The organism is Streptomyces sp. NPDC033270 (assembly GCF_055576575.1).
This window is the reverse complement of record NZ_JBVIRA010000033.1, coordinates 32067-86677: the sequence shown is the minus strand read 5'-3', so window position 1 is coordinate 86677 and position 54611 is coordinate 32067. Positions and strand designations below refer to the sequence as shown.

General features: G+C 74.0%; 55 protein-coding genes and 1 riboswitch (1 of these 56 only partly in view). Of the genes, 28 read left to right on the top strand and 27 right to left on the bottom strand.

Translation table 11 applies throughout. The features are described from left to right. The 4 genes from thpD to ectA form a co-directional block, all read right to left on the bottom strand. A protein-coding gene (thpD, locus tag ACZ5XZ_RS34235; protein ID WP_468985359.1) for an ectoine hydroxylase crosses the window boundary here: on the bottom strand, positions 1-509 show its 5' portion. It extends 391 nt beyond the left edge of the window; the window shows 509 of its 900 coding nt (coding positions 1-509); the start codon lies at positions 507-509; the stop codon falls past the left edge of the window. A gap of 94 nt (positions 510-603) precedes the next feature. Further along, positions 604-1020 (bottom strand): ectoine synthase, encoded by a 417-nt coding sequence (locus ACZ5XZ_RS34230; RefSeq protein WP_468985357.1) that lies wholly within the window; start codon positions 1018-1020, stop codon positions 604-606. 47 nt (positions 1021-1067) lie between these two features. Continuing rightward, positions 1068-2336 carry a diaminobutyrate--2-oxoglutarate transaminase gene (gene ectB / locus ACZ5XZ_RS34225; RefSeq protein ID WP_468985355.1) on the bottom strand — a complete coding sequence of 423 codons (1269 nt, stop codon included), beginning with the start codon at positions 2334-2336 and terminating at the stop codon, positions 1068-1070. A 133-nt stretch (positions 2337-2469) separates the two neighbouring features. Then, positions 2470-3033: a diaminobutyrate acetyltransferase gene (gene ectA, locus ACZ5XZ_RS34220; RefSeq protein ID WP_468985353.1), complete on the bottom strand. Its 564-nt coding sequence runs from the start codon at positions 3031-3033 to the stop codon at positions 2470-2472. A 585-nt stretch (positions 3034-3618) separates the two neighbouring features. On the opposite strand from ectA, the gene ACZ5XZ_RS34215 reads away from it, so the two are divergent. Together ACZ5XZ_RS34215 and ACZ5XZ_RS34210 are read left to right on the top strand one after the other, a co-directional pair. After that, positions 3619-4710, top strand: a complete 1092-nt coding sequence (locus tag ACZ5XZ_RS34215; RefSeq protein WP_468985369.1) for an amidohydrolase family protein — start codon at positions 3619-3621, stop codon at positions 4708-4710. Between the two features lie 399 nt (positions 4711-5109). Beyond that, entirely contained in the window at positions 5110-6096 is a 987-nt protein-coding gene (locus ACZ5XZ_RS34210) for an SCO1860 family LAETG-anchored protein (RefSeq protein ID WP_468985367.1), read from the top strand. Between the two features lie 127 nt (positions 6097-6223). Here the strand turns inward: ACZ5XZ_RS34210 and ACZ5XZ_RS34205 are convergent, their stop codons facing one another. Beyond that, positions 6224-6649 carry a tautomerase family protein gene (locus ACZ5XZ_RS34205; RefSeq protein ID WP_468985351.1) on the bottom strand — a complete coding sequence of 142 codons (426 nt, stop codon included), beginning with the start codon at positions 6647-6649 and terminating at the stop codon, positions 6224-6226. Positions 6650-6767: 118 nt separating this feature from the next. Between ACZ5XZ_RS34205 and ACZ5XZ_RS34200 the strand changes: the two genes are divergently transcribed. Next, complete coding sequence (locus ACZ5XZ_RS34200; RefSeq protein ID WP_468985349.1) at positions 6768-7673, top strand: LysR family transcriptional regulator; 906 nt, start codon at positions 6768-6770, stop codon at positions 7671-7673. Between the two features lie 31 nt (positions 7674-7704). Here the strand turns inward: ACZ5XZ_RS34200 and cobC are convergent, their stop codons facing one another. From cobC to ACZ5XZ_RS34155, 9 genes are all read right to left on the bottom strand, one after another. Then, the gene (gene cobC, locus ACZ5XZ_RS34195) at positions 7705-8802 is read right to left on the bottom strand and encodes an Rv2231c family pyridoxal phosphate-dependent protein CobC (protein WP_468985347.1); all 1098 of its coding nucleotides are present in this window, start codon (positions 8800-8802) and stop codon (positions 7705-7707) included. A gap of 2 nt (positions 8803-8804) precedes the next feature. Beyond that, positions 8805-9653, bottom strand: coding sequence for a sirohydrochlorin chelatase (locus tag ACZ5XZ_RS34190; protein WP_468985344.1), 849 nt, complete (start codon positions 9651-9653; stop codon positions 8805-8807). A gap of 138 nt (positions 9654-9791) precedes the next feature. Next, positions 9792-10256 (bottom strand): cobalamin biosynthesis protein, encoded by a 465-nt coding sequence (locus ACZ5XZ_RS34185; protein WP_468985342.1) that lies wholly within the window; start codon positions 10254-10256, stop codon positions 9792-9794. Further along, the gene (locus ACZ5XZ_RS34180; protein ID WP_468985340.1) at positions 10253-10927 is read right to left on the bottom strand and encodes a VOC family protein; all 675 of its coding nucleotides are present in this window, start codon (positions 10925-10927) and stop codon (positions 10253-10255) included. Before ACZ5XZ_RS34180 ends, ACZ5XZ_RS34185 begins: the two co-directional genes overlap by 4 nt. Next, positions 10924-12330 (bottom strand): cobyrinate a,c-diamide synthase, encoded by a 1407-nt coding sequence (locus ACZ5XZ_RS34175; protein ID WP_468985337.1) that lies wholly within the window; start codon positions 12328-12330, stop codon positions 10924-10926. The genes ACZ5XZ_RS34180 and ACZ5XZ_RS34175 overlap by 4 nt, the downstream gene beginning before the upstream one ends. A gap of 7 nt (positions 12331-12337) precedes the next feature. Continuing rightward, complete coding sequence (gene cobO / locus ACZ5XZ_RS34170) at positions 12338-12934, bottom strand: cob(I)yrinic acid a,c-diamide adenosyltransferase (protein WP_468985334.1); 597 nt, start codon at positions 12932-12934, stop codon at positions 12338-12340. Further along, on the bottom strand, positions 12934-15057 hold the full coding sequence (locus tag ACZ5XZ_RS34165) for a putative cobaltochelatase (protein ID WP_468985332.1): 2124 nt from the start codon (positions 15055-15057) through the stop codon (positions 12934-12936). Before ACZ5XZ_RS34165 ends, cobO begins: the two co-directional genes overlap by 1 nt. A gap of 49 nt (positions 15058-15106) precedes the next feature. Further along, positions 15107-16702 (bottom strand): cobyric acid synthase, encoded by a 1596-nt coding sequence (locus ACZ5XZ_RS34160; protein WP_468985329.1) that lies wholly within the window; start codon positions 16700-16702, stop codon positions 15107-15109. Further along, positions 16699-17685, bottom strand: coding sequence for a cobalamin biosynthesis protein (locus tag ACZ5XZ_RS34155; RefSeq protein WP_468985326.1), 987 nt, complete (start codon positions 17683-17685; stop codon positions 16699-16701). Before ACZ5XZ_RS34155 ends, ACZ5XZ_RS34160 begins: the two co-directional genes overlap by 4 nt. A gap of 120 nt (positions 17686-17805) precedes the next feature. Further along, positions 17806-17954, bottom strand: a riboswitch (cobalamin riboswitch). A gap of 204 nt (positions 17955-18158) precedes the next feature. Between ACZ5XZ_RS34155 and ACZ5XZ_RS34150 the strand changes: the two genes are divergently transcribed. Genes ACZ5XZ_RS34150 through ACZ5XZ_RS34140 form a run of 3 tightly spaced genes read left to right on the top strand, consistent with a single transcriptional unit; the run spans position 18159 to position 22617 of the window. Beyond that, positions 18159-18596, top strand: a complete 438-nt coding sequence (locus tag ACZ5XZ_RS34150) for a hypothetical protein (protein WP_468985324.1) — start codon at positions 18159-18161, stop codon at positions 18594-18596. Positions 18597-18601: 5 nt separating this feature from the next. After that, on the top strand, positions 18602-21253 hold the full coding sequence (locus tag ACZ5XZ_RS34145; RefSeq protein WP_468985322.1) for a caspase family protein: 2652 nt from the start codon (positions 18602-18604) through the stop codon (positions 21251-21253). After that, positions 21250-22617, top strand: a complete 1368-nt coding sequence (locus tag ACZ5XZ_RS34140; protein WP_468985319.1) for an extracellular solute-binding protein — start codon at positions 21250-21252, stop codon at positions 22615-22617. The genes ACZ5XZ_RS34145 and ACZ5XZ_RS34140 overlap by 4 nt, the downstream gene beginning before the upstream one ends. A 130-nt stretch (positions 22618-22747) precedes the next feature. Here ACZ5XZ_RS34140 and ACZ5XZ_RS34135 read toward each other — a convergent pair whose 3' ends face one another. After that, on the bottom strand, positions 22748-22984 hold the full coding sequence (locus ACZ5XZ_RS34135; protein WP_468985317.1) for a hypothetical protein: 237 nt from the start codon (positions 22982-22984) through the stop codon (positions 22748-22750). A gap of 24 nt (positions 22985-23008) precedes the next feature. Continuing rightward, on the bottom strand, positions 23009-24286 hold the full coding sequence (locus tag ACZ5XZ_RS34130) for an inorganic phosphate transporter (RefSeq protein WP_468985315.1): 1278 nt from the start codon (positions 24284-24286) through the stop codon (positions 23009-23011). A gap of 456 nt (positions 24287-24742) precedes the next feature. Here ACZ5XZ_RS34130 and ACZ5XZ_RS34125 point away from each other — a divergent pair, with 456 nt between their 5' ends. The 3 genes from ACZ5XZ_RS34125 to ACZ5XZ_RS34115 all read left to right on the top strand — a co-directional run bounded on the left by ACZ5XZ_RS34125 (position 24743) and on the right by ACZ5XZ_RS34115 (position 28310). Next, a complete protein-coding gene (locus ACZ5XZ_RS34125) occupies positions 24743-25402 on the top strand; it encodes a class II aldolase/adducin family protein (RefSeq protein WP_468985312.1) in 660 nt (219 codons plus the stop codon). A gap of 115 nt (positions 25403-25517) precedes the next feature. Beyond that, a complete protein-coding gene (locus ACZ5XZ_RS34120; protein ID WP_468985310.1) occupies positions 25518-26645 on the top strand; it encodes an alpha/beta hydrolase in 1128 nt (375 codons plus the stop codon). Between the two features lie 162 nt (positions 26646-26807). After that, the gene (locus ACZ5XZ_RS34115) at positions 26808-28310 is read left to right on the top strand and encodes a hypothetical protein (RefSeq protein WP_468985307.1); all 1503 of its coding nucleotides are present in this window, start codon (positions 26808-26810) and stop codon (positions 28308-28310) included. Positions 28311-28341: 31 nt separating this feature from the next. On the opposite strand, the gene ACZ5XZ_RS34110 is transcribed toward ACZ5XZ_RS34115, so the two are convergent. After that, positions 28342-28758: a VOC family protein gene (locus ACZ5XZ_RS34110; protein WP_468985365.1), complete on the bottom strand. Its 417-nt coding sequence runs from the start codon at positions 28756-28758 to the stop codon at positions 28342-28344. A gap of 258 nt (positions 28759-29016) precedes the next feature. Between ACZ5XZ_RS34110 and ACZ5XZ_RS34105 the strand changes: the two genes are divergently transcribed. The 4 genes from ACZ5XZ_RS34105 (at position 29017) to ACZ5XZ_RS34090 (ending at position 32515) form a co-directional block, all read left to right on the top strand. Then, a complete protein-coding gene (locus ACZ5XZ_RS34105; RefSeq protein WP_468985305.1) occupies positions 29017-29334 on the top strand; it encodes a hypothetical protein in 318 nt (105 codons plus the stop codon). A gap of 102 nt (positions 29335-29436) precedes the next feature. Continuing rightward, positions 29437-31035: an ABC-F family ATP-binding cassette domain-containing protein gene (locus ACZ5XZ_RS34100; protein WP_468985302.1), complete on the top strand. Its 1599-nt coding sequence runs from the start codon at positions 29437-29439 to the stop codon at positions 31033-31035. A 365-nt stretch (positions 31036-31400) separates the two neighbouring features. After that, positions 31401-31622, top strand: coding sequence for a helix-turn-helix domain-containing protein (locus ACZ5XZ_RS34095; RefSeq protein ID WP_030366669.1), 222 nt, complete (start codon positions 31401-31403; stop codon positions 31620-31622). Between the two features lie 113 nt (positions 31623-31735). Further along, positions 31736-32515, top strand: a complete 780-nt coding sequence (locus tag ACZ5XZ_RS34090) for an enoyl-CoA hydratase/isomerase family protein (RefSeq protein ID WP_468985300.1) — start codon at positions 31736-31738, stop codon at positions 32513-32515. A 95-nt stretch (positions 32516-32610) separates the two neighbouring features. Here the strand turns inward: ACZ5XZ_RS34090 and ACZ5XZ_RS34085 are convergent, their stop codons facing one another. Further along, positions 32611-33348 carry a hypothetical protein gene (locus tag ACZ5XZ_RS34085; protein WP_468985297.1) on the bottom strand — a complete coding sequence of 246 codons (738 nt, stop codon included), beginning with the start codon at positions 33346-33348 and terminating at the stop codon, positions 32611-32613. Positions 33349-33555: 207 nt separating this feature from the next. On the opposite strand from ACZ5XZ_RS34085, the gene ACZ5XZ_RS34080 reads away from it, so the two are divergent. The 5 genes from ACZ5XZ_RS34080 to amaP are packed head-to-tail and all read left to right on the top strand — an operon-like array spanning position 33556 to position 35920. Continuing rightward, on the top strand, positions 33556-34020 hold the full coding sequence (locus ACZ5XZ_RS34080; RefSeq protein WP_468985295.1) for an Asp23/Gls24 family envelope stress response protein: 465 nt from the start codon (positions 33556-33558) through the stop codon (positions 34018-34020). A gap of 36 nt (positions 34021-34056) precedes the next feature. Continuing rightward, a complete protein-coding gene (locus tag ACZ5XZ_RS34075; RefSeq protein ID WP_384441429.1) occupies positions 34057-34254 on the top strand; it encodes a hypothetical protein in 198 nt (65 codons plus the stop codon). Between the two features lie 6 nt (positions 34255-34260). Further along, on the top strand, positions 34261-34653 hold the full coding sequence (locus tag ACZ5XZ_RS34070) for an Asp23/Gls24 family envelope stress response protein (protein ID WP_468985293.1): 393 nt from the start codon (positions 34261-34263) through the stop codon (positions 34651-34653). Further along, entirely contained in the window at positions 34650-35309 is a 660-nt protein-coding gene (locus ACZ5XZ_RS34065; protein ID WP_468985291.1) for a DUF6286 domain-containing protein, read from the top strand. The genes ACZ5XZ_RS34070 and ACZ5XZ_RS34065 overlap by 4 nt, the downstream gene beginning before the upstream one ends. 5 nt (positions 35310-35314) lie before the next feature. After that, a complete protein-coding gene (gene amaP / locus ACZ5XZ_RS34060) occupies positions 35315-35920 on the top strand; it encodes an alkaline shock response membrane anchor protein AmaP (protein WP_468985362.1) in 606 nt (201 codons plus the stop codon). 21 nt (positions 35921-35941) lie between these two features. Here amaP and ACZ5XZ_RS34055 read toward each other — a convergent pair whose 3' ends face one another. The 6 genes from ACZ5XZ_RS34055 to ACZ5XZ_RS34030 all read right to left on the bottom strand — a co-directional run bounded on the left by ACZ5XZ_RS34055 (position 35942) and on the right by ACZ5XZ_RS34030 (position 41717). Continuing rightward, positions 35942-36697, bottom strand: a complete 756-nt coding sequence (locus tag ACZ5XZ_RS34055) for an SDR family oxidoreductase (RefSeq protein ID WP_468985289.1) — start codon at positions 36695-36697, stop codon at positions 35942-35944. A gap of 4 nt (positions 36698-36701) precedes the next feature. After that, positions 36702-38486 (bottom strand): glycoside hydrolase family 15 protein, encoded by a 1785-nt coding sequence (locus ACZ5XZ_RS34050; RefSeq protein ID WP_468985286.1) that lies wholly within the window; start codon positions 38484-38486, stop codon positions 36702-36704. A 110-nt stretch (positions 38487-38596) separates the two neighbouring features. Continuing rightward, complete coding sequence (locus ACZ5XZ_RS34045) at positions 38597-39439, bottom strand: SURF1 family cytochrome oxidase biogenesis protein (RefSeq protein ID WP_468985284.1); 843 nt, start codon at positions 39437-39439, stop codon at positions 38597-38599. Positions 39440-39520: 81 nt separating this feature from the next. After that, positions 39521-39754: a hypothetical protein gene (locus ACZ5XZ_RS34040; protein WP_077192103.1), complete on the bottom strand. Its 234-nt coding sequence runs from the start codon at positions 39752-39754 to the stop codon at positions 39521-39523. A 106-nt stretch (positions 39755-39860) separates the two neighbouring features. Continuing rightward, positions 39861-40883, bottom strand: coding sequence for a DEDDh family exonuclease (locus ACZ5XZ_RS34035; RefSeq protein ID WP_468985282.1), 1023 nt, complete (start codon positions 40881-40883; stop codon positions 39861-39863). 171 nt (positions 40884-41054) lie between these two features. Continuing rightward, positions 41055-41717: a TetR/AcrR family transcriptional regulator gene (locus tag ACZ5XZ_RS34030; RefSeq protein ID WP_468985280.1), complete on the bottom strand. Its 663-nt coding sequence runs from the start codon at positions 41715-41717 to the stop codon at positions 41055-41057. 178 nt (positions 41718-41895) lie between these two features. On the opposite strand from ACZ5XZ_RS34030, the gene ACZ5XZ_RS34025 reads away from it, so the two are divergent. The 4 genes from ACZ5XZ_RS34025 to ACZ5XZ_RS34010 are packed head-to-tail and all read left to right on the top strand — an operon-like array spanning position 41896 to position 46113. After that, positions 41896-42693 (top strand): acetoacetate decarboxylase family protein, encoded by a 798-nt coding sequence (locus ACZ5XZ_RS34025; protein ID WP_468985277.1) that lies wholly within the window; start codon positions 41896-41898, stop codon positions 42691-42693. A 1-nt stretch (position 42694) separates the two neighbouring features. Beyond that, complete coding sequence (locus ACZ5XZ_RS34020; protein WP_468985274.1) at positions 42695-43579, top strand: SDR family NAD(P)-dependent oxidoreductase; 885 nt, start codon at positions 42695-42697, stop codon at positions 43577-43579. Between the two features lie 18 nt (positions 43580-43597). After that, positions 43598-44881, top strand: coding sequence for an amidohydrolase family protein (locus ACZ5XZ_RS34015; protein WP_468985271.1), 1284 nt, complete (start codon positions 43598-43600; stop codon positions 44879-44881). Then, the gene (locus ACZ5XZ_RS34010) at positions 44878-46113 is read left to right on the top strand and encodes an amidohydrolase family protein (RefSeq protein WP_468985269.1); all 1236 of its coding nucleotides are present in this window, start codon (positions 44878-44880) and stop codon (positions 46111-46113) included. The genes ACZ5XZ_RS34015 and ACZ5XZ_RS34010 overlap by 4 nt, the downstream gene beginning before the upstream one ends. Before the next feature lie 33 nt (positions 46114-46146). On the opposite strand, the gene ACZ5XZ_RS34005 is transcribed toward ACZ5XZ_RS34010, so the two are convergent. Next, positions 46147-46872, bottom strand: a complete 726-nt coding sequence (locus ACZ5XZ_RS34005) for a Type 1 glutamine amidotransferase-like domain-containing protein (protein WP_468985266.1) — start codon at positions 46870-46872, stop codon at positions 46147-46149. A 151-nt stretch (positions 46873-47023) separates the two neighbouring features. Between ACZ5XZ_RS34005 and ACZ5XZ_RS34000 the strand changes: the two genes are divergently transcribed. Genes ACZ5XZ_RS34000 through ACZ5XZ_RS33985 form a run of 4 tightly spaced genes read left to right on the top strand, consistent with a single transcriptional unit; the run spans position 47024 to position 50277 of the window. After that, positions 47024-47917 carry a sterol desaturase family protein gene (locus tag ACZ5XZ_RS34000; RefSeq protein ID WP_468985263.1) on the top strand — a complete coding sequence of 298 codons (894 nt, stop codon included), beginning with the start codon at positions 47024-47026 and terminating at the stop codon, positions 47915-47917. Beyond that, positions 47914-48624, top strand: a complete 711-nt coding sequence (locus ACZ5XZ_RS33995) for a lysoplasmalogenase (protein ID WP_468985261.1) — start codon at positions 47914-47916, stop codon at positions 48622-48624. The genes ACZ5XZ_RS34000 and ACZ5XZ_RS33995 overlap by 4 nt, the downstream gene beginning before the upstream one ends. Before the next feature lie 23 nt (positions 48625-48647). Further along, positions 48648-49097 (top strand): helix-turn-helix domain-containing protein, encoded by a 450-nt coding sequence (locus tag ACZ5XZ_RS33990; protein WP_468985258.1) that lies wholly within the window; start codon positions 48648-48650, stop codon positions 49095-49097. Continuing rightward, positions 49066-50277 (top strand): TIGR03086 family metal-binding protein, encoded by a 1212-nt coding sequence (locus ACZ5XZ_RS33985; RefSeq protein WP_468985256.1) that lies wholly within the window; start codon positions 49066-49068, stop codon positions 50275-50277. The genes ACZ5XZ_RS33990 and ACZ5XZ_RS33985 overlap by 32 nt, the downstream gene beginning before the upstream one ends. Positions 50278-50341: 64 nt before the next feature. Here the strand turns inward: ACZ5XZ_RS33985 and ACZ5XZ_RS33980 are convergent, their stop codons facing one another. Both ACZ5XZ_RS33980 and ACZ5XZ_RS33975 read right to left on the bottom strand, forming a co-directional pair. Then, positions 50342-51853: a S8 family serine peptidase gene (locus tag ACZ5XZ_RS33980; RefSeq protein ID WP_468985253.1), complete on the bottom strand. Its 1512-nt coding sequence runs from the start codon at positions 51851-51853 to the stop codon at positions 50342-50344. Positions 51854-52050: 197 nt separating this feature from the next. After that, the gene (locus ACZ5XZ_RS33975; RefSeq protein WP_468985251.1) at positions 52051-52248 is read right to left on the bottom strand and encodes a hypothetical protein; all 198 of its coding nucleotides are present in this window, start codon (positions 52246-52248) and stop codon (positions 52051-52053) included. A 221-nt stretch (positions 52249-52469) separates the two neighbouring features. On the opposite strand from ACZ5XZ_RS33975, the gene ACZ5XZ_RS33970 reads away from it, so the two are divergent. Both ACZ5XZ_RS33970 and ACZ5XZ_RS33965 read left to right on the top strand, forming a co-directional pair. After that, positions 52470-52814: a DUF485 domain-containing protein gene (locus tag ACZ5XZ_RS33970; RefSeq protein ID WP_468985248.1), complete on the top strand. Its 345-nt coding sequence runs from the start codon at positions 52470-52472 to the stop codon at positions 52812-52814. Further along, a complete protein-coding gene (locus ACZ5XZ_RS33965; protein ID WP_468985245.1) occupies positions 52811-54448 on the top strand; it encodes a solute symporter family protein in 1638 nt (545 codons plus the stop codon). The genes ACZ5XZ_RS33970 and ACZ5XZ_RS33965 overlap by 4 nt, the downstream gene beginning before the upstream one ends. The last annotated feature ends 163 nt before the right edge of the window (positions 54449-54611 follow it).

Below are 54611 nucleotides of genomic sequence, written 5' to 3'. Positions count from 1 at the left end.
ACCGACACGGTGCGCATGTTCGGCAGACCGTCCTCGGCGTGCCAGGTCTCGAAGTCCGAGTGCCAGTAGAAGCCGGAGGCACCGAAGCCGGGCTTCACATTGATCCGCGACTGGTGGACGTAGACGTCCGAACCGAGGATCTGACGGGCACGGCCGACCACACGCGGGTCGGAGACCAGCTTGGCGAACACCTCGCTGATCTTGTGCACCTCGAACACGGACCGTACGCTCTGCGACTTCGGCTCGACGATGGAGCGCGGGTCCGCGCGCATCGTCGGGTCGAGCACGAGCCGGTCCAGTTCGGCGCGGTACACCGCGACTTCCTCCGCCGTCAGCAGTTCCCCGATGGCGAAAAAGCCGTCGCGTTCGAAGTCGCTCAGCTCGGACGGCGCGAACGGGCCGGCCGCTCCGGGCTGCGACCACACCACCGGGTCCTTCCGCGGGGTGATCACCTCAGCGGCCCCACGGGTCGGGTACAGGTCGGCGGTGCGCTCGGGTGCGGTGGTCATGGTGTTGCCTTCCTCTCCTCTCGTACGGAATCTGGCTCTGTGTGCGCGTGGTGCCTTCCTCGGCTCTGCCGGACGGGGCAGGTCGGGTGACGCCTCAGACCGCTTCGGGCTCGGTCTCGGGTTCGGTGAGAAGCGGGTAGACCCCGTTCTCGTCGTGGTCCTCACGGCCGGTGACCGGCGGGTTGAAGACGCACAGGCAGCGGAAGTCCTGCTTGATCCGCATGGTGTGCTTCTCATGCCCGTCGAGGAGGTACATCACGCCGGGCGTGATGGTGTGCTTCTCGCCGGTCTCGTCGTTGGTCAGCTCGGCCTCGCCCTCGACGCAGACGACGGCCTCGATGTGGTTCGCGTACCACATCGACGTCTCCGTACCGGCGTACAGCACGGTCTCGTGCAGCGAGAAGCCGACGCGCTCCTTGGCGAGCACGATGCGCTTGCTCTCCCACGTGCCGGACGCTGCCTTGACGTGGCGGTCGGTGCCTTCGATGTCCTGGAAGGATCGGACGATCACGGTGAGTCGGTGCCTTTCTGTGGAACGGTTAAGGAACTCTGAGCCGGTCAGGCGCAGTCGCGGACCGCGCGGGCGAGGGTGCGAAGGCCCTCGTCCAGCTCCTCGGGGGTGGTCGTCAGTGCGGGCAGCAGCTTGACGACCTCGCTCTCCGGGCCGGAGGTCTCGATCAGCAGACCCAGCTCGAAGGCGCGCTTGGCGATCTTGCCCGCGAGGGGCTTGTCGATGCACTCCAGGCCCCACACCAGACCGCGGCCGCGGTACTCGGCGATGGCCTGGGGGTGCTCCTCGACGATGGCCTTCAGGTGCGCTTCGACGATCTCACCGCGGGCGAGAGTCTGCTTCTCCATCTGGCCGTCGGCCCAGTAGGTGTCCAGCGCGGCGGCGGCGGTCACGAAGGCCGGGTTGTTGCCGCGGAAGGTGCCGTTGTGCTCGCCCGGCTCCCAGATGTCCAGCTCGGGCTTGAACAGGGTCAGCGCGAGCGGCAGGCCGTAGCCGCTGATGGACTTCGAGACGGTGACGATGTCCGGCACGATGCCCGCCTCCTCGAAGGAGAAGAAGGCACCCGTACGGCCGCAGCCCATCTGGATGTCGTCGACGATCAGCAGCATGTCCTGGCGCTCGCACAGCGCGGCGAGCTCGCGCAGCCACTCGACGCGCGCGACGTTGATGCCGCCCTCGCCCTGCACGGTCTCCACGATCACGGCCGCGGGCTTGTTCAGGCCGGAGCCCTGGTCCTCCAGCAGCCGCTCGAACCACAGGAAGTCGGGGGTCTGCCCGTCCAGGTAGTTGTCGAACGGCATCGGGGTGCCGTGCACCAGCGGGATGCCGGCGCCGGCCCGCTTCATGGAGTTGCCGGTGACCGCGAGCGCGCCCAGCGACATCCCGTGGAAGGCGTTGGTGAAGGACACGATCGACTCGCGGCCCTTGACCTTGCGGGCCAGCTTCAGCGCGGCCTCGACGGAGTTGGCGCCCGTCGGGCCCGGGAACATGACCTTGTAGGGCAGGTCGCGCGGCCGCAGGATGATGTTCTGGAACGACTCCAGGAACGCCCGCTTGGCCGTGGTGGACATGTCCAGGCCGTGGGTGATGCCGTCGCGCTCGATGTAGTCGATCAGGGCGCGTTTGAGTACGGGGTTGTTGTGCCCGTAGTTGAGCGAACCGGCGCCGGCGAAGAAGTCGAGGTAGGTGTGCCCGTCCTCGTCGGTCAGTCGGCTGCCCTGGGCGCGGTCGAAGACGGTGGGCCAGCCACGGCAGTAGCTGCGCACCTCCGACTCCACGGTCTCGAAGACGCTCAGATCGGGCTGGGTGATGGTCACAGCATGCTCCTGGGAGACGAGTGCGAAGGATGAGGAAGTCTGTGGGTGGGGGGCTGGGCGGTGCCGGCGGTCTCAGAGGGTGATGCCGGATCCGTGGGGCCGCTGCGGCGTGGTGGCCGCGCGGCCCGGGGCGCTACTGCCCGGGGGCCGGTGGAGTGAACGGGCCTATGAGGTGCAGCACCTCCGGCTCGTGGCCCTGCTCGGGGAACAGCCCCGCGTCGAAGAGCACCTCGCGCTTCACGGGCACGCGGTGCCGCTCGGCGAAGGACGCGAACAGCCGGTTGGATGCCGCGTTGTCGGGGGTGATGGTGGTCTCGACGAAACGAATGCCCAGCTCGTCCACGGCCCGGGTGGTCAGCCCGTCCAGAAGCGCGGCCGCCAGGCCCTTGCCGCGGTGCGCGTCGTCGACGGCGATCTGCCACACGACAAGGGTCTCCGGGCGCTCGGGACGGAGGTAACCGGTGAGGAACGCGGCCGGCTCGCCGTCCGCGTCGCGGGCGACGACGGAGGTGGCGGCGAAGTCGCGACACCACAGCAGGTAGCTGTAGGACGAGTTGAGGTCCAGCACCCGCGAGTCGCGGGCGATGCGCCAGATTGCTGCTCCGTCCTCCACCCGTGGGGTGTCGAGCTTGAAGCCCTCCGGAAATTCTCCGATATCGCTGCGGGCACCTGCATGGTCTGCTTGTGCGGCGGTCATGGGAATTAAATTTACCCAGGGAAAAAGGAAATTGCATCGCGAGCAGGGGTTACACAAGCGCCCGGGATGTGTTATCGCGCGGGGGCGCCCGAGCGCGCGATGCCGTAGAAGGTTGTCCCGATTTGACCAGGAGGTTCGGGGTGAAACGGACACCCTGTGTAGTCGGTCACAGCTCCGTAACAGCCGCGAGATGCGTCCGAATTACGGTATCTGACGCTAGCGAAATCTTGGCGTTTGAGCTGCGGAAAAGCGGGCAGAAGAATACGGAAGGCTATGCGTACAAGAAATTGGGAATTCGCCTTCAGTGGCCCTGCTGGAAGCCAGGAAACCCGCCCGGCAAGGCCGTGGCAAGACTCATGACAACGGCTGCAAGAACCTGCAGCCGGTTTTGGTGAAACGTCCGGCGAAACGTCGGTGGAATCCGTCCCGGAAGGGTCCGGCCGGGCCTGTCGCCGCGGCCCGGACAACCACTTGGCCGGCCCTTGGCCGCGGCTCGCCCGCCCGACCGGACAACCGCTCGGCCGATGCGCGACCACCCCGGCCCGACCGCCCGGTCGGGCCGCCTAGAGTGCCGGTATGACGTCCATGAGCGAAGGTGCGGTGCTGCACCTCAAGGGGAGGGTCCTCGTCGGGCCGGACGACGTGCGCGACGAGCTGTGGGTCGTCGGCGGCCGGGTGACGTTCGACCGGCCGGCCCTGGCACGCGATGCCACCACGGTCGAGGGCTGGGCGCTGCCGGGCCTGGTCGACGCCCACTGCCATGTGGGTCTGGACGCGCACGGCCCGGTGGACGCGCCGACCAGCGAGAAGCAGGCGCTCACCGACCGTGACGCCGGCACCCTGCTGATCCGCGACGCCGGGTCGCCCTCCGACACCCGCTGGATCGACGAGCGCGACGACCTGCCCCGGATCATCCGCGCCGGCCGCCACATCGCCCGTACCAGGCGCTACATCCGCAACTACGCGCATGAGATCGAGCCCGAGGACCTGGTCGCCTACGTCGCCCAGGAGGCCCGCCGCGGCGACGGCTGGGTCAAGCTCGTCGGGGACTGGCTCGACCGCTCCACCGGCGATCTCTCGGCGTGCTGGCCCCGCGGCGCGGTCGAGGCGGCCATCGCCGAGGCGCACCGGCTCGGCGCCCGGGTGACCGCCCACTGCTTCGCCGAGGACTCCCTGGCGCCGCTGGTCGAGGCCGGTATCGACTGCATCGAGCACGCCACCGGACTCACCGAGGACACCATCCCGCTCTTCGCCGAGCGGGGCGTCGCCATCGTCCCCACCCTCGTCAACATCGCCACCTTCCCCCGGCTCGCGGACGGCGGCGCGGCGAAGTTCCCGCGCTGGGCGGACCATATGCGACGCCTCCACGCGCGCCGCTACGACACCGTGCGGGCCGCGTACGACGCCGGCGTGCCCGTGTTCGCCGGCACCGACGCCGGGGGCTCGCTCGCCCACGGCCTGGTGGCCGACGAGGTCGTCGAGCTGACCAGGGCCGGGCTGCCCGCCGTGGCCGCGCTGTCCGCCACCACCTGGGGCGCGCGGGACTGGCTCGGCCGTCCCGGCCTCACCGAGGGCGCCCCGGCGGACCTGGTGGTCTACGAGAGCGACCCGCGCGAGGACGTACGGGTACTGGCGGCGCCCCGCAGGGTGGTGCTGCGGGGGCAGGTCGTCGGCTAGCGGCACCTCTGGGTGTGCGGTCCGAGGGGCCGGGGCCGGTCGGGCTCCGGCCCCTCGCCGTGCGCGGCCGGACGGCGCCGCCTGCGGCGTCGACGGCGTCAACGGTGGCGCCCTGGCGCGGCGGGCGGGTGAACCGCGCCGGTCAACCCGGATCACCCGGTCGGTGGGGCGGCTGTGACGCGGGTGATGCACCGTGCCGCGGGAATCGAATGAAGGCGCGAAAACCACCCATTGGGATGAACTAACCTCGCGTGGCTGCCTGTTCACCCTCGGTGCGGACACGATGTGCGGGTCGAGGTCGCCGGCCCGCGTGATGTCCCCCATTGGCGCGGTCGGCGGCTCCATTTCTCTCGTGGGGGTTCCACACACGTGTCCACCAGTCCCACCTACTTCTCCGGCATGCCCAGGCGCCTCGCCGCGACCGTCGTCGCCACCGCACTGACGGCCGGCTCCGCCGTGCTGCTCGGTGCCGCCCCCGCGCACGCAACCGGAGACCACGGCTCGACCCGCGGCACGGCCGGCGCGGTCGTGCTGCGCACCGGGCTGAACGTCGGTCTGCTCGACAAGGCGGCCGACGTCCCGCTGAACGTCGTCCTGAACGAGGTGCGCGCACCGGCCTCCGCCGAGAAGACCGCGCTCAGCGTCGACCTCGACGGCGTCGACAAGGGCAAGCCGTTCAGTGTGCTGCGCACCGACGTCGCCACCGCACGGGCCACCGCCGACCGCCGCAGGTCCGAGGGCTACGCCAACCTGGTGCACGCCAAGGTCCGGCTGCCCGGTCTGCCGCTGCTGTCCCTGATCGAGGTCCAGCAGGTCACCGCCAAGGCGGTGTGCGAGGCGGGCGAGCGGCCCCGCGCCGAGTCCCATGTGCTGGGCGACGTCCGCGTCCTGGGCAAGAAGGTCACGCTCACGGCGGGCGGCACGACCGAGGTCAAGGTGCCGGGCGTCGGCGACGTGCGGCTCGACCTGTCCAAGAAGAGCGTCGCCGACCGGAGCGCCGCGGCCACCGCGCTCGAACTGAACGTCTCGGTCAATCCGTTGAAGCTCAACGTCGCCGACGTGCGCGGCCGGGTCACCCTCGCCCGGGCCACCTGCACCGCCCCGCACGGCAAGACGCCCGAGCAGGGCGGCTCCGGCGGCAGCGGCGGCCCGTCGCAGCCGGACGGCGGCAGCAAGCCGGCCGGTGGCAGCAAGCCGGCCGGCGGCGGCACCGAGGTGAGCCAGGCCGGCTCCGGGGCCGACTCCCACAACCTCGCGGAGACCGGCGGCAGTTCGGCCACCTGGTTCCTGGCCGGTGGCGCGGCCCTGCTGCTCGCCGCGGGCGCCGGATCGACGGTCTACGCACGCCGCCGCCGCGCCGCCGCACCGCAGGGCGGCCGCGGCTGACAGCCCCGTACCCCGTGCCGGTGCTGTGGGGGCGCCGTGCGGGGTACGGCCCGGGGTGCGCCGTTACGTGCCGGAGGCGGCGCGTGACGGCGCACCCCGCCTGCCGTGCGGCCCGGCCGCTGCCGGCTCAGCGGCCGGCCGGGGCGGCTGGGACGGCCGCTGTGTCCCCGGCCCGGCGGTAGTGGTCGAACTGGGTCACACCCTGATAGCCGTAGCTCTCGGGGTGCAGTTCGTGCAGGGCGACGCCGCATCGGGCGAGCGGGCCGAGGAGGTCCGACAGCAGCGCCCCGGCCCTGGCGATGAAGGCGGCCTTCTCCGCGGCGCTGTTCGTGCCGAGGGTGAGGCTCGCCTCCACGTGCGCGTCGCGGCCGCCGGTCAGGGGCCTGCCGGCGACGAAGTAGCTGCCGGCCGGAACCGGGTTGACGTGGACGATGGTGCGCGCCGCGGACTTGCCCAGGGCCGAGACCGCCAGCCCGGTCAGCCCCTCGGCGAGGGCGCGCTGGACGTCGGCGGGGAGGTCGGGGTCGGTGACGGTCACCCGGAAGTACGGCATGGCTCTCCTCGGCAGATGCTGGGTCCGCGTCCGCCCGGTCGGGCGGCACGGAGCAAGCCTCGCCAACCTGGCACCATAGATCCAACGCATGGATGTCATAGGTATATGAGGGCGCCGCATGACCGTGAACCTCGCCCAACTGAGGGCGTTCCTCGCCGTCGTCGACGCGGGCGGCTTCAGCGCGGCCGCCGCCGAGCTGGGCCTGAGCCAGTCCGCGGTGTCGCACGCCGTCGCCTCCCTCGAACGCGAGCTGACCGCCCCGCTGCTGGTCCGCGCCACCCCGGTGCGGACCACGGCGCTCGGCGAGCGGGTCCTGCCGCACGCCCGCATCGCGCTGTCGGCGACCCGGTCCGTGGAGCAGATCGCGGCCGACGCCGGCGAGACCATGACCGGCACGGTGCGGCTGGCCTCCACACCGACGGTCTGCCAGGGGCTGGTCCCCGGCCTGCTCCGGCACTGGCGCGAGGACCAGCCGCGGATCACGGTGCGGGTCTTCGAGGGGGACAGCGCCGAGGTGGCGACCTGGCTGGAGGAGGGGACCGCCGATGCCGCCGTCCTGATCGACCCCCCGCCCGGCCCCGGCATCCAGCTCGCCATGGACGGCTACCGTGCCCTGCTGCCGCGCGACCACCCCCTGGCGGACGAGCCGGCCGTCGACATCCGCGACCTGGAGGACGACCAGTTCCTGATCTCGCCCAACGGCTGTGAGGCCCGCATCCGCACCATCCACAGCCTGGCCGGGCTGCGCTTCACCCCCGCGCACCGGGTACGGGACCTGGCGACCCTGATCAGCATGGTGCAGGCCGGTATCGGCGTGACCGTGCTGTCCGAGGTCTCCCGCTCGCTGATCCCCCCGGATCTGGTGCTGCTGCCGCTGGAGCCGCAGACCTCGCGCCGTCTGGTACTGAGCGGACCGCAGTCCCGCCCCTGGCACCCGGCGGTCCGCACCCTGGCGGAGTCGGCCGCCGGACATCTGGCCCGCCTCGCCTCCGCGCCTCCAGGACTGGCGCAGCAAGCGCCTTAGGGCCTGTCCGAGGGTCCGGGTCGGACAAGCCCTAGCCCCGCCCGAGGACCTCCGCCAGCGCCGCGGCGAACCGGTCCGTCGTCGCGCGGTCCCGTACCGCCAGCCGCAGCCAGTCCGGGCCCAGGCCGGGGAAGGTGTCGCCCCGGCGCACCGCGAAGCCGCGCTCCCGCAGCCCGGCGCGTACCTCCGCCGCGCCCGGCAGCCGGATCAGCACGAACGGGCCCGCCGCCGGACCGGCCACCCGGATCTGCCCGAACTCGCCCAGCCGGGCCAGCAGATGGGCCCGGTCCGCGGCGATCTCCTCGGCCGCCGCGGCGGCCTCCGCCAGCGCCCCGGGCGCGCAGCACGCCTCGGCGGCGGCCAGCGCAGGGCTGGAGACCGGCCACAGCGGCTGCGCCCGCTCCAGGGCGGCGACGGTGTCCGCGCCGGCCAGCACATAGCCGATCCGCAGCCCCGCCAGCCCCCAGGTCTTGGTGAGACTGCGCAGCACCACCAGCCCGGGCAGATCCGTGCGCGCGGCCAGCGACTCCCGCTCGCCGGGCACCGCGTCCATGAACGCCTCGTCCACCACCAGCGTCCGGCCCGGCCGCGCCAGCCGCGCCAGCACCGCCGCGGGGTGCAGCACGGACGTCGGATTGGTGGGGTTGCCGACGACGACCAGATCCGCGTCCCGCGGCACCGCCTCCGGATCCAGCCGGAAGCCGTCCCGCTCGTCGAGCAGCACCCGCCCGACGTCGTGCCCGGCGTCCCGCAGCGCCGCCTCCGGCTCGGTGAACTGCGGATGCACCACCACCGGCCGACGGGCCGGCAGGGCCCGCGCGATCAGGACGAACGCCTCCGCGGCGCCCGAGGTCAGCAGCACCCGCTCGGCGGGCAGCCCGTGCCGTGCGGCGACCGCGCGGCGGGCCGACCGTCCGTCCGGGTAGGCGGCGAGACCGTCCAGGGACGCGGCGATGCGGTCCTTGAGCCAGGCCGGGGGAGTGCCGGTGCGGACGTTGACCGCCAGATCCGTCAGCCCGGCGTCCGCGCCCCGCACCTCGGCGTCGCCGTGATGCCGCAGATCGGGCTCGGGGGACGGGGCGTTCGGGCCGGGCTCGCGCAGCCCTACCGACTCGGTGGAAGCGGACATGCTCACCGTTCCCCGGCGCGCGCCGGCACCGCGGCGGCGGCCGGCCACGCCGCGCCGCCCGCCAACGTCTCGCGGTAGCGCTCCATGACCACCTCGGCCACCTCGGCGCCGGTGCCGATCGGCTGCGCGCCGTACACCTCGGTGTCGGGATACGCCGCGGCCCAGCCCTCGGTCTGCATGCACAGCCGCTCGAACAGGCCACCGGGGAAGAAGAAGTACGGCAGGACCACGATCCGGTTCGGACCGTCCGCTCCGGGCGCGGTCGCGGCCAGCGCCCGGCACCGGTCCAGGCCCGCCGGCACATCGGGCGCCGCCTGGGTGACGAACGCGGTCTCCACGCCCGCGAAGCCGCGCCCCTCCCACAGCAGCCGCGCGGCCCGTGCGACCTCGGCGTTGGCGTAGGGGTCGCTCGACCCGCGCCCCACCAGCAGCACCGTCGTACGGGCCCGGTCCTGGGGCCGGCGGGTGCCGCCGCCCAACGCCTCGTCCAGCCGCTGCTCCAGCGCCTGCAGCAGCCGGGGGTGCGGGCCCGGCTCGGCGCTGCAGGCGAAGCCCAGTCCCGGGTGGCGCACGGCGGCCCGCTCCAGTGCCTCGGGCAGCGTCGAACCGCCCGGCCCGGTCGGCGTCAGCAGCAGCGGTACGGCGGCGACGCGGGTCGCGCCCCGCTCGGCCAGCTCGTCGACGGCGTCGTCCAGCGGCATCGGCGCACCCGGCAGACCGAAGAACCCGCCGGCGACGAGCAGGTCGGGGTGGCGCGCGGCGAGCAGGTGCACCAGGGCGCGGAGGGCCTCGGCCCCGTCCTCGTCACGGGTGCCGTGACCGGCGATGAGCAGTGCGGGAGGGGTGGTCACTGGGTCTCCTTGGTGCCGGTGTTTCGCCGTCGGTGCTTCGTCGCCGATGACCCCCGTCCGCCGGCCCGGGCCACGGCGGGGCGGGCTGAGGGGGGTCATGACGATATCGGCACCCGTGAGCGGAGCGGTGGCCGCTCCCTACCTACCAGCGGTAAGCACACCGTTCTCCGTTACTGCCGGCGCCGCGAGCGCGCAGGTGGCACGGGCCGGCCGGCCGGGCGGCGCCGACTTCCGCTTGCCCGCCACCAGTTCGGCGCCCGGCCCCGCGGCCAGCAGCGCGGCCGCCTCGGCCACGCTCGGCGTGCCGACGGCGGCGGCCGCGGCCGGGGACGGATGCGGTACCCGTACGGCCGCCAGCGCCGCCGCCGGGAACGACAGCAGCGGCACCCCGAGCCGGCGCGCGGCCCCGGTCAGCCCCGGCTCGGCGGCCTTGGCGGCCACCGTCGCCAGCGCCGCGACCGGCCGGTCCGCCAGCCCCGCCGCCGCCCGTGCGGCCGTGATCAGTTCCAGCACCTCGCCGACCGGGACGCCGCGGCTCGCGCCCACACCGGCGATCAGCGGCGCACCGGGCCCGCCGGCGCGGTCGGCCGCCCGGCGGCTCACGGCGCGCCGGCTCCCCGGCCGAAGGCCACCAGGCCGTGCCGGCCCTCAAGGACCGCGGTGAGCTGCGCGGCCGGGCCGGCCGCGATCGGCTCACCCGGCCACCGCACGCCGAGCGCCGCCAGCGCGTCCCGGGCCGCCCCGGGGTCGGGGTGCGTGGCGCGCAGCGAGACCAGGGGGACCCGGGGCAGTCCGCTGCCGGACGGATGCGGGGCCTCGCCCCAGTCGAGCAGGAAGGGCGTCAGGCCCCGGGCCCGCTCCGGGGGCGTCAGCTGCCAGGCGATCCGTGCGCCTTCGGGGGTCCGCCGGGCCATCGCCGTCGGATCGCCGGGGTCCGCGCCGCGGGCCCGGGCCTCGGCGACCCGGTCGGCGATCCCGGTGACCCGCACCGCCCAGGTGACCAGCCGTGGCCCGGTCAGCGCGTCGATGCCGAACCACCGCGGTCCGGCCGGCGCCGGCTGCTCCGGGTCGGGCCCGACGATCTCGAAGTACGCCCCGCCGCCCAGGTCCAGCAGATGGTTGCGGGTGCCCCGGCCCGGATGGCTGCCGCCGCGCACCGGACGCACACCGGTCAGCTCCGCGACCTCGGCGACGGTGCCCTCCAGGTCGGGCGTGGCATAGACGAGGTGGTCGAGGACGGCGGGTGCCCCGGCCGTACCGGCGGCCCCCCTCACCGCGCGGCCCCGTACGCCGCCGCGCCCCGCGCCGCGCTCGTCGCCAGCCGTCCGGCCAGCGACGGCTCCGCCGCCCAGTGCACATGCAGATACGACGCATGCACCCCACCGGTCACAAAGCCCTCCACCCGCCGCTCGGGGTGGGTCAGCCCCCACGCCGGCTCCGCACCCGCGCCCGGTTCCAGAACCGTACGGTGGAACTCATGGCCGCGCACCCGCGTCCCGGCCGCGGCCAGCGCGTTGTCCCGCAGCGCCACCGCCTCCCGGTAGCCGAGGGTGAGCCGCTCGGTCATCCGGGCCTCGGCGGGCAGCACCCCGCACATCGGCTTCCCGTCGATCGCGCGGGAGAGGTACAGCAGGCCGGCGCACTCGGCGGACACCGGCGCCCCGGAGGCGGCCAGTTCGGCCACCGCGGCGCGCAGCGGGGCGTTCGCCGACAGATCCGGCGCATACACCTCGGGGAAGCCGCCGCCGATCACCAACCCGTCGGTGCCGGGCGGCAGTTGTTCGTCCCGCAGCGGGTCGAAGGGGGCCACCTCGGCGCCCGCGGCGGCCAGCAGCTCGGCGTGCTCGGCGTACGAGAAGGTGAACGCGGCGCCGCCGGCGACGGCGATCAGCGGCGTCTTCGCGGCGCCGCCCGCCGCCCCGGTGCCCGTCGCCGCCACCTCCGCCGCCGGATCCCACGGCGCGTCCGGCAACTCCGGCACCGTACGGGCCAGCGCCAGCAGCGCCTGGAGGTCGCAGCCCGCGCGCACCCGTGCGGCCAGTTCGCGCACCGACGCAAGCGCCTCGGCCCGCCGTTCGGCGACCGGCACCAGCCCCAGATGCCGCGACGGCGTACCGGCCCGCCCGTCACGGCGCAGCGCGCCCAGCACCGGCACCCCGGAGGAGTCCATCGCCTCCCGCAGCAGCGCCTCATGGCGGTCCGAGCCGACCTTGTTGAGGATCACCCCGGCCAGCCGCACCTCCGGGTCCCAGGACGCGAAGCCGTGCACCAGCGCGGCCACCGACCTCGACTGCGAGGACGCGTCCACCACCAGCACCACCGGCGCCCGCAGCAGCTTGGCGACCTGCGCCGTGGACGACAGCTCGCCCCTCCCCGACGCCCCGTCGAACAGGCCCATCACGCCCTCGACGAGCGCGAGATCGGCGCCCGCCGCGCCGTGCAGGAACAGCGGTGCGATCCGGTCCGGCCCGCACAGATAGGCGTCCAGGTTGCGGCCGGGGCGGCCGGTCGCCAGGGAGTGGTAGCCGGGGTCGATGTAGTCGGGACCCACCTTGTGCGGCGACACCGTGAGCCCGGCCTCGGCGAACGCCGCCATCAGGCCGGTGGCCACCGTCGTCTTGCCCGCGCCCGACGACGGCGCGGCGATCACCAGCCGTGGAATCGACCCGTTGCTCATGCCCGGCTCACCATTCGATGCCCCGCTGACCCTTCTGCCCCGCGTCCATGGGGTGCTTGACCTTCGTCATGTCCGTCACCAGGTCGGCGTGGTCCAGCAGCGGCTGGGGGGCGCCGCGCCCGGTGATGACGACGTGCTGCGTACCGGGGCGGTCGCGCAGCACCGACACCACCTCCTCGGTGTCGATCCAGCCCCACTTCAGCGGGTAGGCGAACTCGTCGAGCACCAGCAGCTTGTAGGTCTCCGCGGCGAGGTCCCGCTTGACCTGCTCCCAGCCCTCGCGCGCCGCGTCCTCACTGGAGGCGATGTCGCGCTGCACCCAGGACCAGCCCTCGCCCATCTTGTGCCAGGCGACGGTGCCGCCCTCGCCGGAGTCGCCGAGCACCTTCAGCGCCCGCTCCTCGCCGACCTTCCACTTCGCCGACTTCACGAACTGGAACACCCCGACCGGCCAGCCCTGGTTCCAGGCGCGCAGCGCCAGCCCGAAGGCGGCGGTGGACTTGCCCTTGCCCTGGCCGGTGTGGACGAAGACCAGCGGGCGGTTGCGGCGCTGGCGGGTGGTGAGCCCGTCGTTCGGTACGACGGACGGCTGTCCCTGCGGCATTACGCGGCCTTCCTGTTGGCGTGATCGGTCCTGTTGCCCTGCACGGTCCGTACGAGCGCGGAGACGCTGTCCGCGCGCAGCTCGTCGAGGGTGACGGCCGTGCCCTGCAGATCCCGGGCCAGTTCGCCCGCGAGCCCCAGCCGCACCGGGCCCGCCTCGCAGTCCACGACCACCGAAGCGGTGCCCTCGGCGGCCAGCAGCCGGGCGGCGCGGGCGGCCCGCGCGACCGGCTCGGGGCCGCCGGTCGCCCGCCCGTCGGTGACCACCACCAGCAACGGGCGGCGCGAGGCGTCCCGCATCCGCTCCACCCGCAGCACCTCGTGGGCCCGCAGCAGCCCCTCCGACAGCGGCGTCCGGCCGCCGGTCGGCAGCTGCTCCAGGCGCGCGGCACCCGCCTCGACCGACGACGTCGGGGGCAGCGCCAGCTCGGCGCCGGCGCCCCGGAAGGTGATCATGCCGATCTTGTCGCGCCGCTGGTAGGCGTCCAGCAGCAGCGAGAGCACCGCGCCCTTGACCGCGCTCATCCGCTTGCGCGCCGCCATCGAACCGGACGCGTCCACGACGAACAGCACGAGATTGCCCTCGCGGCCCTCGCGCACCGCCTCGCGCAGATCGTCCCTGCGCACGACCAGGCCGCTGCCCCGCCGCCCGCGCGCGTGCTGATGCGGGGCCGCGGCCTGCACGGTCGCGGCCAGGTGCAGCTTGCCCAGGGCGCCCCGGGGGCGCCGGGCCCCGGTCGTCCGGCCGTGCGCGGTACGGGCACGGGAGCGGCGGCCGTCGGCGCCCTCGCCCAGGCCCGGTACGTCCAGCCGGCGCGTCCGGAACGGCTCGGCGGCCCCGACGGCCGGCTTCTCACCGGCCGCGCCCGCCTGCGGCCGGGGCTCGGGCTCGGACGTCTCGGGCGCCTGGGGGGACTCGGGGGCCTGCGGGGCCTGGCGCTCCTGCTGGTGCGGCAGTTCGGCTTCCGGCTGCTGCGGCGACTCCTGCGGCCCGCCCTCCTGCGGCGGCGGCGCACCGCCCGGACCGCCCCCGTCGGGGCCGCCGTCCGGACCGTCCGGCTCCGGATCGTCCTCGCCGTCCGCGCCCTCGTCCGCCCCGCCGAACTCCTCCAGCGTCCGGTCGAGCTTGTCCTCGTCCAGGCCGGGGGCGTCGAACGGATTGCGGCGCCGACGGTGCGGCAGCGCCAGCAGCGCCGCCTGCCGGACGTCCTCCTCCCGGACGTCCGTGCGCCCCGCCCAGGCGGCCAGCGCCGTGGCGGTGCGCGCCATCACGATGTCCGCGCGCATCCCGTCCACCTCGAAGGCGGCACAGGTCGCCGCGATCTGGCGGAGCGCCGCGTCCCCCAGCACCACGCTCGGCAGCAGCTCCCGGGCGGCGCTGATGCGCCCGCGCAGCCCGTCCTCCTCGGCCGCCCAGCGCGCCGCGAAGCCGGCCGGATCGGCGTCATAGGCCAGCCGCCGGCGGACCACCTCCACCCGCTGCTCCGGCTCGCGCGAGGCCGCGACCTCGACCGTGAGCCCGAACCGGTCCAGCAACTGCGGCCGCAGCTCACCCTCTTCGGGGTTCATGGTGCCCACGAGCAGGAAGCGGGCCGCGTGCCGTACGGAGACGCCCTCGCGCTCGACGTAGGAGGCGCCCATGGCGGCGGCGTCCAGCAGCAGGTCCACCAGGTGGTCGTGGAGGAGGTTGACCTCGTCGACGTACAGGATGCCGCGGTGCGCGTCCGCCAGCAGTCCCGGCTCGAAGGCCTTCACGCCCTCCGACAGGGCCCGCTCGATGTCCAGCGCGCCGACCAGCCGGTCCTCTGAGGCGCCGACGGGCAGCTCGACCATGCGCGTCGGGCGCTGCTCGACGGCGCCCGGCTCGTGCGGCCCGTCAGGGCAGCCGGGGTCGGGGGCGGCCGGCGCGCAGGCGAAGCGGCAGCCGCCGACCACGTCGACCGCCGGCATCAGGGCCGACAGCGCGCGGACCGCGGTGGACTTGGCGGTGCCCTTCTCGCCGCGCACCAGCACCCCGCCGACCGCGGGGCTCACCGCGTTCAGCAGCAGCGCCAGCCGCAGATCGTCCATCCCGACGACCGCGGTGAAGGGGTACTGCGGGGTCGTGTTGTGCACCGTTGTCATGCCTTGTCATCCTCCACGTCGCCGGCCCGATCCGTCCCATGCGTACCCCTCACGGCGCCCCCGGAGGCACGAACGGCAGCCCCTCCGGCACCCCTTGCTCGATCAGCCGCCACAGCGCGTCCGTGTCCGCGTGCTCCTCGATCAGATCGCCCAGCCGGTCCAGCTGCTCCTCGCGCAGCGCGGCGAAGCTCGTGTCGGGGGCCGGGACGAAGGCCCGCCCCGCGTCGGCCGCCACCCGCCGCAGGAACGCCCGGCGGAAGCCGTCGCTCTCCAGCGAGCCGTGCCAGTGCGTGCCCCACACGGAGCCGACCCGGCAGCCGTCCAGGCCGCGCCCTTGGTCATCGGAGAAGAACGCCTCGTCGCCGCCGGTCACTTCGGCGACGCCGTGGTGGATCTCGTACCCCTCCACCGGCTCGCCCAGCGCCTGCCCGACCGGCCGCGCGAGGGTCTTCTCCGCCGCGAACCGCACCCGTACGGGCAGCAGCCCCAGCCCCTCGACCGTGCCCGCCTTCGACTCGACCTCGTCCTCGATGCGCTCGCCCAGCATCTGGAAGCCGCCGCAGACGCCCAGCACCGGGCGGCCCTCGGCGGCCCGCCGGGCGATCGCGTCCGCCAGGCCGCGCTCGCGCAGCCACGCAAGCGCCCGGACGGTGCCCCGGGTCCCCGGCAGCACCACCAGGTCCGCGTCGGCCAGCTCCTCGACCCGGTCCACGAACCGCACCACCACGCCGGGTTCGGCGGCCAGCGCGTCCACGTCCGTGAAGTTCGACATCAGCGGTACGGCGGCGACCGCGACCCGCAGCACATCGGCGCCGTGCGGCGGCGCCACCACGCTCTCGCGCACCGCGCCGCGCAGCGAGACCCGCAGGCCGTCCTCCTCGTCGATGCCCAGCCCGTGCGCGAACGGCAGCACGCCCAGCGTCGGCCGCCCGCTCAGCCGCCGCATCATCTCCAGGCCGGGCTCCAGCAGCGTCACATCGCCCCGGAACTTGTTGACGAGGTACCCCGCGACCAGCGCCTGGTCCTCCTTCGACAGCAGCGCGACGGTGCCGAAGAAGGACGCGAACACCCCGCCGCGGTCGATGTCGCCGACCACGACGACCGGTATCCGGGCGGCCCGGGCGATGCCCATGTTGACGATGTCGGTGCGCCGCAGGTTGATCTCGGCGGGGCTGCCGGCGCCCTCGCAGATCACCGCGTCATGGGTACGCCGCAGCTCGGCCAGGCAGTCGGTCACCGTGCCGAGCAACTGCTCCCGCCGGCCCGCATACGGCGTTCCCCCGGGGGACGACCCCCCGAAATACCCACGGGCACTGAGCTCACCGACCGGCTTGCCCAGCAGCACCACCTGGCTGCTGCGGTCGCCGCCCGGCTTGAGCAGCACGGGGTTCATCAGCGCGGTCGGCTCCACCCGCGCCGCGGCGGCCTGCATCGCCTGGGCCCGGCCGATCTCCGCGCCCTCGCGCGTGACGAACGAGTTCAGCGACATGTTCTGCGCCTTGAAGGGCGCCACCCGCACGCCCTGCCGCACCAGCCAGCGGCAGATCCCCGCCGTGACCACGCTCTTGCCGGCGTCCGACGTCGTACCGGCCACCAACAGGCCCCCGCCGACGGTCCCGCCGGACGCCTTGCTCCGCCCGTTCACCGGCTCTTCCTCCCGCTCCCGCGGCGCGCCGCCGCGCTTCTGTGCCGCACCGCGCCCGCCACCAGCCGCCCCGCCACCGTCGTCGCCAGCGCCAGCGCGCTCACCTTCCGCGACAGCCGTACCGCCCGCTCGATGTCGCCGGCCGCGACCGGCCTCGCCCCGCCGTTGAGCACCGGGCGGTGCTCGACCCGCCCGGCGTACGCCAGCGTGCCGCCCAGCCGTACGCCCAGCGCACCCGCGAACGACGCCTCCACCGGGCCCGCGTTGGGACTCGGGTGCGCCCCGCCGTCCGCCCGCCAGGCCCGCAGCGCGCCACGCCGGTCGGGGCCGGCGAGCACGGCCAGGGCGGCGGTCAGCCGGGAGCCGGGCCAGCCGGCGAGGTCGTCGAGCCGGGCCGAGGCCCAGCCGAAGCGGCGGTAGCGCGGCGACTTGTGACCCACCATCGCGTCCAGCGTGTTCACCGCCCGGAACGCCACCAGGCCGGGCACCCCGCCGAGCGCGCCCCACACCAGGGCACCCACCACCGCGTCCGAGGTGTTCTCGGCGACCGACTCCACCACCGCACGGGCCAGCTGCGGCCCGTCCAGCGCCTGCGGATCACGCCCGCACAGATGCGGCAGCCGCTCCCGCGCCACGTCCAGGTCGCCCGCCGTGAGCGCCCCGCCGACGGCCCGTGCCTCCCGGCCCAGCGAGGTGCCGCCCAGCACCGCCCAGACCGTCGCCGCGGTCAACACGACCCGGGCGCCGCGGGAGCGCCCCGCGGCGCGCTGCAACAGGGCGGCCCCGGCGGCCGCACCGCCCGCGCACAGCACGGCATGTGCCGCGCCGTACCCGCGGTGGTCACGCCACAGTCGGCGCTCCACTGCGCCCGCGGCCCGGCCGAACGCGGCCACCGGATGGCCGCGCCGTGGATCCGCCGCGATCAGGTCGGCGAGAAAGCCCAGGGCCGCGCCGCACGCGTATCCCGCGTGTTCGCCGCGCATCGGGTCAGGCCGCCGGGAGGGGCCCTGCGGGGGCGTGCAGTGGTGCTCTCGAAGGGCGGCCGGGCATGGCGGTATGTCCTCACTCAGGGTCCGCGCCCTGGCTCGACGTGACGGCGACAAGAGTCTCCTGGCTCCCGGATCGGCGTGGCCCCCGGCCTTCCAGTCCTGGTACGCCGTCAGGCGTACGCGAGGCGGACCGTGGCCTTCGATGGAGGAACGCTCCCCGGTGACAGTGGCGGGACCGCGCCGGATTCTCACCGGACTTCCTCATCTGTCGCCGATTGGCTCCGGCAGTCCACCACGCCCTGCGAAGGCCCGTCAACTCGTCCTTGACCTGCGACGCTGCCCCGTGGCAGGCGCTGTGGCACACGCCACAGGGTGGCGGCCGCGTCACAGACGGTTGCCTGTGCCCCTGATCCCACGTCACTATCAGTTGCACGGTGGCGAAGGGGCCGCCGGAAGGGGGCTGGGGGATGCCGGAGAACGCCGGTCATCACGAGATCCGCATCAGGATCACGGGGACGAACAATCCGCAGCAGGACATCGACGACCTCCAGGTGTGGCTGGAGCGCGAACCCTGGCTGAGCCGCCGGGAACACGCCTGGGAGCAGCGGCCGCGCCCCGCCCACGAAGCGGCCGACACCGGCGGTGCCGACTCGGCCGGACCGGGCGACATGGCCGTGGGAGTGGACGACCTGATCCTGGTGATCGTCGGCGCGGTCGCCGCCGAGGTCACCAAGGGGCTGGGCATCGCCCTGCGGGAGTGGCTGCGGCGCCGCAAGGAGGAGCGGGCCGAGGGCGAGGCGCCCGCCGTCGACGCCGGCACGGGCGGTGAGCTGCAGGCGGTCGGCGACACCGAACGCCCCGATCCGGGCGGACCGACGCGCGGGGGCGGCACCGGCGAGGGCTGACCCGGATGTCCGAATACGACGCGCGGGGAAAGATCAACCGGGCGCTGCTGGTCTGTGTCCACGACTACACCACGCTGCCCCGCCTGCCGGCGGTGGAGGACAACGCCCCCGAGCTGCGGCGGGCACTGACCGCCACCGACCTGTTCACCGCCGACGAGGTCACGGTCTGCCGCCCCACGGAGCCCTGGGAGCTGGGGCAGGCACTCAAGACCGCCGCCGACGAGGCGCGCGGTCTGCTGCTGGTGCACTTCTCCGGCCACGGCCGGGTCCGCAGCGACGGCGGCGATCTGCAGCTGATGGTCGGCGCCTCGGTGCCCCGGCAGAGCCACACCACCGTCTCCTGGCAGGACACGGTGCTCTCCTGCCTCGACCACGCACGGGCCGAGCGCATCGTGATCGTCCTGGAGTGCTGCTACGCCGGCAACGCCGACGGGGCCTTCCACTCCCTGCGCAAGCCCATGTCGCTGCTGATGGCCGCCCAGCCCAACCGCCGGATCTTCAGCGGCGACGAACCGGCCGGCGGCAGCCTCTTCACCCGCGCCATGGTGGAGGTCCTCGAACACGGCATCCCCGGCCGGCGCTTCGTCGCCTTCGAGGACCTCGTACGGGAGCTGCGCATCCGGCTCGCCGACGAGCGGACCCCGATGGGCGACGTCTGGGAGCCGCGCTCCGCGAAGCAGAACACCCTCGACGACGTCGTCCTGTCCTTCGCCACCCCCGAGGTCCGGCTGCCGACGCCGCCGCGGGTCCGCTTACGCCGCTGGTTCAACCAGCACCTCCGGCGCCGGCTGCGGCTCCTGCTCGCGCTCGGCACCGTCCTCGCGCTCACCGCCGCCACGCTGATCACCCTGCACGCGCTGCGCCCGCCGCCGGACTGCCCGCCCGCCCTCGAACTGCGGCTGCTCACCGCCCCGGAGGCCGAACCCACCCTGCGCCAGGCCGCCTTCGGCTACGAGATGTCCGAGCGCAACACCCGCCCGCTGCACGGCGAGGACGATCTGCCCGCGGGCTGCCGGCGGGCCCAGATCACCGTCTACTCCGCTGCCAAGGACCAGGTCGACCAGGGCTTCGCCGCCGCCGACCGCTGGCAGGGCCAGGCCCAGGGCACCGGCAAGGATCTCCAGGACGCCAAGGGCACCGACCCGCTCCACCGGCCCGGGCCCCAACCCGACCTGTGGGTCCCCGAATCCACCGCCGACTACGAGGAGGCCCGTCGCGGTATGCCGTCCACCGGATCCCCCGCGACCCTGCACAACACCGGCCCGGTCGCCTACAGCCCGCTGGTCGTCGGCATCCCGGCCACCGAACGGCTCACCGACGTCGAACCCGTCGGCGCCTCCTGGCAGGAACTGCTCACCGGCACCGACAGCGCACACCGCGACCTGCGGCTGCTGCGCCCGAGCCCGGTGCTCTCCGGCACCGGACTGCTGCACACCATCGGCCTCTACCTCGCCAACGACGGCTCGCACATCGACTCGTCCGGCGCCCCCGACCCCGCCCTCGCCGAGAGCGCCGAGCAGCGGCTCTCCGCCCCGGGCAGCCAGTACGCCGGCAGCACCGAGCTGCTGTGCTCGCTGCGCCCCGGCGCCGCCGGGGGCACCCCCGGAACCGTCCGCGGCGCCCGCGCGGCGCCGCTGGTCTCCGAGAAGTCCCTCGCCGACTTCAACCTCGGCCACGCCATCGGCAGTTGCCCCGCCCTGGGCTCCGCGCCGCCCCCCGGCGACCGCTACGCCGCCTACTACCCCAAGAACGTCCCGGCCCTGGACCACCCGCTGATCCGGGTCGACTGGCACGGCGCCGGGGACGCCGCCCCCCGACAGGCCGCGGCCGACCGCTTCGCCGACTGGCTGCGCGCCCCGGACGGCGGACAGCGCGTCCTCACCGAGCACGGCTACCGCGCGGTGCCCGGCAAGCACGGCACGGTGCCCGCGCCCGCCGCCGACTCCCCGCTGCGCAGCAGCCGCGCCAACACCGACCTCGGCGCCCCCGTCGTCCCCTTCACCGCCGGCGCCGACCAGGTCGCCCGGGTGCTGGACGGCTACGACCGGGCACAAAAGTCCAGCCGGCTGCTGATCCTGATGGACGCCTCCACCTCGATGGCCGACGGCGGCAAGCTCCCCGTCGCCCTCGGCGCCGCGGGCCGGGTCCTGGAGATGGTCGGCGACCGCCACACCTACGGCCTGTGGACCTTCCCGGACCGCGCGCATCCGGGTGATCCGGCGGCGGTGCGCCGGGCCGTCCCGCTCGGCACCGCCGATCCGGTGCCCGGCAAGGCCGCACTGGACCGGATCGCGAAGGGGGGAGCGGACGCGCTGGTCGACCACGGCGCCGCGATGGCGGAGGCGCTGACCGTCGCCGTACGGGAGATGAAGAGGTCGGCCGTCGGCCATCAGGCCATCGTGCTGATCCTGGACGAGGACGACGGCGGGCCCGGGCGCGCGGCGGGCGTGGAGCGCACCCTGACCGCGCTGCTGAAGCAGAAGCCCGGGGTGCCGGTTCTGACGCTGGTGATGGGCCGGTCCGGCTGCGACACCTTCGTCCTCCAGGGGCTGGCCGGCGCCTCGAAGGGACAGTGCGTGCCCGGCGGCCCGCAGGCCCCCGATCTGCTGGCCGGACTGGTTGCCTCCATCGGTACCGCGGGCAGGGAGGGCCGGTGAGGACGCCGCGCGCCGCGCTGCCCGCCGCCCTGCTGTGCCTGACCCTGACGGCGGCGGTCGGCGGCTGCACGTCGGGCCCGCAGCCCGGCCCCGAGAAGGGGCCGATCGTCTTCGCCACCGGCAGCGACCTCAGCAGTACGGGCGTCCGCCAGGACCTCATCGAGGCCTTCGAGCGGCGCACCGGCCGCTCGGTGCGGATCGTCAAGCTCCCGGACACCGCCGACGGCCAGCGCAGCCAGCTGCTGGCCGCGGGCCAGTCCGGCAACGGCGACTACGACGTGCTCAACCTCGATGTGGCCTGGACCGCGGAGTTCGCCGAGGCGGGGGTCATCCGCCCCTGGGGCGCGGCCCTGGACGGCGACTTCCTCGACAGCGTGGTCAAGACCGTCGACCACGACGGCAAGATCTGGGGCGTCCCCTTCAACAGCGACGCCGGGCTGCTGTACTACCGCAAGGACCTCCTCCACGAATACGGCTATGACCAACCGCCCTCCAACTGGGGCGAGCTGAAGAACGTGGCCGGCCAGGTGGCCGACGCCTACAACCGCCGGCTCGCCCGCGAAGGCAAGGGCGCCAAGGCCCCCAAGATGTACGGCATGGTGGCCCAGCTGCGGCCCTACGAGGGGCTGACCGTCAACACCCTGGAGTCGGCCTGGGCCAACGGCGGCGACCCGGACGCCCCGAGCTTCACCAAGGGCGAGCAGGTCGGCGCGCTCCAGCAGGGCGTCGCCGACGTCAAGGACCGGCTCGACTCGATCATGCCGCACGAGGCCACGGCGATGGACGAGACGGAGAGCCGCCGCTGGTTCGCCGACGGCCGCGCCCTGTTCATGCGGAACTGGCCGGTGGAGTACGCCTCGGTCGCCGAGAAGCTCACCCCCGGCAAGCAGTTCGCGGTCGCCGAGCTGCCGGCCCGCCCCACCGACGGCAGGCGGATGTCCGTCCTGGGCGGGCAGAATCTGGCGATCTCCGCGGGCAGCCGGCGGCCGGCCGGGGCGCGGGCCCTGATCGAGGCGCTGACCAGCCCGGGCAGCGAACGCTGTCTGCTGGAGCGGGGCTTCGCGGCGACCCGTGACTCGTCGTACCGGGAGGCGGCCAAGGCGCCCGCCTGCCCGCTGCCGCCCGAGCGCGGTGAGCACGGCACGGGGCAGCGGGCGCCGTGGCCCGGCCAGGAGCCGCCGTACACCCGGACGCTGTACGCGGCGCTGCGGGCGGCCCAGCCCCGTCCGCGCAGCTCCCACTACCAGACCTTCAGCAAGGTCGTGCAGATCCGGGTGTCCGAGTACCTCAACAGCCGCGGCGGTACCGCGATCGCCGATGCGCTGGCCCGCGAGGCCGACGAGGCGCTCAGCGGGCGGGGGTGATCCCTTGCGCCCGGCTGTCGGACCGGCACAGGCACGAGGCGCCCGGTGGAAGGCGGCTGCTGCCGCGTTCCACCGGACGCCTCGGGTGTCGTCCGTGTCGCCGTTCGTCCGCCGCCGTGTGGCGGACGCGTCAGCCGGCGACGATCAGATAGATGCCGTACGCCACGGCCGCCGCGCACAGGGCGAAGGCGGCCACCGCACCGGCTCGCGCGCCCGCACCGGGGGCCGTGGCCACCGCGGCCTCGCCCTCCTGGCCCGACGTGCCGGAGGTGCCGACGATGCCGACGGTGAACAGGCCCACGATCCCGACCGTCACCACGAGGCTGACGCCGAAGACCTGGCCGAGAGCTGCCCAGTCGATGCTCATGCAGTTTTCCTTAGGTGAGAGCCGCTAGCGGGTGACCGTCGCGGCCTGGGCGCGCGGGGCGGGAGGGGTGGGGGCGTCGGCGTCGGCCGCCGGCGCGTCGGAGTCCTGGGAGGCGTCGGCCTGCGGGGCCGGCTGGCCGGCCGGCGGCGGGCTGACGGTGCGCAGCGCGGCGGTCACCACGCCCACCGGCTCCGTGGCGGGGCCCTCGTTGACGTTGGTGTGGTCGATGGGCTTGCGCCGGGAGGCCGCCCAGATCGCGCCGCAGATGCCGAGCGCGAGGACCGCCACCGCGGCCACGCCCCAGTCGCCCTGCTTGGCCAGGAAGGCGGCGCCCGCCGCGACCGCACCGGCGGCCGGCAGCGTCAGGGCCCAGGCGGCGACCATCCGGCCGGCCGTGGACCAGCGCACCACGCCGCCCTTGCGGCCCAGGCCCGAACCCATCACGGAACCGGAGCAGACCTGGGTGGTGGAGAGCGCGAAGCCGAGGTGGGAGGAGGCCAGGATGGTGGCCGCGGCGCCGGTCTGGGCGGCGAAGCCCTGCGGCGGCTGGATGTCGGTGATGCCCTTGCCCATCGTGCGGATGATCCGCCAGCCGCCCAGGTACGTGCCGAGCGCGATGGCCAGACCGGCCGAGGCGATGACCCACATCGGCGGGTCGGCGTGCGGGGCGACCACACCGCCGGTGATCAGCGCGAGGGTGATCACACCCATGGTCTTCTGGGCGTCGTTGGTGCCGTGGGCGAGCGAGACCAGGGCGGCCGAGGCGATCTGCCCGGCGCGGTAGCCCTTGGCGGTGTCGGCCTCGGCACGGCCCCGGGCCAGCCGGTAGGTGAGCCGGGTGGCGGCCGTGGCGGCCAGGCCGGCGACGATCGGGGCGGCCACCGCCGGGATCAGGACCTTCATGACCACGGCCCCGCCGTGCACACCGTTCGTACCGACGGAGACCAGCGTCGCGCCGATCAGACCGCCGAAGAGCGCGTGGGAGGAGCTGGAGGGGAGACCCGCGAGCCAGGTCAGCAGGTTCCAGATGATGGCGCCGACCAGGCCGGCGAAGATCACTTCAGGTCTGATGCCCGCACTCTCGTCGATGATCCCGCCGGAGATGGTCTTGGCGACCTCCACCGACAGAAACGCTCCGACGAGGTTCAGTGCCGCTGACATCGCCACCGCGGTCTTGGGTCGCAAGGCGCCGGTGGAAATGGTGGTGGCCATCGCGTTGGCCGTGTCGTGGAAGCCGTTCGTAAAGTCGAACACCAAGGCCGTGACGATCACGATCCCGATGAGAAGCGTGATGTGTTCCATTCACCCAGGCAATCAGTTCGAAGGTCAGTGTCGCTCGGGACCGTACGGAGGGTGGGTGAACGGAAAGTGAACTGGGACGGGCGCGGCGATGACGCGCCCGCAGTGTTCACGCGGAGGTGTATCTCACGTCACTTCCGCATCACCCGTCGGCGAACTTCTTGAGGTATGCCAGCTGGAGCCGGACCCGTCGCACGGGCCCAGGTCGTCCCGGTGGTCGCCGCGGAGCCGAGGAGGCGCGCGGAGGGCTCTGCCGTGGAGCCGGGTGCAGGGCAATTCGTTTCGACGTTAACGGATGATCGTCGCAAGACGGTTTAAATCCGGCCAATCGCCCGCAGTGTCATAGTTATCCCCAAATGGCGGATAGCGGACCGGTGGGCCCCCGGCGTACCCTTCCCCCGCCCGCTCGTACGGTGACGCGGACCGCATCCGCATTCGCCGCACCGCGCCGGAGGACCCATGAAGGACCACCCCGACCAGCTCGCCGCCGCCTGGAGCGAACTGGTCGCCACCGCCCGCACAACCGTCGCCGACGGGCTGGTCGTCGGCACCTCGGGCAATGTCTCCCGCCGGCTGAAGGACCTGGTCCTGGTCACCCCCAGCGGCGTCCCCTACGACCGGCTCGGGCCCGGCGACACCACCGCCGTGGACCTCGAAGGGCGCCAGATCATCGGCGCCCTCCGGCCGACCAGCGAACTCCCCATGCACCTGGCGGTCTACCGCAGCACCACGGCCACCGCCGTCGTCCACACCCACGCCCCGCACGCCACCGCCGTCTCCACCCTCGTCACCGAACTCCCGCCGATCCACTACATGGCCGCGGCGCTCGGCGGCCCGGTACGCGTCGCCCCCTACGCCCTCTACGGCAGCGACGAGCTCGCCGCCCACCTGCTCGAAGCGCTCCGCGACCGCACCGGCGCGCTGCTGCAGAACCACGGCACCCTCACCTACGGCGACAGCCTCGACCAGGCACTGGACCGCACCGCCCAACTGGAGTGGATGTGCCGGGTCTGGCTCACCGCGCAGTCCGTGCCGGGGCGCGCCCCGAGCCTGCTGTCGGCCGGCGAGCTGGCGGAGGCCGGCGAGCGGCTGCGCGGCTACGGCCAGCGCCGGGACTGAAGGCCGCCGCCGCGGCCGCCGTCCGCACCGCGTCCGGCGCCCGCCCTCCCGCCTGGCCCGCCGTCCGCCGACCCGCCGAGTGGCCGCACCCGGGACCGCTGCGCACACTGGTGTGGTGCGTCTGGGTACCGCGGCGGCCGTGGCCGCCGCCACCGTGATCGGTGCCGGGGCGGCCGCCGTGGCGGTCGGCCGGTACGCCGGCGACGTCGCCCTGAAACCCTCGCCCGACCACCCCCTCCCCGGCGACTCCCGCCTCACGGTGCACTCCGCCACCGACGAGCGCATCGCCCTCACCCGCAGCCTGGTCTCCCTGCGGCCCGGCACCTACGGCCTCACCGGCTCGGGCTGCCACGCCGTGGTCGGCTCCGTCGTCCACGGCGCCCCGCACCCCGTCGACGCCGTCGTACGCCGCCTGGAGCGGGTCACCCACGGCAGCCTCAAGCCGGGCAAACGGATGCGGCTCACCCCGCAGGTGCACATCGGCAACCCCCGCGACGCCCTGGGCCTCGACTGCGCCGATGTCGACATCCCCGGCGAACTGGGCCCCCTCCCGGCGTGGTTCGTCCCCGCCGTACGCGACACCTGGGTCATCACCGCGCACGGTCTGGGCACCACCCGCGAGCACCCCATGGTCGTGATGCCGTTCCTGCACCGCCACCGGCTGCCCGTACTGGACCTGGCCTACCGCAACGACCTCGGCGCCCCGCGCACCGCCGACGGCATCAACCACCTCGGCCACACCGAATGGCGCGATCTGGACGCCGCGATCCGCTACGCGGTCCGCTACGGCGCCCGGGACATCGTGCTCTACGGCTGGTCCGTCGGCGCGACCATGGCGCTGCGCGCCGCCGCCCACTCCGCGCTGCGCGACCGGATCAGCGGACTGATCCTGGACTCACCCGTCCTCGACCGGCACGCCACGGTCCGTGCGCTGGCCGCCGCCCGGGGAGCCCCGCGGGCCCTGCTGCCGCTGGTCGTACGGGCCGCCGAGGGCGCCACCGGGATGCCCGTGGACCGGCCGGCCGACGCCGCCGACCCGGCCGAGCTGAACGTCCCCACGCTGCTCTTCCACGGCCCCGACGACCTGATCGCCCCCTGGGCGGCCTCCCGCTCCTTCGCCGCCCGCCGTCCGGAGCTGGTCACCCTTCAGGCGGTGCCGCACGCCCCGCACGCCGCGATGTGGAACGCCGACCCCAGCGGCTACGAGGAGGCGCTGCGCCGCTTCCTCACGCCCTTGATGTAGCGCCGCCCGCCCCGTCCCCGGCGGCGCGGCCTTGGTGACGCCCGGGCGTACGGGGGGACAACTCCCCACATCCAGGATGGGTCGGCGCGACGACGCCGCTCCACTAGATCGCAAGCCGGGTTCCGATTGGGCTTTCGGGCCGTCAGCGGCAAGACTGCTCCTGTGACGTCCCGTACTCCGCGCGACTCCCGGCTCCGACTCGTCCCCCGTCAACCGGTTGCGGCCGCCCGCCGGGCGGTGACAACCCGGGCCAAGCGCCCGGCACCCCGCCCGCCCGAGGGCACCCCGCCGCCCGCGGAGCTGGCCCGGCAGGCCCGCGCCGTGCTGGCCGGTGCGGCCCGGCTCGCCCGCTGGGCCGACAGCGTCGGTGGCGCCGGCGGCAGTCTGCGGGCCGGCCCGGACGGGGCGCTGCCGACGGCCGCCGTGGAACGCGCCGCCGAAGCCCTCGGCCTGACGCCGCAGCAGGTCCGCGTCGACTGGGACCGGGCCCGGCTCGCCGGACTCGTCGAACTCCACGACGGCCTCGCCCGGCCCGGCTGGCGGCTGCGGGCCTGGGACCGCGACGACACGGCCGTGCTGCGCGGCTGGGTCGCGCTCTTCGACGCCTGGTCGCTGGCCTGCCCCACTCCTGCCGGCGCCGGTCCCGCCATCGTCGCCGAAGTCGTCGAGGCGCTGCCGCAGCTGCTGTCCCTGCTGCATCTGTCGGCCGGGCCCGTCCGGCTGCCGGTGCTGCTCGACATGCTCGAACAGCGCGTCAGCGAACTGCGCACGGAGCGCTGCGAGGTCCCCTACGGGCAGGAACCCGGCAACTGCGAGGGCACCGGCACGGCCGGGGCGGCGGGACCGGCCGACGACGCCGCGGGGGCGTCGCTGGCCGAACTGCTGGGCTGGGCGCTGGACGCACTGCTGACCGTCGGCGCGCTGGTGCCGCCGCACGGCGCGGGGGGCCGCTCCCGCGAGGGCGGGTCCTTCGACGGCGGATACGGCGACGCCTACCAGGGAGCCCACGACGCGTCCGAGGCGCAGCTGACGCCGCTCGGCAACTGGTCGGTGTGGGTCAAGCTGGAGCAGATCTGCGTCGCCGCGCAGAGCCCGGCCGGCCATATCGAGCAGTCCGCGGAGGCGATGCTGCGCGGCTGCGCCCGGCTGACCCCGGGACCGGCCCGCGCCGAATACCGCGCCTGGCTCGCCGCCCGCTCCGTCGGCTCGGCCGTCGAGGAACTGCTGACCGTGGCCCGAGGCGAGGACGCGCTGCTGCGCGGCCTGGCCTTCGAGGCGCTGCGCGCGGTCGGCGCACCGGCCGAGCCCGCCGTGCGCGCCGCCGCCGACGAGCCCGGCCTTCGCCCCTACGCCCTGCTGTGGCTGGTCGAGCACGAGGGCGGCGACCCGGAGACCGCGCCCGACGTGCTCACCCGCGAGGAGTCGACCTGGCTGTGGGTGGACACCGCGGCGGCGGTCGCCGACCACGGTGAGACCCAACTGCTGGTGCGCCACCTCGACTCGGCGGTCCAGGGCTCCGTGCCGCGCCTCCTTGCGGAGGTGCGCGCCGTCGGACACCCCCGCACCGTCCAGGTGCTGGTCGCGCTGGCCGCGGCCCACCCCGATCCGGCACTGGCCAAGGCCGTCCGCCGGGCGGCGTTCCAGGTCCACACCGGCGGCGCCTGACCCGGGACGGCGTGCGGGGCCGGGCCGCGGCTCAGGCCCCGCCGCCGCCCGGGGCGTAGGTGCCGAAGCTCCAGATGTTGCCCTCGGCGTCCCTGGCCATGTAGTCCCGGGAGCCGTAGTCCTGGTCGGTGGGCGGCATCAGGATCTCCACACCGGCCTGCTCGGCCCGTTTGAAGTGCGCGTCGGCGTCCTCGACCACGACGTAGACACCGGCCGGGCCGGCGTCGCCCATCGCCGTGTCGAAGATGCCGCCGCGGCCCTTCGAGCCGAGCATCACCACGCCGTTGCCGTAGGAGAGTTCGGCGTGCAGCACCATGCCGTCCTCGCCCTCGTACTTGGCGCCGACGGTGAAGCCGAAGGCCTCCGTCAGCTGCTCGATGGCGGCCTGGGCATCCCTGTAGAGCACCGTCGGACACATCGTCGGTGCGCCCGTCGTCGCGCCTGCCATGGTGATCACCGACCCCTTCCTGAGCGTCGAGTTGCGGATCGAACAGCTCTGAGTGACCCGACTCACAGTCTCGCACCGGGGTCTGACAACGCCCGGCCCGCGCCGGCCGGCCGCCCGCCCGGCTCCCCGGCCGAACGGGGGACGCGCCGCCGGCCGCCCGCCGTGTCGCCCCGGAGCGCTCCCCGGGCCCCTTCGTCCGTCGCTACGCTCGTCGCTCGACCGGCAGATATCCGACGATCTCCGACGAAGGGGACCCGGGTGTCCACACCTCCCACCGCCCCCGGCGGGCGCATCGGGCGCGGCCTGTGCCCCGTGGCCGTCCCCCTCGTCGCCGCCCTCCTCACCCTGCCGTCGGCCACCGCCGCCCGCGCTCCCGCCCCGCACGGCGACCGCCGCACCGTCGCGCCCGACGCCCTGCCCGGTGACGGCGAGGCGCGCCGGAAGCCGCCGGTCCCCGTCGCCGAGCGGGGCCGGCCGGTCGCCGTGGACGCCTCCGGGCAGGTCGCCGCGGGGCGCACCCCGACGGGCGGCGCCCCCGGTGGCGGTCCGGAAAAACTACTTGCACCGGCCCGTTAGACTGCCTCCCATGGCAGTTCTCCTTTGGGTTCATTAGACGGCGCAGCCCGCTCTCGGACCGTCCCGTCCAATCCGCCGTCTTCCTGCCCTGGAGCTTTTTCCGTGATCACCGCCTCCGGCCTCGAGCTGCGCGCCGGCGCCCGCGTCCTCATCGAGTCCGCTTCCTTCCGTATCGCCAAGGGCGACCGCATCGGCCTCGTCGGCCGTAACGGCGCCGGCAAGACCACCCTCACCAAGGTGCTGGCCGGCGAGGGCATCCCCGCCGCGGGCACGGTCACCCGCGGCGGCCAGGTCGGCTATCTGCCGCAGGACCCGCGCACCGGCGACATGGACGTGCTCGCCCGCGACCGCATCCTGTCCGCCCGCGATCTGGACACCGTGCTGCGCAAGATGCGCGAGAACGAGGACCGGATGGCCAACGGCAAGGGCGCCACCCGCGAAAAGGCGATGAAGAAGTACGAGCGCCTGGAGACCGAGTTCCTGACCAAGGGCGGGTACGCCGCCGAGGCCGAGGCCGCGACCATCGCCGCCAGCCTGGGCCTGCCCGACCGCATCCTCGGCCAGCCGCTGCACACCCTCTCCGGTGGCCAGCGCCGCCGCGTCGAGCTGGCCCGGATCCTCTTCTCGGACTCCGACACCCTGCTGCTCGACGAGCCGACCAACCACCTCGACGCCGACTCCATCGTCTGGCTGCGCGACTACCTCAAGACCTACCGCGGCGGCTTCATCGTCATCTCGCACGACGTCGACCTGGTCGAGACCGTCGTCAACAAGGTCTTCTACCTCGACGCCAACCGGTCGCAGATCGACGTCTACAACATGGGCTGGAAGCTCTACCAGCAGCAGCGCGAGGCCGACGAGAAGCGCCGCAAGCGCGAGCGGGCGAACGCCGAGAAGAAGGCCGCGGCGCTCAACTCCCAGGCCGACAAGATGCGGGCCAAGGCCACCAAGACCGTCGCCGCGCAGAACATGGCCAAGCGCGCCGACAAGCTGCTCGCCGGCCTGGATGCGGTACGGGTCTCCGACAAGGTCGCCAAGCTGCGCTTCCCGGACCCGGCGCCGTGCGGCAAGACCCCGCTCACCGCCGAGGGCCTGTCGAAGTCCTACGGCTCCCTGGAGATCTTCACCGACGTCGACCTGGCCATCGACAAGGGCTCCCGGGTCGTCATCCTGGGCCTGAACGGCGCGGGCAAGACCACCCTGCTGCGCCTGCTGGCCGGCGTCGAGCGGCCGGACACCGGCGAGGTCCGCCCCGGCCACGGCCTCAAGCTCGGCTACTACGCCCAGGAGCACGAGACCCTGGACCCGGACCGCACGGTCCTGGAGAACATGCGCTCGGCCGCTCCGGACATGGACCTGGTCGCCATCCGCAAGACGCTCGGCTCGTTCCTGTTCTCCGGGGACGACGTCGACAAGCCCGCCGGGGTGCTCTCCGGCGGCGAGAAGACCCGGCTCGCCCTGGCGACGCTGGTCGTCTCCTCCGCCAACGTCCTGCTGCTCGACGAGCCCACCAACAACCTCGACCCGGCCAGCCGCGAGGAGATCCTCGGCGCGCTGCACACCTTCACCGGTGCGGTGGTCCTGGTGACGCACGACGAGGGGGCGGTGGACGCGCTGCAGCCCGAGCGCATCATCCTGCTGCCGGACGGCGTCGAGGACCTGTGGGGCCAGGACTACGCGGACCTGGTCGCACTGGCCTGACCGGCGCGGCGGCCCGGCGCAGGAGTCACGCGGGCGGTCGGATCAAGCCCGTATGGATCATTCGGCCGACGTGTGATCCATCATCTGAGTGAGAACGGCTCGTACACCGGCGAGCCTGCGGCATCCGGCCGGGCCCGTGGGGCCCGGCCGGTGCTTTTTCGGCCGCATGTCATCTGACCTGCGGCTTCTCGCGGCGCCCCGGGGCCGGTCGGCTCTCGGAACGACCGGAATAAGAGGTTCCGTCCCCCGCGGCCGGGTGTCCGCCGGCGAAGGATGTCGCACCGAACCTTGCGGAATGGGTGGCCAGGAAGCCGGGGAGGGGTGATCATGAGAGTCCAGAGCGCACTTCCCACGAGGAGGCACGGGTGGCCGAGACTCTGAAGAAGGGCAGCCGGGTGACCGGCGCCGCGCGCGAGAAGCTCGCGGCAGACCTGAAGAAGAAGTACGACTCCGGTGCGAGCATCCGGGCGCTGGCCGAGGAAACCGGCCGCTCCTATGGATTCGTGCATCGGATGCTCAGCGAATCCGGTGTGATCCTGCGCGGTCGCGGTGGAGCCACAAGGGGCAAGAAGGCCGCCTCGGCCTGACGGCCGCGCCTTTGGGTACCGCGGTATCCCCCCGGTCGACCGAGCCGTCGACCGGGAGGTTACCGTTCAGTCACTTACGCACGCAGGTGCGGCTGGCTGACTCGGAGGCGCTCATGACTCTGCTCGACAAGGACGGCGTGCGGCTCGACGTGGACGGTGATATCGCCACGGTGACCCTCGCCAACGCGGCCAAGCGCAATGCGCAGTCGCCTGCCATGTGGCGGGCGCTGGCCGAGGCGGGCTCGCTGCTGCCGGGAAACGTCCGGGTCGCGGTGCTGCGCGGTGAGGGCAGGTCCTTCTCCGCCGGTCTGGACCGCCAGGCGTTCACGCCCGAAGGCTTCGACGGCGAGCCGTCGTTCATCGACATGGCGCGCGGCACGGACAGCGCACTGGACGCCACGATCGCCGAGTACCAGGAAGCGTTCACCTGGTGGCGGCGGAACGACCTGGTGTCCATCGCGGCCGTGCAGGGGCACGCCATCGGCGCGGGCTTCCAGCTCGCCCTCGCCTGCGATCTGCGGGTGGTCGCGCAGGACGTGCAGTTCGCCATGCGCGAGACCAGCCTGGGACTCGTACCGGACCTGACCGGCACCCACCCCCTGGTCGGGCTGGTGGGCTACGCCCGGGCGCTGGAGATCTGCGCCACGGGGCGCTTCGTGCACGCCGAGGAGGCCGAGCGGATCGGCCTCGCCAACCTCGTCGTGCCCGGGGACGAGCTCGACGCCGCGGTGGCCGACCTGGCCGCCGCGCTCACCGCCCCGCCCCGGGACGCCGTCATCGAGACCAAGGCCCTGCTGGCCGGCGCCGCCGACCGTACGTACGAGGAGCAGCGCATCGCCGAGCGGGCCGCCCAGGCACGCCGGCTGCGCGATCTCGCGGGCGTGGGGGAGTAGCAGCGGGCGAGTGCCGGCGTCCGCGGCCGGCCGGGCGGCCCGACGGCTCCCGCCCGGCCGCGGCACGCCCGGTACCGCTTCGCCGGTAGCCCCCGTCAGTCCCGCTCCACGGCCGTGACCAGCACCGCGACCGTCGACGGCGCGGCTGGCGCGGCCGCCACCGCCTCCCGTACGGCGTGCGCGACATCCAGCGCGCGGTGACCGGCCGCGATCGCCAGCTGGACCAGCGCATGGCCCTCGGCCAGCCGCACCGGACGTGACGGCCCGCCGAGCGCCGGCGCCAGCCGGGCCACGCCCGTAACCCCCTGCGCGACGGCGGCGATCCCCGCCGGACCCTCCTGCGTCGCACCGGTCCGGTCGCCCGCCGCGGGAGCGGCCACCGGGGGCTCGCCGCGGGGCGGGTGGGGCGCGGGTGCCGCCTCCTCGCCCGCCTCCAGCAGCCCGCTCACCCGCAGATCCACCACGACCACCACCAGCCCCAGGTCCTGGACGGCCGCCTCCAGCAGCGCCGCGCGGACCTGGTCGGCGACGGCGGGCAGCGGCCGGTCGGCGGCCGCGGCTGCCACCTCGAAGTCCGCCTCGATCCGCAGCGGGCCCGGCGGCAACGCGCTCGGCGGCGCCGGCACCGCGGGTTCGGGCGCGTGCCCGGGGTCGGCGACCGACAGCCGCAGCGTGCCGATGCGCACCCCGGCCGGGGTCGCGGCGCCCGCGCGCAGCGCCCCGGCGGCCGCCCGCTCGGTGATCCAGGACCCGTCCGCGGGCCCGCCCAGCGGCAGCACCCGCCCGATCCCGAGCTGCCGGCGCACCGCCTGCGACAACTGGTTCGCGGTCATCGCGCACCCCTTTCTGGGCAGGAGACCCCGGCCCGTCCCGGACGACGTCCCCAGCCTGCCGCAGACCGGCCCGTACGGCAGGCCGGTGTGCCCGGCGGCACCGTGGGGCACTCCACTGCCACATCCCCGGAGCGGTCCCGGGGCACCCGGCCTAGTGTGGTGATCGGAGCGGGCGGCCCGCTTCTCCCCGCGGAAAGGGACACGGCGATGAGCGAGAGCCAGCAGCACGCAGAGGGGGGCAGGGCACCGGTCAAGAGGGGTGGCGGCGACCCCGCGTCCCGTGGGCGCACCACCATCGCCGACGGTGTGGTGGAGAAGATCGCCGGTCTCGCGGCCCGGGACGTCGTCGGCGTGCACGCCATGGGCAGCGGCCTGGCCCGTACGCTCGGCGCCGTACGCGACAAGGTGCCCGGTGGCGGCGGCCGGTCGGCCACCGCGACGCGCGGGGTGAAGGCCGAGGTCGGTGAGGTGCAGACCGCGCTGGACCTGGAGATCGTGGTCGACTACGGCGTCTCCATCGCCGATGTCGCGCGGACCGTCCGGGAGCACGTCATCGCCGCCGTGGAGCGGATGACGGGCCTGGAGGTCGTCGAGGTCAACATCGCGGTCAGCGACGTCAAGCTGCCCGACGAGGCGGACGAAGAAGAGGAAGCCGAACCGCGGCTCCAGTGAGCGGGCCCGTCCGGAGCGGCAGCGAAGGAGCGCACGATGAGCATGGCCGTGGTCGGCCTCTTGGCCGGTATGGCGCTGGGCTTCGCCGGATACTTCGGCGGCTTCGGTGCCTTCGTGGTGGTGGCGGCGCTGGGCCTGATCGGCTTCGTGGCCGGCAAGTTCCTGGACGGGGACCTGGAGGCGGGCGACTTCTTCCGCACCCGCAGCAGCGACCGCGACGACCGGCGGCGGTGAGGCCGGGTGGCGACGGGGCCCGTGCCGGCCGCTGCCGCTGACGTACCGGCGGGCGAGCGGGGCGCGACCAGCATCGCGGACCGGGTGGTGGCGAAGATTGCCGCGCAGGCCGCGCGGGAGGCGCTGCGCGCCGAGTCCCCGCACGGCCGTACGGACGCGCATGCGACGGTGACCGTCCACCGGCGCGAGGACCGCGAGCACCTCGGCGAGGCCCGGGTACGGGTCGCGGTGGAGCTGGGCTACCCCTCGGACATCGGCGCCCAGTGCCGCCTGGTGCGTCGTCACGTCACCGAACGGGTGACGGAGTTGGCGAGCATGGCGGTGCCCGAGGTGGCGGTGGAGGTCGAGCGGCTGCGCTCACCACTGCTGGAGGGCAGGGGCCGGGAGAGGGTGCGATGAGCGACGACGCCGCCGAAGCGCCGGACACCCGGCGCCTGCCCACGCTCGGCGACCAGCCGCCCGACCAGGCTCCGGGCGCGGACGACGGGCCGCCGCCCGCCGGCCCCGACGACGGCCGGACCGGGCGCTGGTGGTCCGCCCGCCGGGTGCCCGCCGCCGTGGTCGCGCTGGTAGTGCTGGGCGCCGCGGGCCTGCTGCTCTACGACGTGGCCGCGGTGCGCGCGCACCGCCCCGCGATGGCCTGGCGCCGGTGGCTCGCCCGCCGACTGGCCACCGTCCCCCTCGACGAGCCCTGGCTCCTGGCCGCCGCCGCGTTGGCGGTGGTCCTCGGCATCTGGCTGATCGTGCTGGCCGTCACCCCCGGTCTGCGCCAGGTGCTGCCGATGCGGCCCGCCGCCCCGGGCATCCGGGCCGGCCTGGACCGGGCGGCCGCCGCACTGGTGCTGCGCGACCGCGCCATGGAGGTCGCCGGGGTCCAGTCCGTACGGATGACCGTCGGCCGCCGCAGGGCCACGGCGCACGCCGTGTCGCACTTCCGCGCGCTGGACGAGGTCCGCGCCGACCTCGACACCGCGCTCGGCGACGGCCTGCGACAGCTGGGCCTGGCCCACGGGCTCGCGCTGACCGTGCACGTCCGGCGCCCGAAGAAGAGGTGAGCGCGATGCGCCAGGTCCGCAGAACGGCCAACCGGGTGCTGATCGGCCTGGCCGGCGTGCTGCTGCTCGGCACCGGCGGGCTGGTGCTGCTCGGCGGGCTCGGCCTGCCCGCGAGGTGGCAGCTGGACCTGCCCGCCGGGTGGCCCTGGCCCGGCCCCGACGGCGTGCTGCTCTCCGCGCACCAGCGCACCCGCTGGACGGACCAGGGCTGGTGGTGGCCGGTCGTCATCGTCGCCCTGGCCGTCCTCGTCGTGCTGATGCTGTGGTGGCTGCTGGTCCAGCTGCGCCGGCACCGGCTGGACGCGATCCTCGTCGACAGCGGCGACGGCGAGGGCGCCCTGCTGCGCGGCAGGGCCCTGGAGGGCGTACTCGTCGCCGAAACGGAGTCCCTGGAGGGCGTCGAACGGGCCGGTGTCCGGCTCACCGGCCGCCGTGGCGAGCCCCGGGTCCGCGCCGTGCTGGCCCTCGCACCGCACGCCGACCCGGGGACCGTCGTTCGGCGCCTGTCGGACGAGACGGTGGCCCACGCCCGCCGCTCCGCCGGGCTCGACCGGCTGCCGGCGAAGGTCCGCCTGCAGGCCGTCAAACACCGGGCGGAGCGGGTCAGTTAGGCACGCCCCGGCGCCGCCCGCTCAGAAGCTGCGCCGGGAACCGCCGTCCACCGGCACCATCACGCCGGTGACGTACGACGCCGCCGGCGACAGCAGGAAGGCGGCGGCGCGGCCGAACTCCTCGGGCTTGCCGTAGCGGCCCAGCGGGATCGCGGCGGAGTTGCGGGCGCGGGAGCCCTCGGGGTCGCCGGAGAGCGCGTCGAGCTGGGTCATCCGGTCGGTGGCGATCCGGCCGGGGATCACGCCGACGACGCGGATGCCGCGCGGGCCCAGCTCGTTGGCGAGCGACTTGGCGAAGCCGGCGAGGCCGGGGCGCAGGCCGTTGGAGATGGTCAGGCCGCTGATCGGTTCGTGCACCGAGCTGGAGAGCACAAAGCCGATCACCCCGCCCTCGTCGAGCTCGGCGGCGGCGGTGCGGGCCAGTCGCACCGCGCCGAGGAAGACCGTCTCGAAGGCCGACTGCCACTGGTCGTCGGTGTTGTCGGCGGCGGTGCCGGGTGCCGGGCCGCCCACGCTGATCAGCACGCCGTCCAGGCGGCCGAAGCGCTCGCGGGCCGCCGCCACCAGGCGCGCCGGGGCGTCGGGGTCGGCGTTGTCGGCCGCCACCCCCAGGGCCCGCTCGCCCAGTTTCGCGGCCGCGGCCGCCGCGCTCTCCTCGGTGCGTCCGGTGAGCACGACGTTGGCGCCGTCGGCGGTCAGCTCGCGGGCGGTGGCGAAGCCCAGGCCGCGGGTCGCTCCGGTGACGATGTACGTCCGGTCGGTGAGTCCAAGATCCATGGCCCTAGTGTGCCGGTGCCCCGTCCAGCAGACCGAAGGCGGTCCCCACCAGGCCGATATGGCTGAAAGCCTGCGGGAAGTTGCCCAGCTGGCGGCGCGCCACCGGGTCGTACTCCTCGGAGAGCAGCCCCACGTCGTTGCGCAGCGCCAGCAGCCGTGCGAACAGCTCGTCGGCCGCCGCCCGCCGGCCGCTCAGCGCCAGCGCGTCGACGAGCCAGAACGAGCAGGCCAGGAACGCGCCCTCACCACCCGGCAGCCCGTCGACCGACCCGCCCTCGGTGCTGTAGCGGCGCAGCAGCCCGTCCTGCGACAGCTCCCGGCGCACCGCGTCGATGGTGCCGGTCACCCTCGGGTCGTCCCCCGGCAGAAAGCCGACGCGGGGGATCAGCAGGGTCGCGGCGTCCAGTTCCGCGGAGCCGTAGTACTGGGTGAAGGCGCCCCGCTCGGCGTCGTAGCCCTGCTCGCACACCTCCCGGTGGACGTCGTCGCGCATCGCCCGCCAGCGGTCGAGGTCCCCGCCCAGATGGGGAGCGGCCTCGATCGCCCGCACCGCCCGGTCGGCCGCCACCCAGGCCATGACCTTGGAGTGCACGAAGTGCCGGCGCGGCCCGCGGATCTCCCACAGCCCCTCGTCGGGGTCGCGCCAGGTGGACTCCAGGTAGTCCACCAGCGCCCGCTGGATGCTCCAGGCGTGCGGCTCCGCCGGCAGCCCGGCCGTGCGCGCGACGTGGAAGGAGTCGATCACCTCGCCGTAGACATCGAGTTGGCGCTGCTGTACGGCGGCGTTGCCGATGCGTACGGGCGCGGAGCCGGCGTATCCGGTCAGCCACGGCAGTGCGGACTCCGGCAGCCGACGCTCACCGGCCAGCCCGTACATGATCTGCAGATCGTCGGGGGCGCCGGCCACCGCCCGCAGCAGCCAGTCCCGCCAGGCGCCGGCCTCGTCCAGATACCCGGCCTGGAGCAGCGAGTTCAGGGTGAGGCTGGCGTCGCGCAGCCAGCAGTAGCGGTAGTCCCAGTTGCGGACGCCGCCCAGTTTCTCGGGCAGCGAGGTGGTGGGGGCCGCGACGATGCCGCCGGTGGGCGCGTAGGTCAGGGCCTTGAGGGTGATCAGCGAGCGGATCACGGCCGCGCGGTGCGGACCGCTGTAGCGGCAGCGCGCGGACCACGCGTGCCAGTCCTCCAGGGTGTCCCGGAGCGCCTCGAACGGTTCGATCTGGGTCGGCCGGGGCTCGTGCGAGGGGTGCCAGGTCAGCACGAACGCGGTGCGCTCGCCCTCGGCGACGGTGAAGTCCGAGCGGGTGCTGAAGTCCTTGCCGTAGGTCCTGCCTTGGGAGGGGGTGCGCAGCCATACGGAGTCCGGCCCGGCGATCGCGACCCGGCAGCCCTGGGCGGCGCGCACCCAGGGCACCACCTGCCCGTAGTCGAACCGCAGCCGCAGCACCCCGCGCATCTCGACGCGGCCGCCGAGGCCCTCGACGATCCGTACGACATCGGGTGCGCGGTCGCGCTGCGGCATGAAGTCGGTGACCCGGACCCGGCCCTCGGGGGTGTGCCAGACGGTGTCGAGGATCAGCGAGTCGCCGCGGTAGGAACGCTCGGCGCGGGCCTCGGGGGACCGCGGTGACAGCCGCCAGTGGCCGTTGTCCTTGCCGCCGAGGAGAGCGGCGAAGCAGGCGCCGGAGTCGAAGCGGGGCAGGCACAGCCAGTCGATCGAGCCGTCCCGGCCGACGAGTGCGGCGGTCTGCAGATCGCCGATGAGCGCGTAGTCCTCGATGCGTGGGGCCATTCAGCGCCTCTTCCCACCCGACGGGTGCGCTACTCGGCGGTGACGGCTGTCCGGGTTAGGGCCTGTCCGACCCGTCGGACCGGCCCTGGGCCCCGAACGTCGGACCGGCCCTACGCCGTGGTGTCCGCCGACTCCCGGGCGGTCCCGGCTTCCGGGGCCCGACCGCTCTCGCGGGCTGCCTCGGCCTCGCCGGCCTTCTTCGTCGCGGCCGCCACGCGGTCGCGGCGCTCGCGGCGTACGAGGATCACCCAGCCGACCGGTACCGCGGCCGCGAACAGCCACCACTGGATCGCGTACGCCATGTGCGGGCCGATGGAGTCGTGGTCCGGCTCGGGCACCAGTTCCGGGCCGCCCGGCTGCTTGGGAGCGGTCTGCTCGATATAGCCGCCGAGCACCGGCCGGCCGGTCCGCTTCGCCTGCTCCTTGCTGTTGATCAGCATGACCTGGCGGGCGGGCAGGCCCTTGGTGTCCTTGATGCCGCTGGCCTCGGTGGTCTCGTCGGCCATCATCCGGCCGGTCACGGTGACCTTGCCCTTGGGGGCGGCCGGGACGTCCGGGAACCTGGTGAGGTCGTTGCCCGCGGAGATCCAGCCGCGGTTGACCAGGACGGCGTCGCCGTCGCCGAGGACCAGCGGGGTCAGGACGTAGTAGCCGATGCTCTGCTCGTCGGCGGCGGTGCGCTGGCGGACCACGACCTCGTGGGCGGTGTCGTAGGTGCCGGTGGCGGTGACCGTGCGCCACATCTCGCGCCGCGGCAGGTCCCGGCCGGGCGCGGTCAGGTCGGTGACCGGGACCGGCTCGGCGGCCAGGCTGGCGGCGATGAGCTGGTTCTGCGCCACCTTGTGCTCATGGCGGTGCAGCTGCCAGTAGCCCAGCTTGATCATGACGGGGATCAGCACGAGACCCACGAGGGTGAGGATCACCCACTGCCGGGACAACAGGAAGCGGTACACGGCTTCGACGGTACCTGGGGCACCGCGGCCGCCGAGCCCGGGGTCCCCCCGGCGGCCGCCGGGAAAGGCACGGCCCGCCGTTCAGACCCGGTCGACGATCCCCACCCTTCCGTCCGAGCGGGCGCAGTGGGCGCCGCAGTACCACTTGCCGTCGGCCTCGACGCCCTGGCCGATGATCTGGACCCGGCAGTGCTCACAGATCGGCGCCATGCGGTGGATGGCGCAGGAGAAGCAGTCGAAGACATGCACCGCGCCCTGCGCGTGCACCTCGAACGTCATCCCGTAGTCGTTTCCGCAGACCTCACAACGTGCCATGCGCCACAGGGTGCGGGCGGGCCCCGCGCGGGGCGAGGCGCCGGCGGGTGTGTTGGACCGGCTTCACCCGGAAGCAGGCGGCCAGGCGGGACTTTGCGGCCACCGCCTAGCGGCCGGCCGGCCGCACGTCCTGCAGCAGCTGCATGAAGGCCGCCTCGTCGATCACGACCGTGCCGTACGCGGCGGCCTTGCTGGTCTTGGAGGTCTGGGCGTCCGGATCGTTGGTCACCAGCAGGCTGGTCAGCCGGGACACGCTCGTCGCGACATGCAGCCCGGCCTCGATCGCCCGGTCCTCCAGCAGCTCGCGGTCCACCGAGGTGTCGCCCGAGAAGGCGACCCGCATCCCCTGGACGAGCGGGCCGCCGGCCTCGTAGCGCCCCGGATTGGGGTACGGGCAGGCCGGGCGCTTACGGGACGGCCGCCAGGACGTCGGGCGGTACGACGAGGAGGCGGCGCGCTGCCGCGGCGCGGGGGCGTCCGACCACTCCGTCAGCGGCTGGCAGCTCAGCAGCGGCAGCCGCAGATTCTCCCGCGCGGCCCGCCGCAGACTGGGGCGGAACGCCTCGGCCAGCACCCGGGCGTCGTCCAGCGCGTGGTGGGCGCGCTGCTGCACGACGCCGTAATGCGCGGCGAGCGACTCCAGCTTGTGGTTGGGCAGCGGCAGCCGCAGCTCCTTGGAGAGCGCGATCGTGCACAGCCGCTGGCGCACCGGGGCGGTGGCCGCGGCGCGGGCGTACTCGCGGGCGATCATCGACCAGTCGAACATGGCGTTGTGCGCGACCAGCACCCGGTCCTCCAGGCGCTCGGACAGCTGCGGCACGATATCCGGGAACAGCGGCGCGTCGTCGAGCACGGCGCTCGTCAGGCCGTGGATCCACACCGGCCCCGGATCGCGCTGCGGATTGACCAGGGTGTACCAGTGGTCCTGGACCTCGCCCTGCGCGTCGAGTTGGTACACGGCCGCGGAGATGATCCGGTCGTCGCGGGCCAGCCCCGTGGTCTCCACGTCGACCACCGCGTATCCCTGGGGATACCCGGACGGCCAGGGAGCCGGCGGCGTCTGCGGGCCCGGCTGCTGCCCGATCTTCGGCGCGATCGGGCCGGCTGCTGCCATGGGGTCTTCGAGCATGGTCCCTGAGGATACGGGCCGCCACTGACAGCCACCGAACCGCCGTCGGCCACGAGGGCCCGCGGCATGGTTGTTGACGGCCCGACCGGCCGGCCCCGGGCCGGGCGCGGGGTGCCGTCCTCGCCCGCCCGCGATCGGGAGCGGGGGCCTTTCGCGGGACCGGGCGGAGCGTCAGGACGCGGGGCCGGCGCCCCGCCTCGGCGGGGTCCCGGGCTCCGCGGCCGCGAGCAGCGAGGCCACCACCGCCTCCAGCGCGACCTCGAAGAGCCGCTCCGTGTCGGCCGGCGCGGCCAGCGCGCGGGCCAGCGCCGGATCGTGCCCGGCGGCGGGGGAGTCCCACAGCTCGCCCTCGCTGGGATGCTGCTCGGGTGACCGCTCCCGGGCGCGCTCGACCAGCACGAAGCCGACGACCTGGAACTGGACGGCGCGCACCGCCTCGGCGGCGGCCCGCCCGCGCAGCCCCGCGGTGTGCATCTCGCCGACCAGCGCCTGCTGCGCGGGCAGGAACATCCGCTCCGTCAGGCCGCGTTCGTGCACCATCGCGATCAGCTGCGGCCGCTCGCGCAGCGCCGTACGCAGGCCGCGGGCGACCGAGACGATGCGCGCGTGCGGGGTCCGCCCGATGGGGTGGATCTCGCCCATCTCCCGGACGGTGCGTTCGACGAGCGCGTCCAGCAGGGACTCGCGGTTGCCGACGTGCCAGTAGATGGAGGTGACGGCGGTGCCCAGCTCCGTGGCGAGCCGGCGCATGGTCAGCGCGGCGGGGCCGTGCGCCCGGACCAGCCGGGCGGCCGTGGCCAGAACCTCTTCGCTGGTCAGCGCGGTACGTGTCATGCCCCCCACCTACCCTTTCAACTCCCTTTCCCGCAAGGGTCTTTACCCTTCGACCGGCACGATGTAACAGTGTTACAGGTGCCGCGCCCGGCGCCGGCCACGGCACCCGCACCTCGACCGGCCGTACGACCCCGCACGTCAACCCCCGCAAGTCACCCACGACGAAGGGCGGTACGACATGGCACGCATACGCTACGGAGCGCGCACCGAGGCGGAGATCGCCGCGGCGCGCACCGCCGCCGCCGAGCTCCCCGACATCTGGTCCACCGGCGTGGTCGCCGTCTGGGAGAGCGATCCGGACGCGGTCGCGGCCGTCCTGCCGCCGCCGCTGAAGCCCACCGGCCGCCCGCTGGTCCGGGCCGCCATCAGCACGGTGGACCTGCCCGGCTACCCCCTGGGCGCGGGCTCGGTCGCCGTCGCGGCCGCGCACCACGGCGTCGAGGGCTGGTATCCGCTGGTCATGCCGATGACCCACGAGCGGGCGCTGATCGGCGGCCGGGAGGTCTTCGGCGAGCCCAAGAAGCTGGGCGAGGTGACGGTGGAGCGCGACGGGCCGACCGTACGCGCCGCGCTGGCCCGGCACGGCATCGCCTTCGTCGAGGTGCGCGGCGCGGTCAGCTCCAGCCTGCCCCTCCCGGAGCCGTCGCAGAAGACGGACTTCTACTTCAAGTTCCTTCCGGCGGTGGACGGTTCGGGCTTCGACGCGGACCCGGCCCTCGTGCACTGCCTGCGCGACGAGAAGGTCAGGAAGCTGGAGCGGATCACCGGAGACGTCGTCCTGCGCGAGTCGATGTACGACCCGGTCGCCGACCTCCCCGTGCGCACCCTGGTGGAGATCACCCTTGGCGAGAAGACCACGGACCAGAAGGGCCGGGTCGTCGAGCGGGTCGACGCCCGGGCCCTGCTCCCGTACATCCATCAGCGCTACGACGACCCGCGGCAGATCCTCGACGGCCCGCCCGAGGGGAGCGTCTGACATGGAGCTGCGACCGGGGCAGGTCGCCGTCGTCACCGGCGCGGCGAGCGGCGTCGGGCTCGCCATGGCCCGGCGGTTCGCCGCCGACGGCCTGAAGGTGGTGCTCGCCGACGTCGAGAAGGGCGCCCTGGAGAGCGCGGCCGACGGGCTGCGGGCGGGCGGGGCGACCGTGCACGCGCGCGTGGTCGACGTGGGGGAGCGCGACCAGGTCTTGGCGCTGGCCGAGGACACCTACGCCACGTTCGGCGCCTGCCATGTGCTGTGCAACAACGCGGGCGTCGGCTCCGGCGCCGAGGGCCGCATGTGGCAGCACGAACCCAACGACTGGAAGTGGGCGTTCGCGGTCAACGTGTGGGGCGTCTTCCACGGCGTCCAGGCGTTCGTCCCCCGCATGATCGCGGGCGGGGAGCCGGGCCATGTCGTCAACACCTCGTCGGCGGACGGCGGCATCGCCCCGCTGCCCACCGCCTCCGTGTACGCGGTCACCAAGGCCGCCGTCGTGACGATGACGGAGTCCCTGTACGCGCATCTGAGGGCCGAGCGGGCACGGGTGGGTGCCTCGGTGCTCTTTCCCGGTCCGCACATGCTGCGGACCGGACTGTGGGAGTCGCACCGCAACCGCCCCGACCGGTACGCCAAGCAGCGGCCACGCAAGACCCCCTACCGCAGCCTCGACCAGTGGGAGGCCGCGATGAAGGAGGCCGGGCAGGAGGTCGAGTTCACCCCGGTCGAGCAGGTCGCGGACCTGGTCGCCGACGGCATCGCCGCGGACCGCTTCTGGCTGCTGCCCGACAGCGAGCACAGCGACCGGCAGATCCGGGCCCGGTCGCGGTCGATGCTGGACCGGGCGAACCCGGCGTATCTGGAGAGCTTCATACTCGACTGAGGACCGAGGGACGTAAGCATGAGCAACCAGGACCCGTACCTGATCATCTCCTCCGACTGCCATGCCGGACTGCCCACCGAGGAGTACCGGCCCTATCTGGAGCGCCGTTTCCACCGCGCCTTCGACGCGTTCCTCGGTGAGCGGGACGCCCGCCGCGCGGAGGCGACCCGCCTGGGCATCCGCAACGACGCGTTCGCCGCCAAGTGGTTCGAGGACAACGAGGAGGGCCTGCGCGGCGGCTGGGACACCGCACAGCGCCTCAAGGAGCTCGACGGCGACGGGGTGGCCGCCGAGGTCGTCTTCCCCGACGCGGACGCCGTCGACAGCCGGACCGCCGCGCCCTTCGGGGTGGGCCTCGGCCTCTCCGGCGACCAGGACCCCGAACTCGGCATGGCCGGCGCCCAGGCGCACAACCGCTGGCTCGCCGACTTCGTCTCCCACCACCCCGAACGGCACTGCGGCGTCGCGCTGCTGCCCATCACCGCCGACCCGGCGAAGGTCGTCGCCGAGGTGCACCGGGCCAAGGAGTCGGGGCTCGGCGCCCTGATGATCCCGTCCATGTGGGTCGACAACGAGCCGTACCACGCGCGGCGCTACGACCCCGTGTGGGCGGCGGCCGCCGAATGCGGGATGCCGGTCGTGACGCACTCGGGCGCGGCGCCCCGCCACGAGTACGGCGACCACCTGGGCATCTATGTGAGCGAGGTGACATGGTGGCCGGCCCGCCCCCTGTGGTTCCTGCTGTGGTCCGGTGTCTTCGAGCGCCACCCCGGGCTCAGGTTCGGGGTCGCGGAGTCGGGCTGCTGGTGGCTGCCGAACCTGCTCTGGTTCATGGACCGCCTCTACTCGGGCGCGCACGGCGGCAAGAAGCTCTCCCCGTTCGCCGAGCTGAAGCGCCCTCCGCACGAGTACCTCGACCGGCAGGTCTTCGTCTGCGCCACCAACACCAAACGCCGCGAACTCGCCCAGCGCTACGAGATCGGCGTCGACAACATCCTGTGGGGCAGCGACTTCCCGCATCCGGAAGGGACCTGGCCCAACACCCGCGGCTGGCTGCGCGGCACCTTCCACGACATCCCGGTCGCCGAGACCCGGCGGATGCTGGGCCTGGCCGCCGCCGAGGTCTTCGGCTTCGACACCGAGCACCTGGCACCCCTCGCGGCCCGCATCGGCCCGACCCCGGCCGACCTCGGCCAGGACGCCGACCAGAGCGCCGTGGAGGCCTCCTGGGCCCGCTCCCGCGAGGCGGGCCGGCACTGGCTCACCGGCCAGGACTTCCCGACCCTGGGGGTGACCCCGTGAGCACCTCCGAGGACCGCTACACGGTGATCTCGGCGGACTGCCACGCGGGCGCCGATCTCCTCGACTACAAGCCGTACTTGGAGGCCAAGCACCACGACGCCTTCGACGCGTGGGCGGCCACCTACGTGAACCCCTACGAGGACCTGCTCGCCGACACCGCCGACCGCAACTGGAACTCCGCCCTGCGGCTGGCGGAACTGGAGGCCGACGGCATCGTCGCCGAGGTCGTCTTCCCCAACACCATCCCGCCGTTCTTCCCCAGCGCCTCGCTGATGGCCCCGGCGCCCACCCGCGCGGAGTACGAGCGGCGCTGGGCGGGCCTGCGCGCCCACAACCGCTGGCTCGCCGACTTCTGCGCCGACGCCCCGGGGCGCCGGGCCGGCGTCGCCCAGATCCTCCTCAACGATGTCGACGAGGCCGTACGGGAGGTCCGCCGCACCAAGGCGGCCGGCCTCACCGGCGGCATCCTGCTCCCCGGCACCCCACCCGGCTCCGGCCTGCCCGAACTCCACTCCGAGGTGTACGACCCCCTGTGGGCCGTCTGCGCCGAGCTGGAGGTCCCCGTCAACCACCACGGCGGCTCGGCCTCCCCGCCCCTCGGCGACGAACCCGCCGCCCGCGCCGTCTTCATGGTCGAGACGACCTGGTTCTCGCACCGCGCCCTGTGGCACCTGATCTTCGGCGGCGCCTTCCGCCGCCATCCGGGCCTGCGCCTGGTCCTCACCGAACAGGGCTCCGGCTGGATCCCCGGCGTCCTGGGCATGCTGGACTACTACCACGGCCGGCTGGTGGCCGCCGCGTCCCGGGCCGCCACCGCCGAGTCCAAGTTCGGCGCCGGCCTGGCCGCGAGCATGGGAGCCTCGCCGGGCAGCGTCTGGCGCGAGTGCTGCTACGTGGGCGCCAGCTTCATGCGCCCCCACGAGGTCCCGCTCCGCCACCGCATCGGCCTCGACAAGATCATGTGGGGCAGCGACTACCCCCATGACGAGGGCACCCACCCGCACTCCCGCGAGGCCCTCCGCCTCGCCTACGCCGGCCTGCCCCCCGACGAGATCGCCCCCATGCTCGGCACCAACGCCGCCCGGGTCTACGGCTTCGACCTCACCCGCCTCGCCCCGATAGCCGCCCGCGTCGGCCCCACGCACGGCGAACTCTCGGTGCCCCTGGAAGAGATCCCCCCGGACGCCACCAGCCCGGCGTTCGCCCCGGGCGGCTCGGTGCGGGTGTGGTGAGGCGCGGTCCGGCCGCGAGGCGGTGCGGCGGGCTCAGGCGGACGCGGCGGCCGCCGAGGAGCCGAGTACCCGGGCGACCTCGGGGAGTTCCTCCACCGAGCCGTTCCCGTCCCTGCGCACCCGGTGCAGGGTTGCCCCGGGCGTACGGGCGACGACCTCCGTGAGGCGGCCGTGGGCGAACAGCCCGGCGGCGCCGTCGTCGACCGCCCACCCTCCGGGAAGCGCACGGTCGCCGACGGCCGTCAGGTAGCCGGGGCGGCGCCCGGGCTCGCTGTCGTAGTGCGGACACAGGCTGCCGGGCAGCAGTCCCAGCCCGTCGGCGAGCGGTGCCGGCGGGCCGAAGGAGTCCGAGAAAGCGCTCTGGAACCAGCAGCACGCGCCCGCGCTGATGCCGCACAGCAGCACTCCGGCCCGGTACGCCTCGCGCAGCACCGCGTCCAGGCCGTGCAGCCGCCAGACGGCGAGCATGTTGGCGGTGTTGCCGCCCCCGACGTAGACGACGTCCTGCGCGAGGACGAACGCCCGCAGATCGGACACGGTGCGCCGGAACAGCTCCAGATGGCTCGCCTCGCAGTCCCGTGCGCCGAACGCGGCGTGGAACTTCTCGATGTACCCCGGCGCGTCGCCGCTCGCGGTGGGCACGAAGCACACCCGGGGCCGCGCCCGCCCGGTGGCGGCCAGTACGTAGTCGTCCAGGAGCGTGTCGGGATCGTCGGAGAAGCCGCCGCCGAGCAGGGCGATGGTGGGTGCGGTGGTCATCGGGCTCCGTCTTCCGTCGTCGTGGCCGCGCCTGCGGCAGGACGGCAAGCTACCGGCGGTACGCCGTGCCGGGTAGCTGACATCACGTCTCACATACTTCTGAGTAACAACCCCTAGCGGCACTCCTGTCACCGCCCTTATGGTGCGGAGCATGCCGCACCTGCCCGATGTCGTGTTGTGGTCCGTACCCGCCTTTGTCCTGCTCACCGTCGTCGAGATGGTGAGCTACCGCCTGCATCCCGACGAGGACGCGGCCGGCTACGAAGCCAAGGACGCGGCCACCAGCGTCGGCATGGGGCTGGGCAGCCTCGTCTTCGACGCGCTGTGGAAGATACCCATCGTGGCGATCTACGCCGCGGTCTACGAACTCACCCCGCTGCGCGTGCCGGTGCTGTGGTGGACGCTGCTGCTGATGCTGCTCGCCCAGGACTTCTTCTACTACTGGTCGCACCGCGGCCACCACGTCATCCGCATCCTGTGGGCCTGCCATGTGGTGCACCACTCCAGCGAGAAGTTCAACCTCACCACGGCCCTGCGGCAGCCCTGGACGACCTGGACCGTCTGGCCGTTCTACGTCCCGATGGTCGCCCTCGGCGTGCATCCGGCCGCGATCGCCTTCACCTCCGGCGCCAACCTGGTCTACCAGTTCTGGGTGCACACCGAGCGGGTCGGCAAGCTGCCGCGGCCCTTCGAGTTCGTCCTCAACACGCCCTCCCACCACCGCGTCCACCACGCCTCGCAGGGCGGCTACCTGGACCGCAACTTCGGCGGGATCCTGATCATCTGGGACCGGATGTTCGGCTCGTTCGTCCCCGAGACCGAGCGGCCCGTCTACGGCCTCACCAAGAACATCAAGACCTACAACCCGCTACGGGTGGCCACCCACGAGTACGCCGCCATCGCCCGCGACGTACGGGCCGCGGGCAGCTGGAGCGAGCGCGCCGGACGGGTCTTCCGCGGACCGGGCTGGCAGCCGGCCGGGCGGCAGGAAGCCGCGCCGGCCGACCGCACGGCGCCCGCCCCGGTCGAGGAGCCCGTGACGTGACGCCGCGCTGGCCGGGCGGCCTGCGGCCGCTGTCCGTGGCGTTCGCCGCGCTGGCCGTCGTGCATCTCGGGGCGCTGCTCGCGGGAGCCGCCACCGTCGAGCACCTCACCAAGCCCGCGCTGATGCCGGTGCTCGCCGGCTACGTCCTGGCGCGCGGCGGCCCCGCGCTGCTGGCCGGCGCGCTGCTGTTCGGCTGCGGCGGCGACACCTTCCTGCAGATCGGCGGGGACGTCCTGTTCCTGGTGGGGATGGGCTCGTTCGCCGCCGGGCACCTGTGCTACCTGCTGCTGTTCGCCCGCCACGGAGCGGGGCCCGCCCCCGGGCGGCGGGGGCGCACGGCCGCGCTCACCGCCGCGTACGCCGCCGCGCTGGTCGGGGCCGTGGCCCTGCTGTGGCCCGGCCTCCCGGCCGAGCTGCGGATCCCGGTCGCCGGTTACAGCCTGCTGCTCACCGCGATGGCCTTCGGGGCGCTGCGCGCGGGCCCCTGGGCCACGGCCGGCGGACTGCTCTTCCTGCTCTCCGACACCCTGATCGCCAGCGGTATCGCCCACTGGCCGCAGCTGCCCGCCCCCCAGTTCTGGATCATGGCCACCTACACCGCCGCCCAGTGCGCGCTGACCGCCGGCGTCCTGCGATCCGCCGCCACCACGGCGCCGCGGCCCCCGTCCCCGCACTCGGCAGACGTCCCGGCGGCGGGCGTCGCCTAGCCGGCGGACTTGAGTCTCCCCCCGTGGGAGACGCGACAGTGGAGGGCATGTACGAGGACGGCGCAGGCCCACTGACCATCGGCGCGCTGGCGCGCCTGACCGGCGTCCCGGTCAAGACCATCCGGAACTGGTCCGACCAGGGCCTGCTGCCGCCCGCCGCCCGCACCCCCGCGGGCTACCGGCTGTACGGCAGCGACGCCCCGGCCCGCCTGGAGATCGTGCGCAGCCTGCGCGAACTGGGCATCGGGACGGCGGCGATCCGGTCCGTACTGCGGCGTGAGCGCACGCTCGCCGAGACGGCGGCCCAGTGGGCGGACGCGCTGGACGCGCAGATCCTCCCCCAAGCTCTTAAGGAGCAGGGGGGACCCCCATCTGCGGCTGCAGTGCGCCGTGCTGCGCACGGTGGCCGAGCGGGACAGCGCAGCAGAGGAGCTGCCCCACATGACCGAACTCGCCCGCCTGTCGGCCGGTGAACGCCGCCGGATCATCGCGGACTTCCTGACGGACGCCCTCGACGGCGTACCCGACTCCGCCTATCGCAGCGGTCTGCTGGCCGCCGTCCCCGACCTGCCCGACGCGCCCACCCCCGACCAGCTCGGCGCCTGGGTCGAACTGGCCGCCCTGGTCCGCGAGCCGGAGCTGCCGGCCGCGCTGCGCCGGCTGGCCGAGTACAGCGCGCGCACCGCGCCGGAAGACGGCGGCGCGGAAGCCGAAGCGGCCGCCGTGCGCGTCGCCGAGCTGATGCGTGCGCGCGCCGAGGCGGCCGTCGCGGCCGGCCTGGCCCCCGACTCCCCGGCCGCCGGGCCCGTCGTCGCCGAGCTGGTCGCCGCCTGGATCCCCACCCAGGCCGACGTCGCCGGCGCGCCCACCGAGGACGGCCCGGCCGCCCGCGCCCGGCTGCTGGAGCAGCTGCAAACCGCGGCCGAGCCGTCCGTCGAGCGCTACTGGCAGCTGCTGTGCGCGGTCACCGGCCGGCCCGCCCCGCCCGGCTGGGGCCCCGCGGGCACCTGGACGGCCGCGGCCCTGCGCGCCCACCTCCGGCCGCTGGAGGTCGACCGCTCGGCGTTCGAGGAGACCGACCCGCAACGGGTGCTGTACGCCTACGCACAGGTGACCCGCGACGTCGGCGCCCTGGTGGCCGCCGTACGGCCGGCGGACCTCGCGCTGCCGACGCCTTGCGCGCACTGGAGCGTGGCCCAACTGCTGGACCACATGGTGTGGGAGAACCTGATGGCCGCCTCGATCGCCGAGGGCGCCCCGCGCACCGACCACACCGCCGACCACCTCGGCGACGACCATGTCGCCGCCTTCGCGGACGCGGCGCACGCCGCCCTCGCCGCGTTCACCGGCAGCGGGATGCTGCAGCGCCGCTACGGGCCCCACGATGCACCCGGCGCGATGATCGTCCAGCAGGTCGTGGTGGAACTCCTCGCCCACGGCTGGGACTTGGCGAGGGCACTGGGCGCCCCGACCGGCCTCGCGCCGGAGGTCGCCGAGGAGACCCTGGCGGCGGTGCACCGGATCTACGGGGCCGCGCCGCGCACCGAGGGCGGATCGTTCGCGCCCGAGCGCCCCGCCGCGCCCGGGGCCACCGCCGCCGACCGGCTCGCGGCCTTCCTCGGCCGCGAGTGGCCCCCGGCCGGGCTCCGCTGACGCGACGGCCCAACCGGAGCGCCCGGCACACCGTGTCGGCCGGTGTGCCGGGCAGGGCGCACGGTTACTTCTTCACCGCGTCCAGGGCATCGACGATGCCGTAGCCGAAGTGGCTGTTGACGTGCTTGGTGCCGGTGCAGGTCGCGTCACCCGTGGGGCAGCCGGGGTTGTCCGCCTGCTGCTTGAGGAGCCACTGCAGCTCCTGCGGGCTGGACTTGGGGTGGGCGCTCTTGAGCAGCGCGGCGACGCCCGAGACGTGCGGGGACGCCATGGAGGTGCCGGCCAGGTAGGCCCAGTCGCCGCCCGGCATGGTGGAGAGGATGTTGCCGTTCTTGGCGGGCAGCTCGGGAACCTGCTTGGAGTCGCCGCCCGGTGCGGCCACATCGATCTGGCCGAGCCCGTAGTTGGAGTAGCCGGACTTGAGCTTGTGCACACCGCTCGCCGCGACCGTCACCGTGCCTGGAAGCTGGGTGGGCACATCCCAGCAGGTCTTCGGGTTGATGGTGCGCTCGACGGGGGTGGAGTCGTTCGGGCTGCTGGCGTCGGGGAGCTTGGCGGCTCCCAGATCGAGGTCGGAGTTGCCCGCGGCGGCGATGTTGATCGCCCCCTTACGCTGGGCGTAGCTCGCCGCACGGCCGACCGCGTCAACGATGGCGGCCTGGTCGGCGTCATCCTTGCAGTTGAACATCCACGGGTCTACGTAGTAGCTGTTGTTGGTGACCTCGACCCCGTGGTCGGCCGCGAAGACGAAGGCGCAGACCACGCTCTCGGCGTAGAACAGGCTCGTCTCCGGCTCGCTGACCTTGATCGCGGAGACCTTCACGCCCGGGGCGACGCCGGCCACGCCGGTGCCGTTGCGGGCCGCGGCGATCGTGCCCGCGACATGGGTGCCGTGGTAGTCGCTGCTGGGGTCCCAGGGGCGCCAGGCCCCCTTGGACGTGTCGGCCACGCCGCCGACGCAGTTGGCGGACTGCTTCGCGGAGAAGTTGGCCTTCAGGTCCGGGTGGGTGTCGTCCACGCCGGTGTCGATGACGGCGACGGTGACGTCCCTGCTGCCCGGGTTCACCTGCGCGGCCTTGTCGGCCTTGATGGCGGGCAGGTCCCACTGCAGCGGCTCCAGCGGCTCCTGACCGTTCGCCTTCGCCGCGCTGCCGACCGCCTTGAGCTGAGACTTCGGCAGATCGATCTTCTGCGGCTTGCCGACGTCGGTGGTGCCCGAGGCCTTCAGGGGCGCGGTGCGGCTGGCGCCGGCGGTCTGCACGCCCGGCACCGTCCGTATGGTGGCGGCGAACTGCGGGTTCGCCGAGTGGACGACGATCACGCCTATCTGCTCATGGGCGACGATCACCTTCCCGCCGGCCTTGGCTATCGCCTTCTCCACCTTGCCGACGGTGGCATGGCCGGGCGTGGTGTTCACGACGTACGACAGCAGCGGGCCGTCGGCCTGCGCGGCGGCCGGGGCGGAGTCCTGGGGCGCGGCGGTGGCCGCGTTCGGCAGGAAGCCGAGGGACGCCGTCAGAGCCAGCCCGAGCGGTACGGCCAGCGCCCGCATGCGTCTGGATCGGGGATGTGCCATGGGGGTTCTCCACATCATCCGTGAGACCGCCCGTACGCGGGTTTGCGCACGGGCGGATGCAGTGAGACGTGAAGTTATCGGCGATCACTGACGCGCAGCAATGGAACGGGGAGAAAACCTGTCAGGAGTGGTGAATTGATGTCCTGCCGGCCCCGGTTCGCGCTCGGCCGCGGGGCCCGGCCGGCCGTGGCGCCCCGTCAGTCGCCGCGGCGCAGCGTGGCGATGCTCAGCAGCGGCAGGGGGATCCGCGGGCCGTACCAGCGGCGCGCGGCCGGGGCGGCCTCCGGGCGCGGCCGCGACGGGGTGACGGTGAGCGGCACCGGCAGTCGGACGCTGCCGTACGGGCGCCGGCGGGGAGCGGGTGGCTGCGGGGCCTGCTGGGGCGGCGGGTTCACATCCGGCTCAACGAACCGCCCCGCGCGCGGTGGCGGTCGCCGCGGCCATTCCCCCGATTTTCCTCGGGGATTCAACCAACGCCCCTCTGTCGGATCGGGTGGTGCGGCCCTACCATGCGTGATCAACATCACTTACGCGGGCTTTACGCCGACCGGGCCGTCCCCCGTGCCGACCCGGCGCGCCGGCCCGCACCAGCCGCCCCCTCGCGTCAGGAGATTCCGTGAGCGCCGCACCCACCACCGATCCGGGGACGCATGAGCCGCCCGACTACATCCAGGTGCAGTCGAGCGCGGAATTCAACGAACTCCGCAGCGCACGCCGCTCGTTCGCCTTCCCGCTGACCGTCGCCTTCATCGCCTGGTACCTCGGGTACGTACTGCTGTCGAGCTACGCCGGCGGCTTCATGGCCATCAAGGTCCTCGGCAACGTCAACGTCGCCTTCGTCCTCGGCGTCGCCCAGTTCGTGACCACCTTCCTCATCGCCTGGTGGTACTCCCGGCACGCCGCCACCAAGCTCGACCCCAAGGCCGAGGCCATCAAGTCCCGTCTGGAGGGCGGCGCATGACCCTCACCCAGCAGCCGCTCGCGCTCCAGCTCGCGGCCGGCGGCGCGGGTGAGCACCGCGCCCTGATCATCACCCTCTTCGCGGTCTTCGTCGCCGCCACCCTCGGCATCACCGTCTGGGCCGGCCGGCAGACCAAGGGCGCGGAGGACTTCTACGCCGGCGGCCGGCAGTTCAGCGGCTTCCAGAACGGCCTGGCCATCTCCGGCGACTACATGTCCGCCGCGTCCTTCCTGGGTATCGCCGGCGCCATCGCCCTCTTCGGCTACGACGGCTTCCTGTACTCCATCGGATTCCTCGTCGCCTGGCTCGTCGCGCTGTTGCTGGTCGCCGAACCGCTGCGCAACTCCGGCCGGTTCACCATGGGCGACGTCCTCGCCTACCGGATGCGCCAGCGCCCGGTCCGCACGGCCGCGGGCACCTCCACCATCATCGTCTCGATCTTCTACCTGCTTGCCCAGATGGCGGGCGCCGGCGCCCTGGTCACCCTGCTGCTGGGCATCACCAGCGAGGCCGGCAAGATCCTGGTCGTCGTCCTCGTCGGCATCGTGATGATCCTCTACGTCAGCATCGGCGGCATGAAGGGCACCACCTGGGTGCAGATGGTCAAGGCGGTCCTGCTGATCGCCGGCACCCTGCTGATCACGTTCCTGGTGGCGCTCAAGTTCCACTTCAACCTCTCCGCGCTGCTCGGCGCCGCCGCGGAGAACAGCGGCAAGGGCTCCGCATTCCTGGAGCCCGGCCTCAAGTACGGTGCCACCGCCACCTCGAAGATCGACTTCATCTCGCTGGGCATCGCGCTCGTCCTGGGCACCGCGGGCCTGCCACACATCCTCATCCGCTTCTACACCGTCCCCACCGCCAAGGCCGCCCGCAAGTCCGTGAACTGGGCGATCGGCATCATCGGCGTCTTCTACCTGATGACCATCGCGCTGGGCTTCGGCGCCGCCGCCCTCATCAAGCCCGAGACGATCACCGTCTCCAACAAGGCGGGCAACACCGCGGCGCCGCTCCTGGCGGAGGCGATCGGCGGCGGCGCCGGCTCCACCGGCGGCGCCATCCTGCTCGCCGTGATCTCCGCGGTGGCCTTCGCCACGATCCTCGCGGTGGTCGCCGGCCTGACCCTCGCCTCGTCCTCGTCCTTCGCGCACGACCTGTACGTCAACGTCATCCGCAGGGGCAAGGCCACCGAGAAGGAGGAGGTCGGCGCGGCCCGCTGGGCCACCGTCGGCATCGGCGCGGTCGCCATCGGGCTGGGCGTCTTCGCCCGCGGGCTGAACGTCGCCGGCCTGGTGGCGCTCGCCTTCGCGGTCGCCGCCTCGGCCAACCTCCCGACGATCCTCTACAGCCTGTTCTGGAAGCGGTTCACCACCCAGGGCGCGCTCTGGTCCATCTACGGAGGCCTCACCTCCTCCGTCGTCCTGGTGCTCTTCTCACCGGTCGTCTCCGGCAAGGAGACCTCCATGTTCCCCGGCGCGGACTTCGGCTTCTTCCCGCTGGAGAACCCGGGCCTGATCTCCATCCCGCTGGGCTTCCTGCTCGGCTGGCTGGGCTCGCTGCTGTCCAAGGAGGAGCCGGACGTCAAGAAGTACGCCGAGCTGGAGGTCCGCTCGCTGACCGGGACCGGGGCGCACTGAGTCGTCCGTACAGGACCGGGGGGGGGGGGGGGGGGGGGGGGGGGGGGGGGGGGGGGGGGGGGGGGGGGGGGGGGGGGGGGGGGGGGGGGGGGGGGGGGGGGGGGGGGGTGCCGATGTTGAACGTGGCGGTGGTGGTCGCGCCGGCCAGCGTCGGTGCGGCGTT

What these genes read in the sequence shown, in the direction of transcription:
- ectA (WP_468985353.1), bottom strand. Translation starts at nt 3,033, where the DNA reads ATGACCGCCGCACAAGCAGACCATGCAGGTGCCCGCAGCGATATCGGA.
- ACZ5XZ_RS34215 (WP_468985369.1), top strand. Translation starts at nt 3,619, where the DNA reads ATGAGCGAAGGTGCGGTGCTGCACCTCAAGGGGAGGGTCCTCGTCGGG.
- ACZ5XZ_RS34210 (WP_468985367.1), top strand. Translation starts at nt 5,110, where the DNA reads ATGCCCAGGCGCCTCGCCGCGACCGTCGTCGCCACCGCACTGACGGCC.
- ACZ5XZ_RS34205 (WP_468985351.1), bottom strand. Translation starts at nt 6,649, where the DNA reads ATGCCGTACTTCCGGGTGACCGTCACCGACCCCGACCTCCCCGCCGAC.
- ACZ5XZ_RS34200 (WP_468985349.1), top strand. Translation starts at nt 6,768, where the DNA reads ATGACCGTGAACCTCGCCCAACTGAGGGCGTTCCTCGCCGTCGTCGAC.
- cobC (WP_468985347.1), bottom strand. Translation starts at nt 8,802, where the DNA reads ATGTCCGCTTCCACCGAGTCGGTAGGGCTGCGCGAGCCCGGCCCGAAC.
- ACZ5XZ_RS34175 (WP_468985337.1), bottom strand. Translation starts at nt 12,330, where the DNA reads ATGAGCAACGGGTCGATTCCACGGCTGGTGATCGCCGCGCCGTCGTCG.
- cobO (WP_468985334.1), bottom strand. Translation starts at nt 12,934, where the DNA reads ATGCCGCAGGGACAGCCGTCCGTCGTACCGAACGACGGGCTCACCACC.
- ACZ5XZ_RS34165 (WP_468985332.1), bottom strand. Translation starts at nt 15,057, where the DNA reads ATGACAACGGTGCACAACACGACCCCGCAGTACCCCTTCACCGCGGTC.
- ACZ5XZ_RS34155 (WP_468985326.1), bottom strand. Translation starts at nt 17,685, where the DNA reads ATGCGCGGCGAACACGCGGGATACGCGTGCGGCGCGGCCCTGGGCTTT.
- ACZ5XZ_RS34150 (WP_468985324.1), top strand. Translation starts at nt 18,159, where the DNA reads ATGCCGGAGAACGCCGGTCATCACGAGATCCGCATCAGGATCACGGGG.
- ACZ5XZ_RS34145 (WP_468985322.1), top strand. Translation starts at nt 18,602, where the DNA reads ATGTCCGAATACGACGCGCGGGGAAAGATCAACCGGGCGCTGCTGGTC.
- ACZ5XZ_RS34135 (WP_468985317.1), bottom strand. Translation starts at nt 22,984, where the DNA reads ATGAGCATCGACTGGGCAGCTCTCGGCCAGGTCTTCGGCGTCAGCCTC.
- ACZ5XZ_RS34130 (WP_468985315.1), bottom strand. Translation starts at nt 24,286, where the DNA reads ATGGAACACATCACGCTTCTCATCGGGATCGTGATCGTCACGGCCTTG.
- ACZ5XZ_RS34125 (WP_468985312.1), top strand. Translation starts at nt 24,743, where the DNA reads ATGAAGGACCACCCCGACCAGCTCGCCGCCGCCTGGAGCGAACTGGTC.
- ACZ5XZ_RS34110 (WP_468985365.1), bottom strand. Translation starts at nt 28,758, where the DNA reads ATGGCAGGCGCGACGACGGGCGCACCGACGATGTGTCCGACGGTGCTC.
- ACZ5XZ_RS34090 (WP_468985300.1), top strand. Translation starts at nt 31,736, where the DNA reads ATGACTCTGCTCGACAAGGACGGCGTGCGGCTCGACGTGGACGGTGAT.
- ACZ5XZ_RS34085 (WP_468985297.1), bottom strand. Translation starts at nt 33,348, where the DNA reads ATGACCGCGAACCAGTTGTCGCAGGCGGTGCGCCGGCAGCTCGGGATC.
- ACZ5XZ_RS34080 (WP_468985295.1), top strand. Translation starts at nt 33,556, where the DNA reads ATGAGCGAGAGCCAGCAGCACGCAGAGGGGGGCAGGGCACCGGTCAAG.
- ACZ5XZ_RS34075 (WP_384441429.1), top strand. Translation starts at nt 34,057, where the DNA reads ATGAGCATGGCCGTGGTCGGCCTCTTGGCCGGTATGGCGCTGGGCTTC.
- ACZ5XZ_RS34065 (WP_468985291.1), top strand. Translation starts at nt 34,650, where the DNA reads ATGAGCGACGACGCCGCCGAAGCGCCGGACACCCGGCGCCTGCCCACG.
- amaP (WP_468985362.1), top strand. Translation starts at nt 35,315, where the DNA reads ATGCGCCAGGTCCGCAGAACGGCCAACCGGGTGCTGATCGGCCTGGCC.
- ACZ5XZ_RS34055 (WP_468985289.1), bottom strand. Translation starts at nt 36,697, where the DNA reads ATGGATCTTGGACTCACCGACCGGACGTACATCGTCACCGGAGCGACC.
- ACZ5XZ_RS34050 (WP_468985286.1), bottom strand. Translation starts at nt 38,486, where the DNA reads ATGGCCCCACGCATCGAGGACTACGCGCTCATCGGCGATCTGCAGACC.
- ACZ5XZ_RS34040 (WP_077192103.1), bottom strand. Translation starts at nt 39,754, where the DNA reads ATGGCACGTTGTGAGGTCTGCGGAAACGACTACGGGATGACGTTCGAG.
- ACZ5XZ_RS34035 (WP_468985282.1), bottom strand. Translation starts at nt 40,883, where the DNA reads ATGCTCGAAGACCCCATGGCAGCAGCCGGCCCGATCGCGCCGAAGATC.
- ACZ5XZ_RS34030 (WP_468985280.1), bottom strand. Translation starts at nt 41,717, where the DNA reads ATGACACGTACCGCGCTGACCAGCGAAGAGGTTCTGGCCACGGCCGCC.
- ACZ5XZ_RS34025 (WP_468985277.1), top strand. Translation starts at nt 41,896, where the DNA reads ATGGCACGCATACGCTACGGAGCGCGCACCGAGGCGGAGATCGCCGCG.
- ACZ5XZ_RS34020 (WP_468985274.1), top strand. Translation starts at nt 42,695, where the DNA reads ATGGAGCTGCGACCGGGGCAGGTCGCCGTCGTCACCGGCGCGGCGAGC.
- ACZ5XZ_RS34015 (WP_468985271.1), top strand. Translation starts at nt 43,598, where the DNA reads ATGAGCAACCAGGACCCGTACCTGATCATCTCCTCCGACTGCCATGCC.
- ACZ5XZ_RS34005 (WP_468985266.1), bottom strand. Translation starts at nt 46,872, where the DNA reads ATGACCACCGCACCCACCATCGCCCTGCTCGGCGGCGGCTTCTCCGAC.
- ACZ5XZ_RS34000 (WP_468985263.1), top strand. Translation starts at nt 47,024, where the DNA reads ATGCCGCACCTGCCCGATGTCGTGTTGTGGTCCGTACCCGCCTTTGTC.
- ACZ5XZ_RS33985 (WP_468985256.1), top strand. Translation starts at nt 49,066, where the DNA reads ATGACCGAACTCGCCCGCCTGTCGGCCGGTGAACGCCGCCGGATCATC.
- ACZ5XZ_RS33980 (WP_468985253.1), bottom strand. Translation starts at nt 51,853, where the DNA reads ATGGCACATCCCCGATCCAGACGCATGCGGGCGCTGGCCGTACCGCTC.
- ACZ5XZ_RS33965 (WP_468985245.1), top strand. Translation starts at nt 52,811, where the DNA reads ATGACCCTCACCCAGCAGCCGCTCGCGCTCCAGCTCGCGGCCGGCGGC.